We start from the raw sequence: 57,671 nt of genomic DNA on the forward strand, positions 1-57,671 counted from the left end.
TGTGTGAGCGATCAGCACCGCGGTGAGCGCCGGAGCTCACAAAGAGGCGCACGCCCGCCGGCCGGTAGCAGGGTGCCCTCTGATGCACCGGGGCGGTGGAGTAGCCGAACCGGTCGGCGATCTCTGCAGCAGAGACATCCTCGATGAAGTAGGCGCGCAACACCTCATAGCGGCGTGTCCCGCGCCGCGGCACCCCCCGCTGCAAGCCACCGCGACATGAGGATCTGTTGCCCGGGGGTACCTGTGAACATTGTCGACAACACCCAGGGGGTATATAGGTGGATCGGCGCATTTGATGGGTATTTTTTTCGCCCGGGTACCGCGGACTGGCGGATGGCTCAGCCATGCGGCGAGAGCCGGTAGTAGGGCTGCGCCCCAGGCTGCTATGCCGTGTTGTACCCTTCAGAGTAGCTATACCCAGCCGGGTATTAAGGGAGGCCTTGATGTGGGCTGCGGACTTCAGATCTGATCGGGTGCGGATGTGGCTTTCCCCGGGGTTTGGCGCGGATTTACCGGGGCCACCAACGCGGAACTGCTGCGCTAGGCCAATGGCGGTCTGCCCACCGGAAAGCTCCTCTACCACAAGTTCAACGAGCCGTCCGACGCAGCGACGTAAGGCATAGACAACGACTTACTGACAAGGGCGGGCCACGAGCGAAGGGACACTCCAATTCTCAGCATCCTCAAACGGGCTTGGGTAACCCTTGTCGTCGTAGTGGCAGTTTTTCTCGGTGGTGTCGCCGTCAGTCGGCTGCGCGGCGTTTTCGGCTCTGACGAGATCTTTACTGCGACCGCCAGCAGTGCCGAACCACTCGAGCCATCCCATGTCAAGCGGGTGATATACGAGGTTTACGGGCCCGACGACACATCGGGCAGCGTGAGCTATTTGAATGAGAACGCCCAGCCGGAGCAGGCAGAGTTCACCAGCTTGCCCTGGACGTACGCGATGACGACGACGGTGCCGGCGGTTATTGCCAACGTGGTGGCACAGGGCAACAGCGACCACATCGGGTGCCGCATCACCGTCAACGGTGAAGTCAAAAACGAACGATCCTCGGCCGGGCACCACGCCCAGACTTCCTGCCTGGTGAAGGCCGCATGAACACCGGTAGCGAGGCCCGTCCAAAATTCATGCGGTTCGTCCGCAGGTTCGCGGTGCCGATCCTCGTGGCATGGCTGCTGCTGACCCTCGCCCTGAACGTGCTTGTGCCGCCGATTGAGTCGGTCGCACGCAACCACGCGGTGACCATGTCGCCGCAAGACGCGCCGGCGATGATCGCCGCCAAGCGCATCGGCGCAACGTTTCACGAGTCGGACTCCGACAGCATCGCGATGATCGTCCTGGAGAGCGACAAACAACTCGGCGAGGAGGCGCACCGCTACTACGACGGCTTGGTGAAAAAGCTGCTGGCCGACCCCAAGCACGTGCAGCATGTCCAGAACGTGTGGGGAGATCCACTCACCGCCGCTGGCGTGCAGAGCCGGGACGGCAAAGCCGCTTACGTCCAACTCAATCTGGCCGGCAACCAGGGCAGCACCCTGGGCAACGAGTCCGTCGAAGCGGTCCGGGACATCGTCGACAAGTCAGCGCCGCCCAAAGGGCTCAAGGTTTATGTCACCGGTCCGGCGGCACTGACCACCGACATGAACGAAGCCGCCGATAAAAGCATGTTCAAAATGATGGGCGTGACGGGTGTGGTCATCATGATCATGCTGTTTATCGCCTATCGTTCCATCAGCACGGTGCTTCTGGTTCTGGTCATGGTTGGTTTCGAGATGGGCACGGCCCGAGGGCTCGTCGCGCTTCTCGGCAACTACGACCTGTTGGGGTTTTCGACGTTCGTCGTCGCCATGCTGTCCTCCTTGGCGATCGCGGCGGGGACCGATTATGCGATCTTTCTGATCGGTCGGTACCACGAGGCTCGTCAGGCCGGTCAGGATCGAGAAGCGGCCTATTACACCATGTTCCGCGGGACCTTTCACATCATCTTGGGCTCGGGGTTGACGATCGCGGGGGCTACCTTCTGCCTCCACCTGGCGCGACTGTCGTACTTCAAGGCACTCGGCATTCCGTCTGCGCTGGGACTGATCGTCGTTGTCGCGGGGGCGCTGACCGCGGCGCCGGCCGTTGTCGCCGTGGCCACTGGGTTTGGTTTGCTCGACCCGAGACAGATGATCAAGACACGCGCGTGGCGGCGCGTCGGCACCGCTACCGTGCGCTGGCCCGGCCCGGTGTTTGCCGCCTCGCTGGCCATCGCCGTGGTCGGCATCCTGATCATGCCGAGCATGAAGCTCAGCTACAACGACCGCTTCTACATACCCCGCACCCTGCCATCGAACGTCGGATATGCGGCCGCAGAGCGCCATTTCAGTTCCGCCACCATGAATCCCGACATCCTCATGATCGAGAGTGATCACGACATGCGGAATCCCGGCGACATGATCATCCTGGACAGGCTTGCCAAAGATGTCTTCCGATCGCCGGGAATCGCGATGGTGCAAAGCATCACCCGGCCATTGGGCGGGCCGATCGAGCACACGTCAATACCTTTCCAGATCAGTGCCCAATCGATTCCGATCCAAGAAAACCTGCAGTTCATGAAGGACCGGATGGCCGACATGCTCACGATGAGCGACGATCTCGGTGCCATCATCGGCTCGATGCAGCGGATGCAAGGTTTGCTGGCCCAGATGAGCAACACCACCCATCACATGGTCGGCGATATGCGCGCGATGCAAGCCACGCTGGACGAGATGAGAGACCATCTGGCGGACTTCGACGATTTCGCGCGACCGTTGCGCAGCTATTTGTACTGGGAACAACACTGTGTCAACATCCCCGTCTGCTGGGCGACCAGGTCGGTGTTCGAGGCGATCGACGGTGTGGACAAGTTCAGCGACAACATGGGCACGCTGATCAAGGACATGAACAATATCGACGCGATAGTGCCCCAGATGCTCGCCCAGTTCCCGCCGATCATCGCCGTCGCGACGTCCATGCAGGGAACGCTGCTCACGATGCACAGCAGCTTCTCGGGTCTGGTCACGCAAATGGACCAGATGACCGATACGGCTAGCGCGATGGGTCAGGCTTTCGACGCCTCCAGGAGTGGCGACTACTTCTACTTGCCGCCGGAAGCATTCAGTAATCCCGACTTCCAGCGCGGCCTGAGACTTTTCCTGTCGCCGGACGGCAAGGCGGCGCGCTTCATCATCACCCACGACACCGATCCGGCAACTCCGGCGGGCATTTCCGCGGTCAAGCCGGAACTGGGCGCCGCGCATCAAGCGGTGAAGGGAACGGCCCTGACCGACGCCAGGTTCTACCTCGCCGGGACGGCGGCCATCTACCGCGACATCCAGTCAGGCTCCCAATACGACCTGCTGATCGTGGGAATCGCGGCGCTGACGCTGATCTTCGCCGTGATGGTGATCATCACCCGCGCTCTGGTCGCGTCCTTGGTGATCGTCGGCACGGTGCTGCTGTCACTGGGCGCTGCCTTCGGGCTGTCAGTGCTGGTGTGGCAGCACCTCTTCGGCCTGGATTTGAACTGGATCGCGCCGGTGTTCGGGTTGATCATCCTGCTCGCGGTCGGATCCGACTACAACCTGCTGCTCGTCTCGCGGTTCCAAGAGGAGATCGGCGCGGGGCTAAAGACGGGCATCATCCGCGCCATGGGCGAAACAGGCGGAGTCGTCACTGCGGCGGGCCTAGTCTTCGCCTTCACCATGATGTCCATGGCCGCCAGTGACCTGAGCTCAATCGGCCAGGCCGGCACCACGATTGGCCTCGGCCTACTGTTCGACACCCTGATCGTGCGCTCCTTGATGACGCCCTCGATCGCGGCGCTGCTCGGACGCTGGTTCTGGTGGCCACTGCGAGTGCGCCCGCGCCCGGCCAGCCAGATGCTGCGGCCCTTCGGACCGCGCCAGCTGGCTGCGTTCCCTACCACTGGGTGAGGACGCGGATGCCGCGGCTATTATCTGGGGGTCGATCGGGCTGTTTATTACTGTTCCCGGTGAGGGACGGCGGAGTGATCTGGCCTAATTGGGAACAGTCTGATCGTTTGCGTTCCCGGTTGCGGTTTTCTGTAGGTGAGGTCGGAGGGTGTATCCGATGATCGCGCAACACAGTTCGAGTTGGTGGGAAGCGCGGGGCGGCACCCGGGGTCGAATTCAGCACGGATGCTGTGGAGCGTGCTGCGCTCATCGATGAAGGGTTGAACCCGGATGACCCAGCGGTGATCACTGCGCTGGACTTGGTCCGTTGGGAGCTGTCGCTGTTGGCTGAGTAGAGACCGGGGCTTGAGGACTTGTCGAACTCGTTTGGAACCCCGTGCATGTCGGCTGGCGGCGCTGGCCGGTGGGACGGTTGGTGCGGTGGTTCAGGTATGTGCTTCGAGGACCTGGAATGGTGTTGTCCAACTTGTTGATGGTTCGTGACTAGTGATGGTGAGGTGGTGGGCGGTGAACTCGTCGGCGAGGCCGGTGCCGAGGACGTCGCGGGCGTGTGGGCGTTCGGTTAGGCGCAGGTAGGCGTTGAACGCGGGTTGGGCGGTGGGTGGTTGGTCGAGGTCGACGGCCACGACCCGGCCTCCCGGGCGTAGCACGCGGATGGTTTCGTCGATGGCTTGGTCGCGGATGTCGGTGGGCAGTTCGTGCCATCCGAAGACGCTCATGACAACGTCGAATGTGTTGTCGGGGAACGGGAGTGCGGCGGCGTCACCTTCGTGCAGAGTCACGTTCTGGATACCTTGGTGTGCCAGTTGGCGTCGGCCGATGGCGAGCATTTCCGGAGAGATGTCGAGGGAGTCGATGATCGTGTCGGGGAGCCGGGCAGCGAGCCGTCGGGCGGCGTAGCCGGTGCCGCCGCAGAGTTCCAGCACGCGCTGCGGGTGCTGGGCGGCGACGCGTTGCGCGAGACGGTCGTGCGGTTTGCCCGGGATGAAGCGGTTGCCGGCCGCGAATATGGGGCCGGCGAGGAAGAACTTGACCCGGTTGCGGGTCCAGCGCCGTGTCATGACCGTGTTTCCTGTTCTAGTCTGCCGCGGTGTGGTTGGCGGGTGTAGTGGGTAGGTGCGGCGGTGAATCGGTGGGCGCATTCGGTTGAGCAGAACCACCAGTCGTGATCGTTGTGGCGCAGGCGGGTGGGTGCGGTGGCCGGGTCGATGCGCATGCCGCAGACGGGGTCGCGCGGGTAGCGGGCCGCGGTGAGCGCCACCGTATAGAGCTCGACGGGTGTGGTGATGTTGCGTAACGGTGTGGGGCCCAACGGTTGTGGGGTGCGTCCGAGCTTGGCGGCGGTCTCGCGGATGGGTTCGGTGATGACGGCTTGGCCGGCGCCGGCGAGCGCGGTGACGCGGGCGGCGATGTTGACGGCATGCCCGTAATAGTCACTGCCCTGATGAATTGCGCTGCCGTGGTGAATACCGGCGCGCAGCGCCAGAAAACCGTCCTCGTCGGCCACCAGGTCGGCTAATTCACCGATGGTGGCCACCATCTGTTCGGGTGTGGCGGCGGCGAGCATGACAGCGTCACCGATCGTCTTGACCAGGCAGACATCCGGGTGCAGCGCGGTGCGGGCCAGCTCGGCGAGGCGGGCCGCCAGCCGGGCGGCTTCGTGGTCGCCGCAGATCTCGGTGAGGACGCTGTATCCGGCCAGGTCAACGAACGCGAATGTCGCCTCGACTGTGCGCTGGTCAGTTCCGTTGTTGACGACCATGTGTGGACTCCCGTGGGCGGTGGCCGGGTGTGAGGCGGCCCAGTCCGGGTAGGAAGCGCCCGACCCGGGCGGTGTAGTCGGTGTAGGCGCGGCCGTGAACGCGGTGCAGGTAGGGCTCCTCAACACCGCGCACCTGCACCTCGATCCCGGCCACAGCGATGATCAGACCGGCGACCGCGATGGGGTTGGGCACCATCAACACCAGTCCAGTCAGCGTGAGGATGACCGCGGTGAAGATCGGGTTGCGCGCGATCGCGAACGAACCGGTGGTGACCAGGGTGGTGCGTTCGGTTTCGTCGACACCGATTCGCCAGGACGCGCCCAGCCCGAGCTGGGCGACCAAGGTCACGGCGATACCGATCACCGCGACCCCGATACCGGCACCGCGCAGCAGGGGATGCTCCAGAACGCCGATCGTCGGCATACCGGCGATCGCGGCCAGCGGGGCCCCGAACCCGACCAGCAGATAGCCCAGGTCGGTGATGGCCAGGGCCCACCATTCCAGGGACCCGTCGGGACGCAGGCTGCGCCGGTTGCCGCTGTCGCCAGTGCGGCGCAGCTGGATCCAGCGCCGGCACGCGCCGATGATCAGCATCATCGAGACGAACAACGCCAGCACGACGATCGGCATCACCATGGGAGTCACTCCTGGCTTGGAAGGGGTTTGGCGGCCGCCCCGAGCAGGTAGTCGCCGCTGATGCGGGTGGCCGACCCGAGCACCACCAGCCCGTGGTCGGCTAGGGCGTCGAGGAACTCCTCGGCGCTGAACCGGTCCTCGGTGGGGTGGTCAAACAGCCGCCGGTAGGTGGGTCGGGCCAGGGCATGGGCGGTGACCTCGGCGAAATAGAACCGCCCCGCCCGGGCCCAGGACCCGGGCGGCCTCACCGATCGCACTACGCCAGCCGGGGATATGGTGGATGATCCCGAAGTCGAACACCGCGCCGTAGGCGCCGTCGCCCGCGCCCACGGCGGCCCGCAGGTCGGTGGCGCTGCCGTGGGCCAGCCGGACCCGATCCCCGTATCGGGCCAGCCGCCGCGACGCCCGGTTGATCATCGCCGAATCCAGATCGACGGCGTCGACGCGGGCGGCGCCGAACTGCTCCAGGATCAGCTGACAGCCGTATCCCGACCCGCACCCTATCTCGGCCGCGACAGTGCCCGGCGGTAGCCGGCCACCGAACCGTTGCAGGACCGGCACGACGTAGCCACGTTCCAGCCACCGCCACGGCGGCGAGTGCACCACCCCGACCTCGGCTCGGTTCATCAACATCGCCAGCTCCTCTTCCGATCAACCCGGCCGACCGCACTTTGCATCGATGCCTAACGATGATGCCCGATTTGACCGATCAATAGTGTTCGACGTTATCATCGTTGTGTGACGATGAAAAGTGGTTCGGTCGATACCGCTCCTACGGCGGTGAACTTGGATGCGGCGACGGCGTTGTTTCACAGCCTCTCGGATGCGACGCGGCTGGCGATTCTGCGCCGGCTGGCGGTCGGCGAGGCCCGGGTGGTGGATCTGACCAGCGAGTTGGGGTTGGCCCAGTCGACGGTGTCGGCGCATCTAGCGTGCCTGCGCGACTGCGGATTGGTCGATTACCGGCCGCAGGGCCGCGCCTCGGTATACCGGCTGATCTGTGAGGAGCTGATGCAGATGTTCCGGGCCGCTGAGGCGGTGCTGGAGGCCACCCGGCAGCGCGGTCGCCCTGTGCCCCACCTACGGCCACCCCCCTGAGCGGAAAGAAGCGCGATGAGCGAGACGTGCGGCTGCGGCGGCGAAGAGGACGGCCCCGGCGACGAGACCGAGCAGGAACCCGAACGACTTTGGGAGGTCAGCGAACTGCGCGCCGCCGCAGCCGCTGGCGTGGTCCTTGCTGGCCGGCTATGCGGTCGGCTGGACCGGCGGACCCCACCCGGTTCAGCTGGGCTTGTATGCGGTCGCGTTGGCGATCGGGGCGTGGACGTTCGTGCCGTCCACATCTGCGGCGACTACCAGGCCGCCCGGCTCGCGGCCCGCCGCGCCGACCTGGCCCGCCGCTCACGGCCACCGGGGGGTCTGCCGGTCAAAACGATCGGCGATGCCGTCATGCTGCGCGCCACAGCGGACGGCGTTGGTTGCGCTCATCGCGCGGATCGGATCGGTCAGCCTCAGCCTCCGTTCCAGCCTGCTAAACCCATTGCCGGAGGAGCATCATCGTGGCCAATCCTGACCAGCCCGATAGCGGCGACGCCGTCTCGGGGCGTACCGCAATCGGGCGGGTCATGGCCGCCCTGCTGGTGGCCGCGCCCGCGGTCGTGTTGCGCGTCACGGGTACGGCGTTGCCTGCGCCGATCGCGGTGGTGGTGTTCGGTGCGGCGGTGTTGGCGTCGGTGGCGTTGTTGATGTGGGCAGCCGAGGCGGCCCGCGCCGACATTTCCGGCAGCCTCGCGTTGGCGTTGCTGGCGCTGGTGGCGATCCTTCCCGAGTACGCGGTGGACATCTTCTTCGCCTACAGCGCCGGGCACCGCCCGGAATTCGCCGCTTATGCCACCGCCAACATGACCGGCGCCAACCGCCTGCTTATCGGTGTGGCGTGGCCACTGCTGGTCTTCACCGCGATCTGGGCGGTCCGCCGACGCCCCGCCCAGGACCCGGGCGACACAACTGGACAGCCCACTGGTTGGCTGAGCGGTGGGGTGGTCGTGGCCGGCCACCGCCGGGTGGAGTTGCTGTTTTTGGGCGCGGCCACCCTATATGCGCTGATCATTCCATTGACCGGGCGGCTGGCCTGGTATGACGCGGCGGTCCTCGGAGGTCTGTTCGCCGGCTATCTGTGGAGGATTCGCGGTAGCGCCGAGTCGGAGGAGGAGTTGACCGGCGTGGCGGCCACCGTGGCCGCCCAGCCCCGGGTTCGCCGACGGGTGCTGGTGGTGCTGCTATTCGCGGCCGCCGCGGTGGTGATCCTGTCGGCCGCCGAGCCCTTCGGTGAGGCGTTGGTGGAAGCGGGCAGCGAGTTGGGTATTGACCGGTTCCTGCTGGTGCAGTGGCTGGCGCCGATCGCTTCGGAATCCCCGGAGGTCCTGGTGGCGATCACATTCGCGCTGCGTGGCCGCGCTGATGACGGCATGGGCGCCCTGCTGGCCGCCAAGCTCAACCAATGGACCCTGCTGGTGGCGTGCCTGCCGATCGCCTACTACCTAGGCGGCGGTCACGCAGCGGGCCTGCCGCTCGACGCACGCCAGACCGAGGAGTTCGTGCTCACCACCGCCCAGACGGTGCTCGGTATCGCGGTGCTGATCAACCTGCGCCTGACCGGGGCCAAGGCCCTGTTGCTGCTCGGTCTGTTCCTCGCCCAGTTTGTTCTTCCCGACGAGCAGGCCCGCTACATCATCTCGGTTATCTATGCCGGGGTGGCCGTGGTGTTTTTCCTCGCTCAACGTCGCGACGTTCGACCGCTCGTGACCTCGGCGCTGCGCAACCCGCAGCGGGACGCATCAGAGCCAAGGTCGCCCTGACCGGGTTCCCTGTTGGACGTGGTAACGGACCGTCACGCGTGCTCTGGCTTCGACGGTAAAGCGCCCGGCACGCCCAGCCTCGTGTTTGGGGACCGCGTTGTGACCATACGATATACGCGACGGCGATAGACCTGCGCGTCCTTGGACGTCTTGCACTGTGACAGAGCGCCGAACGCCAGCGCGAGAACGCGTTGCCGCTACTTTCTGGGTCAAGTGGGCCACGACACGAGATGCTCGTGGTCGAAGACCGCCGAGCGTAGGAGAGTTGTGTGTGACACTTGTCGGGTAGCCCGGACACATTGCTGCGCCCGGGCCCCTCAGAACCGGACGTGCGACTTTCACCGCATCCGGCTCAAGCAAGCCCCGAGGGCGTCTCTCTACTGAATCGGCTGGACCCGCTGCCTATTTCGGTGTTCCCGTTGTCGGCAGTGGGCGTGCATGAGGCGGTGTGCGGTCGGATGGTCGCCTTGGGTTGCATCCATCACAACGGCGCTCTTGCGGAGTGCTCGCGTGAGGGTGCTGGTCCACTGGCCCCATTCCTGTGGGCTCTGCGGACCGTGGTCGGCGGACAGCAGGAACGTATCGCAGGCGGGGCAGCGTCCCTGCTGCCGAAGCAGCAGCGACGCGGTGACTCCACCCAGGAGCGAGTACGTCTTGCGGCGCCGATCCTCCCAGTACTGGTCCAGGGCCGGGTCGTCTGGCGACGCGGTGCCCATGACCAGTCGGTGGCGGACGATCTTGGTCCAGACGAACTGGCGCAGGTAGATGCCGCTGTCGCGGTCACCGAAGACCCACCGGTCCTGTCTGGACGGGTTGAACTTACCGAAATACCTGTTGACGACCCAGTGTCTCGGCTTGTTCTGGTGGGAGCGCAGCGCCCACCGGTAGAGGTGCTGCCACAGGTGATGATCGAGCGTGGCGAACGCCTCTTTGGAGACCGCGTTCCGGTAGTAGGCGGACCAGCCCCGGATGATCGGGGTGAGCCGCCGGATCACTGCTTCGGCGTTGGCTCCCCGCAGGGAGCGCACTTCAGCAGCGAGTCGCTGCCGGACCCGCTTCATCGCCGCCGGGCTGGGTTTGATGAGCAGCTTGCCGCGATAGTTGCGGATGTTGAATCCCAGGAAGTCGAAACCTTGATCAACGTGAACGATGTGCGTTTTGTCTCGTTCAACGTAAGGCCTCGTGGGAGCAGCCACTCACCGAGCCGGCGCCAGACCTGCTCGGCCTGGTTTCTGGTGTGACACATGACGACGAAGTCATCGGCGTAGCGCACCAGCACCGGCGAATCCGCCCTGGTCTCGACCCCATAGGTGTCGCGACGCAGATAGCGGACACCGGCGGCTTCTTCCATCCCGTGCAGCGCAATATTGAGAAGCATCGGGCTGATCACCCCACCTTGCGGAGTACCCTGCTCGGTTGGGGCGAATCGGCCCCGCTCGATCACACCGGCGGCTAGCCACCCGGCGATCATTCCCCTGGCGGGGAAGGTGCCGAGATGGGTGAGTAGACGCTCGTGGTCGATGCAGTCGAACGCCGCTGACAGGTCGGCGTCGAGGATCCATTGCCGCTTGGCCGGTTGGCCTTTGAGCGTCCAGTAGATCGCCTCGATCGCGTCATGACAGCCACGCCCAGGCCGAAACCCGTACGAACGCGGCTCAAACCGCGCCTCCCACTCGGGCTCCAGCGCGTTGGCGACTCGGGCCTGTTGCACCCGGTCCCGCAGTACCGGGACGGATGCTTCATATTGCCCCTTCCTGCAGTCGCGTGTAGGGATCGGATTCGGTGATGGGGGCTGGAGGCTGGTCGACTTCATTGCCCAATATGATGCCAGCCGGCACCGACATCGTGCGGCGTTTCAGGCCCGAGTTCGGGATCTGATGTAGTGGGCCGATGGGTTGAGGTGGCCGGATTCGGCGATGCGGCAACGGCATTCAGATTCGATGTGCTCGTTCCAGGGGATGCAGAGCCGGTTCCCGGTTCCGCGGTGGGCGGCGAGCTTACCGGTCTTTATCCAGTTGTAGACGGTGCCGGTGCTGACGGCGAGCCGTTGTGCGGCGTCGGCGGCGCTGATCTGTCCTTCGGCGTAAGGGTTCGGGGCAGGGATGTGGTAGGCGTGCCGGATCCACTGCACGGCCTTGACGTCGAACGGGGCTCCGGTGCCGGTGGTCAGCCCGGCGGTGTTGAGCAGCGCGGCCAACTCGGCGGTGGGGTGGTGGGTCCCAGGCGGGTCACCATCGCCACGGCTGGTGAAGGGCTGCGTTTGGCGGTGCCGGGATGGGCGATGCGGGCGACGGTGATCTCGTCGATGGCGCCTGTGTGCCAACGGATCCCGATCCGCGCTTGGCCGTGGTTGGGTTCGGGGAGCAGGGTGATGTCGGCAATCACGGTGCGTAGCAGCCGTTTGCGGTCCTTGTTGCTGGTGGTGGGCGCGTGCCAGAGCCCGGGCAGGTCGGCGGCGAGTTTTTCCAATTCCGGTCGACCGGGTAGCGGCGGCAGCGTGTCCCGGGCCTTCGCCGTCGCACGCGAGCTGGCCGGCTGGTGCTGGTCACTGGCGACCCTGAGCTAAGCGCCACCACTGAGCTTGATCGGAGCCAGCCGGTCGACGGCGAGGTAGGCGAACCGGATCTGCGTTACAGCTATGAGCCACAACGAAATTCACCCCGATTTCTATCTGACGCCCGGTTCTAGAGAGCAGCCACCGTTCGCGCCGAACCATCGTCTTGCGGTATCCAACCCGCGCATATCAGTTGTGTGGTCCCCTTCCGGGGACGCCCGCGCATGCGGGAAAATCGGGTGCGGTCGCTCGCCGAGGTCGATCATTCTTGGCGCTGGTGAGCCCGTATATCAGTTTGATCCGGGGAGCCGATGGTGGGGCTGCGCATTGTTGCCATGAGCACGAGGGTCCGACTCTTTTCTATCCCTGTTCGGTTCCTGCGGGCGGCCGCGCTCATGTAATCGGTTTCCCGGGAAGGATTTTCGTTATGGACGAGGTCGATGATGTCGAACTGCTAGTGGAGCGGGTCGCGGCGCTGGATCTGGGCAAGGCTGTTCTGGAGGCGTGTGTGCGGGTGCCGCAAGCACAACGGGCCGGCAGACGAATGCAGGAGCTGCGCAGCTACGGTACGACGACCGCACAGCTGTTGGCGTTGGCGGGCTGGTTGCGGCACTGGCAGGTGCAGCGGGTGGTGATGGAATCGACCAGCACCTATTGGAAGGGCGTGTACTACCTTCTGGAGGCCGAGGGGTTTGACTGCTGGCTGGTCAACGCCCGCGAGGTGAAGAATGTGCCAGGTCGGGCGAAGACAGACCGGGCCGACGCGGTCTGGCTGGCCAAAGTCGCCGAGCGTGGGATGTGCCGCCCGTCACTGGTGCAGCCGCCCGAGATCCGTCGGCTACGCGACCTCACGCGCTACCGTCGGGCTCTGGTGCAGGATCGCACCCGTGAGCAGCAACGGGTTGAGAAGCTGCTCGAGGACGCCCAGATCAAAATCTCGTCGGTGCTCTCGGACCTGCACGGCGTATCCGGGCGGGTGATGATGGAAGCCCTGATCGCCGGAGAGCGGGATCCGCGGACGCTGGCCCGGCTGGCCAAAAGCGGTGCGCGGAAGAAGACCGACCAGCTCGAAGAGGCGCTACGCGGATTCTTCACCGACCACCACGCGACGATTCTGAGGATGATGCTTGATAACAGCGACCGGATCGGCGCGCAGATCGCCACACTCGACGCCCGGATCGAGGAGGCGATCGACCCTTTCTCCCGACAGGCAGCCCGGCTCGCTGACATTGTCGGCGTGAACACCGTTGCCGCCGCCGAACTCATCGCTGAGACTGGGGTCGACATGACCCGGTTCCCAACGGCCGCGCATCTGGTGTCGTGGGCCAAGTTCTGCCCGCAGACCCACGAGTCGGCCGGTAAGTCGATGAGCAAGGGCCGCGGCAAAGGCAACCCGTGGCTGGCCGGCACTCTTGGCCGCATCGCGTTCGCCAACTCCCGCGCCGACACCTTCCTGGGCACCGTTATCGGCGCCTGGCGCGACGCCGCGGCAAGCAGAAGGCGATCGTGGCCACCGGCAACTCGGTGCTGACCGTCATCTATCACCTGCTCTCCGATCCACAAGCCCGATTCTGCGACCTCGGACCCGGCTACTACGAATCCCGGATCAACAAACACCGCCGTGCCCGCGACCTCGCCACCCAACTCCAAGCGCTCACCGGCCAGCACATCGCCATCCGGGACGGTAAAGCGGTCATCACCGACAACGCGGCCTGACACTAAATCGACAACGCCACAACATGACCCGGCTCCCGTCGGGTGCCTTCGGCTGCCCACTCACCATCCGATTTTCGGGTCAGTCTGACACCACCGTCGTTGACCAACGACCGCCAACAACCCGGCTGACACTGATCAAACGAAAGCCGCCCCGACATTCGCCGGGGCGGCTTTCACCTGCCTATTGACACGACTGGCCTACATATCAGCTGGACTCCTGAGAGGCCGCGCGATTTCAGGGACCGCAGAAACGCTGTCCAGAACGCGCCGTCCTCGCTGTCGCCGACGTCGAAGCCCAGGACTTCACGGCGCCCGTCGGCAGCGACCCCGGTGGCGATCACCACGGCTTGGGACACCACCCGGTGATTGACCCGGGCCTTGCAATAGTGGCGTCGAGGAACACATACGGGAACCGCTGATCACCGAGAGGTCGGTCGCGAAACGCGGCGACCTCGGTGTCCAGGTCGGCGCAGATGCGCGGGACCTCGCTTTTGGAGATCCCTGTGTCGGCGCCCAGCGCTTTGACCAAGTCGTCGACCTTACGGGTCGAGGTGCCGTGCAGGTAGGCCTCCATCACCACGGCAAACAGGCACTGGTCCACCCGGCGGCGCCGCTCCAACAACGCCGGAAAGAACGAGCCCGTGCGCAGTTTCGGGATCCGCAACTCCAAATCCCCGGCCGTGGTGCTGACCGTGCGCGGCCGCGACCCATTGCGCTGATTGGTCCGCGACTCGGTCCGCTCGTGCGGGCCGGCGCCGATCACCGCGGTCAACTCCGCATCGATCAACGCCTGATAGATCGTCTCCGCGGCTTGCCTGATCCGATCACTGGCATCGGCATTGCGCAGTGCATCAAGCACCTCCAACAAGGCAGACTGATCCAGGGCCATCGCGATGTTCCTCTCGGTAGTGATTCTTGGCGGTTTCACTACAGAGACTCACGCGATGGCCCTTCATATTCAGCGACCGACACGCCGCCGCCACTTACACCGCTTCACGGGACGCAACCCAGGAGCCGCCACAGCGCTGACGCGCCGCACGGCATCAAACAGGTCTGGGCAGATTCATGGCCGCCTGCGGGCACTTTCGTGTCCGCCGGTGGGCAGTTCCTATTGGCCGCTACTGGGCACTTTCGTGTCCGCCAGTGGGCAGTTTTTCATGTCCGCCGACACTGGCGTAAACCCGGACTCGCCAGGGCCACATCCACCAGCACCACCACTTGGGGGACATGGGTTGCGGTATTTAACTTGTGTCTCGGTCGTGCGGTTGTGCGGCCCAGAGGTCGATCCACTCGCGTTCTTCTTGTTGTTTGAGCTGGTGTAGCTCTTTCGATGGCTGGACGAGTTCGACCTCGGGTTCGGGGAGTGCATAGAAGTCGCCGATTCCGCGGGCGGATTCGTGGTTGCCTGTGTCGATGAAACAGTATCCGTGGCCGTCGAATGCGGCGGTATCGGAGGATGCGAGGCCGAGGTGTTTTAGTGCGCCGCCAACAGCTGTTTTCGCGTGGCCTTTGGCCATGATCGCCGCTTTGGGCAGTGGGCGGCCGCTGGGGGTGGTGATGCTGGTGACATCCCCTACGGCCCAAACGCCTTCGTGTTGGGTGGCTAGCGTTTCAGGATCGACGGTGATCCATCCCGGGCCACCCCAGCCCAAAGGCGGGTTCGTGGGGTGGGACGAACAGGAGCAGGTCAAACGGGGCGGTGGCAGCGCCCTCGAAGCGAATCATCCGGGCGGCCGCGTCAACGCTTCGGCATTGCATGTTCGGATAAAAGCCGATTTGAGCATCGCCGAGCAAGACCATCAGCTTTCGGCCCGGGCCGGTGCCCGCTGAGGGCATCGGCTGAGGTTCCACCGTGAAGATGTCGATCTGGGTGGCCGTTCTCTTTCCGTGCTCGATAAGGTAGTCATGGGCGAGCATCGCGCCCTCGTAGGGTGCCACAGGGCAGCGATACGGTAATGAGGGAATAAGTACAGCGATGTTGCCGCCGGCGAAATCGGTTAGCGCGCGGCGCGCCTGATCCGCATCGGAGATGCTGTAGAAGTGGTGGGCGACTCCCCGCATCGACTGCTTCGGCAAGCCCGGGAACTCTGCCCGGGTTGTTTCTGGCTCCGACCGCGACGATGAGTGCGTCGTAGTTGGTGTCAAAGTGGTCGCCTAGCACCTTTTTGCGCTGGGTATCGATGGTCGTGACGGTGCCGGTGATGGTGTGCACACCGTTGAGCGTCTGCTCACTTGGTGTGAGCGCGGCCTGCTGGGCGGTCCTCCAGCCACGCATAATCCAGGGCAATGTGAAGCCTTGAAAATGAGTGAAATCCGGGTCGATCAGAATGACCTCGAGATCGCCGCTGTTGAGCATGTTGCGTTGTCTCAGTTCGTGGATGGCAGTCAGTCCTCCGATGCCCGCGCCGAGTATCACAAGTTTTTTTCGTCATCGTTGCTGCACCTTCCTCGCTGTGTACTGATTAGCTGATCTGGCCCCGCGCAGAGAAGAACCCGCGGGGGCCGTTTGGGTTGATGTCCCCGGCGTCGTTGGCCAGTTGGGGGCTTTTACTGTTCGCAGTCTCGGCACCCGACGCCACGGCCTGGCGTGCTTGTGCCCCGATTGGGTGACGGGTGGCACGGTTTGATCGGCGAAACCTGTTGTTCCGCGCGAGCGTTTCCCCAACGACGGTGAAGCTTGCTTGGTGCCGTGAGCCAATGACATCGCTACTGCCGCCTGGATGTAGCAGTATTTTGCTGGTCGGGCGTCGCGGCGATCACGCAACCTCACGCCAGGGCCAGGAACAGCTTTTCCAGTTCGGCCTCCGTCAGTGGTGGCGCGCCGCCCGGGCCGCTACCGCTGATACAGTCCCGAAGGCCCAATGCCACGATTTTGAATCCGGCGCGGTCAAGGGCACGCGAAACCGCTGCGAGCTGGGTCACCACGTCCTTGCACTCGCGGCCCTGTTCGATCATGGCGATCACGCCGGCGAGTTGTCCCTGGGCGCGCCGCAGCCGGTTCAGCACCGGCATGATTCGGTCCTCGTCGTCAACCATTGCTTCCCTTCGCTATTCCTGGCTGTCCCCATTGTACCTTACCCCTAGGGGTATAGAACAACACCGTCCACTAGCGCATCGAGCCGTTAACCGAGCGGGGGGAATATACCCCTACGGGTACTAGTATTGTAGCGTCGTGGCGAGCACAAAATCCGCTCGGCCGAGGCCATCGAGACCACGCACCGGGTGCAGCGCTTCTACCTGGAAGGCGTGCGATCGACGGGCACTATCGAATTCCCACAGCGGCGATCACGCGCAAGACTGCTCTGCTTCTAAGCTGATGCCAGTCCGGTGAACCAGCGCTCTTGGCGGCTGCGGGCGAAGTCGGCTTTCTCGGCTGCAAATTGAGCTGACGGGCCGAGCAGCACCCCAGTTGGGTTCGGGCCGCTGAGGAAGTCGGCGTGCATCTTGGCGACCTCGCCGCGGCCGAACTCCATAAAGCAGTCGCCCGCCCCGTCATACGCGCCAGGCGGGGGGTGTCCCCCGCAGGTTGGCAGCGATGTCGTCGGCGACGAACTGAGCGGCGCGTTCGGCGAATGTGCCCGCCTTGGCAGTATATGCCGCAGCCACATCACCAAGCGCATATACGCCGGGAAACCCAGTGGCCAAGTTGGTCTTGTCCACGGGAATCCATCCCTCCGGCGCCAGGCCGGACTCTGCGACGACCGTCGGAACTCGGTGCACCGGGATACCAATGAACAAATCGTAAGGCAGCCCCCCGCCCTCGACGAATTGGGCGATCTTACTGTCAGTGTCCAGCCGGCACACCGTCCGCTTTCCGACGAAGGTGATTCCCCGCGAATTCAAGTGCTCAAGGATCGGCTCGGAAACCTCCTTCGCGACCGGCACCGGCGCCCCCCATGTAGCCGGTCACAGTGATGCTCACCTGATCACGCAGACCCCGGCCAGTGAAGTAGTCCTCAAGCAGAAATGCGGCCTCGAAGGGCGCCGGCGGACACTTGTACGGCTCGCCGAGCACACTGATCACCACGTTGCCGCCCTCGAAGGTCCTCAGCGCGCCGCGCAGGCGCTCAGCCCCGGCCAGCGAATAGTACTCGTAGCCATCCTCGGTGAAACCGGGGGTGGCCGCCGGGTCGTACTCCGCACCGAGGGCAACGACAAGGACGTCGGCCTCATAGGAACCTGCTTCGGTGCGCACGTGGCGATTTTCCGGGTCGATCCTGGTAATCACTTCCCGGCGGAACTCGACACCAGGTCTGGCGAACGCCGCATACGGCAGCCGCACCTCGTCCTGGTCACGTTTGCCCAGCAGCACATCCAGCTTAGAGAAACCGAAGGAGAAGGAATCGTTGCCATCCAGCAGCGTCACCCGCACCTGGCCGGCAAGTGACTCCGACAGCCTAGTGGCAAGTTCAAGCCCCCCGAATCCGGCTCCTAGAACCAGCACGTGCGGCGTCATTACATCCCCTCCCCGGCCCGGGTCGGCCCAGAGCTCTCGTTCCTCGCGTTCAGTATTGCCCGGAACCCGCTCATACAAACACTGCGGATGGCAGTTTGGCCGTCGACCAGAATCGCTCGACCCCCAGCAGCTCGCCGCGGTGAGCACAGCGCTGTTGGTGGCGCCGGCGAGTCCGGCGGTGCAGCCCAGCCAAGGGGTCTCCTCAGCAACGGAGCGCGCATCCGGTCCCTGACCAAGCGCGGAAATCGCGCCGTCCGGCGCCCAGCACGACCAGATCAACGTCTACGGCAACCTGTTCTGTTCCTTCGACGTCGAAACCGAGCCGCGTCCGCGCAGCACACCGTCCCTATTAGCCGCCGATCGAGGACCAGTTTCGCTCAGCTGCTAAGCTAAGGCGACCCCGACGGTGCTCGACCGGGTCGAGCTCTCACGGCGCAGAATAATGGATATGTCCTACCCCGGGGAAACCTAGCCATGACCAGGCAGGCCTACCGTCATCTCGGTCGGGGGTACACGAATCCCGCCGAAGGGCGAATGCAGCCTGATGCCTACGGTCCGCGGGCGGGCCCGCCATGAGATTCACCAACACATTGATCGTCGCGTTTTCGGGTGTTTGGATCGAGGAGGCGTTCAGCGCGTTTAGCTGGAGTGGCGATGAGCGCGGCGAGCGCGCCCAGCGGGTGCCCGGTCGCAATGGCTTGCTCACGCGTTTCCGCGCTTGTTGCCAGCCCATTCAGCTTTGCAAATGTTACACCCCATTCGCGTACGACTAGCGGTGGCCCGAAGAAGCGCTCACGGACCCGGTCGCAGTGTTGATGATGAGTATTCTGACTTTCACCGAAATGCTGGCAACGGTCGTCGTATTGAGCAAATTGCATGTGCGCAGTTTGTCTGGGAATAAATGATGGCGAAAGGATATTTGCGCAGCCAAAAATGTTCATGATGGTAAACAGATTTCTCAGCCGGCCACATAGTTTAGGGTTCACGGTCCCGACCACTGTCAACCCTGCGTGGTCCTTGAGAATCAGCCTGTGTCTAGCCAGGTTATCAAGAGATTCGGAAAAGGGCTGTCCAGAGTCTTTTACCGCGGCGGTGTAGTTGAGAACCAATAGTTGCGGGATCCACAAATTAGAGTGCAGTTCTAGAATGCAGATCGGTTTGGCGACAGGGATCCCGAAGGGATGCGAGTATTGATGAGGATTACTTGTCGCAGGGACTAAGTTGAGCTTTCTTTGGATCAAACTTGAGCTAGAGAAAGACTTCTGTGGGTAGCTTCCGAGTTGTACGGCTGATACGCCGTTGTCGGCCTTTTGATCAGTGGAGGCGGGCTCATGCCATCTGTGGTAGTTGCACCGGATGTGGTCGCGGCGGCGGCGCGGGATGTGGCGCGGATTGGCTGGGCGGCAACGGCGGCACGACCGGCGGCATTGGCGGCAAAGGCGGCGTCGGCGGGCCGGGCGGCACGCCCGGCGGTATCAATGGCATCAATGGATGAGCTGGTTTTCCTGTCGGCCGAGTCGGGGCCTCAACAGGATTTTCGGCAGCTGTTCGGACTTGGGATGAAACAGGAGTCCTCGGCGAGTCCGACGATGGCCACCCGGTCGGCAACTTCGGCGCGGCTGGCGCACCTGGTAACTCTCGGTCAGGCCATGATGGCTGCGGGAATGGTTGTCCTATTCCTCGGCACGCCGTTTGCGTCTCTGGGCTGGCGATCCTTGGTAGCCCGTACCGTGGCCCGAAAATGCAAGGTAACTGCGAACAGACGAAACGCTCATCGTCCCGAATTACGTGGCAAATACCAGCAACAGCAGCCGATTAACTGCAACCTTGGCCCGGACAAGACACACAGGGTGGCCCTCGCCGTGGCCCGCCACCCACTCGACCCGGTCTGCGGCATGCGCATCGACCCGGCCACCGCACCCACCCGACTGCGCCACCACGATCGTGACTGGCGGTTCTGCTCAACCACATGCGCCCACCGATTCACCGCCGTACCAACTCGGTACACCGGCCAACCACAACACGGCAGAACAGAACAGGAAACACAGTCATGACACCACGCTGGACTCGCAACCGGCTCAAATTCTTCCTCGCGGGCCCGATATTCGAGGCCGGAAACCGCTTCATCCCCGGCAAGCCCCACGACCGTCTCGCGCAACACGTCGCCGCCCAGCGCCCCGGGCGTGTGCTAGAACTCTGCGGCGGCACCGGCTACGCGGCCCGGCTGCTCGCCACCCTCTCCCCGACACAATCATCGACTCCCTCGACATCTCCCCGGCGATGCTCGCCATCGGCCGACCCCAACTCGACCGCGCCGGGATTCACAACATGACTCTGCACGAGGGTGACGCCGCCGCACTCCCATTCCCCGACAACACATTCGACGTTGTCATGAGCGTCTTCGGATGGCACGAACTACCCACCGACAGCCGCCATCAAGCTATCGACGAAACAGTCCGAGTGCTACGCCCAGGCGGGCGCGTCGTGGCCATCGACCTTGACCAACCACCCACCGCCCGACCGGCGTTCAACGCCTACCTGCGCCTAACCGAACGCCCCCATGCCCGCGACGTCCTCGGCACCGGCCTCGCCGACGAATTCACCGCCCACCACCTGACCATCACCGGCCACGAACCATCAACCAGTTGGACAACACCATTCCAGGTCCTCCAAGCCCATACCTGAAACACCGCACCAACCGGCACCACGTGGCCACCGGGCAGCGCCGCCAGCCGACATGCACGCGGGTCCACAGGGGCTCGACAAGGTCCTCAAGCCCGCTCGGTCTCTACTCAAACCAACAGCGAACAACTCCCAACCGACCAAGTCGAGCGCGGTGATTCCGGCTGGGTCGTCTGGGGTCCAACCCTTCATCGACGAGCACGACACGTTACAGCGCCCATGCCGATGTCGACATCGAGCGCCGCTGCACGGTTCCATCGCCACCAACCGTGTTCCGCGATCAACGGATACATACCCTCTGATCACCATTGGTAGTCAGAACCGGTGCGAAAGTAGTTACCCCAGCCGCGCAGGATCGAGTTCAAATCCGCGATCATACCGCGGATACCGCACGACGTTGTCTCGGTGGGTAGCCGGTGAGCTGCCCGGCGGGCATTCTGCCCGTACTGCTGTGGTTGAGGGCTGTGATGCGGCCGGCGCGCACACCGTTGGCGATGACGATGACCTCGGTGAGCTCGTGCACGAACACGACCGCGGCTAGGCCCAGGGTCCCGAACAACGCCAGCGGCATCAGCACCGTGATAATGCCCAGCGATAGTCCGACGTTTTGCAGCATGATCCGTCGGGACCGGCGGGCGTGTTCTAGCGCTTGGGGCAGGTGCCGCAGGTCTTGGCCCATCAGCGCAACGTCGGCGGTTTCGATGGCGACGTCGGTGCCCATGGCGCCCATGGCGATTCCCAGGTCGGCGGCGGCCAGAGCTGGAGCGTCGTTGACGCCGTCGCCGACCATCGCGGTGGGTCGCTGAGCTCGCAGCTGTCCGACCAGGCGCGCTTTGTCCTCGGGGCGCAGTTCGGCATAGACGTGCGCGATTCCGGCTTGATCGGCCAGGGCGGCGGCGGTGGCGTGGTTGTCGCCGGTGAGCATCGCCACCTGGTAGCCTTCCGCACGTAGCCTGCCGATAACTTCGGTGGCTTCAGGGCGTAATTCGTCGCGCACGGCGATGGCACCGAGCAGTTGCTCGTCGCGTTCGACGAGAACCGCTGTGGCCCCGGCTTGTTGCATGCGCGCCACACGATCGGCGAGCTCGGCAGTGTCGAGCCAGCCGGGGCGTCCCAGTCGGAGGGTATGCCCGTCGAGGTGGCCGGTCAGCCCTGCCCCGGGGATGGCGTGCACGTCGCTGGCGGCGGCGATCGGCGCGTGGGTTGCGGCGAGGATGGCCGCGGCGAGGGGGTGTTCGCTGCGGGCCTCCAGCGCGGCCGCCACCGCCAGCACTTCCTCACGGGTGGCGCCGTTGGTGGTAGCGACGTCGATGACGGCGGGCCGGTTGGCGGTCAACGTGCCGGTTTTGTCCAGGGCGAGCCCGCCGATGGTGCCCAAGGCTTCCAGCGCGGCCCCGCCCTTGATGAGGACGCCTAGCTTGGAGGCGGCGCCGATGGCCGCCACGACAGACACCGGCACGGCGATGGCCAGCGCGCACGGGGAGGCCGCGACCAGCACTACCAGAGCGCGTTCAATCCAGACCGCCGGACTGCCGAAGACGCTGCCAGTCCCGGCGATCAGCGCCCCGGCGATCATGATGCCCGGCACCAGCGGACGTGCGATACGGTCGGCCAGTCGCTGGCTGGCACCTTTGCGGGCCTGTTCGGCTTCCACGATGTGCACGATGCGTGCCAGCGAGTTGTCCTCTGCGGTGGCGGTGACCTCCACCTGCAGCACCCCGGAGCCGTTGATCGACCCGGCGAATACTTCGTCACCGGGCCCGGCCTCGACGGGTACCGATTCGCCGGTGATCGCCGAGACGTCCAGGGCGCTGCGCCCGGCACGAATGACGCCATCGGTGGCCAGGCGTTCTCCGGGTTTGACGATCATGTGATCCCCCACCCGCAATTCGGCAGCGGTGACAAGGGTTTCAGTGCCCTCTCGCAGCACCGTGGCCTGCTCGGGCACCAGCGAGAGCAGGGCGCGCAAACCGCGGCGGGTGCGCGCCACCGCGTACTCTTCCAAGCCCTCGCTGATCGAAAACAGAAATGCCAGCATGGTGGCCTCGCCGACCTGACCCAGTGCCACAGCGCCGGCCGCCGCGATGGTCATCAGGGTGCCGACACCGATGCGGCCCTGGGCCACTCGCTTGAGACTGGAGGGCACGAACGTCGAGGCGCCCACCGCCAGCGCTAGGATCTTCAGGCCCAGTGCGACCGGCCCAAGGGGAGTCACCCACGCAGTAACCGCCGCGGCGGTCAGCAGCGCCCCGGACAACGCGGCCCGCCGCAGCCTGACGACTTGCCAGAGCCGCTGTGGCTCGCGCTCGTCATCGTGGTCGCAGCAGCCATCACTGAGCTTCGCGGCTCGTTGTGCGGCCCCGCCACCCCCGGCACCAGCGAGGTCAGCACCGCGCTGACCCGACCGCGTTCGCGCGGTCCAGTCGAAGATCTTCTGCACTACACCGGGCTTGCCGACCTCAGCCGAGTGCGGGGCACGCGCGGGCACCGACGTTGCAGGGATCCGCTCGGCATCGGCGATCGCCGACAGGATGGCAGCGGTGTCGCAGCCCGCCGGCGAATGCCAGATCACTACTGATTCCGTTCGCGGATAGGCATGCACGGCCTGCACACCTGTCACCGTGGCGACCGTGTCCTCGATCGCGACGGCCCGCACCGCGTCGAACCGAAACCCGCTAGCGTGCACACGCATCCGCCCCCCGGCGGCGGATACAACGGTCAGCTTGCCCCCGGCATCGGGGTGAGGAGCAGTGGTCAGCATCATGCCTCCGTAGTTGTGGTTTGAGCCGAGCGATCTTTGTTTCATCCCACTCGCCCCGCGCGTCCAAAAGACCACCGTGGGACGAAGTGTGGACAGTCTGCTTGTCAGCAGCAGTCGTCGTCCTCGCGCTGGGTGGCAACCGGCAGGGGGGCCTCGTCGCCGATGCGCTCGCGGGCCTCGGCCACCACATCGGCGACCTTCAAACGGGCCGACTCGGCCGCCACCTCCGCGCGCCGGGTTCCCCGCAGACCCCACTCCGTAGCGGTCACCGCGGCGCGGTGAACCGGAGCCGCGCCCACCGCCTTCTTCACCACCTCATAGGCGCTCACCCCGACCAGCCCGGTGAACACCGTCCCGGCCGCCTTACCCAACAATTCAAGCATCGCTAAACCTTCCTGCCGTGGTGTACTGTCAGCGAAATTCAGCCGGCCCGCTGTTCGCCGGATTCGTTGCTGCTCATCGATTACCTGTTCGATTACCTGTCATCTCGACCGCCCCCGCGAGCGGGGCTTGCTCGGCGGGGCAGGGCTGATCGGTATCCACCGCGAGAACGACCTGCACCAACTCGCCCAAGGCACGGGTGAGGTGACTGTCGGCCAGCGCATACCGAACTTGGCGGCCCTCATAGGTTGCGATGACCAGCCCGCAGGCCCGCAGACACGACAAATGATTGGACACATTCGATCGGGTCAACCCCAGGTGCGACGCCAGCTGGCCGGGATAGCAAACCCCATCCAGCAGCGCCACAAGAATCCGGCACCGCGACGGATCGGCCAGCGCCCGACCCAGCCGGGCCAGCGCCGATTCCCGCGTCTCACACGTCAGCACAACCGGAACAGTACAGCCGAAACTGACATGACAGCAAGTGCTGATTGTCGCATTCGACCCTCCGCGCTGGCGTGGATTTCAGCGGGCGCCAGGGGCGATGGGGCCGCGACGCCGGTCAGCAGCTGCAGTCCGAGGCCCCCGGTCGATATCTCCGCCGGGTGGAATATGTTCCCGATGGCCGACCTGCGGGCGGCGGCACCCCGTTCATCGACGCGCGGTTCACACCGGCCCGCAACGCTGGCCGGCTCGTCGGACGGCGAATCACTCGATATTGCATCTGCCACGGTCGCCGACTCTGTCGGCGTTCCCGCGATGCCAAAAGTGGGGTGACGACCGTCGGCGGCGCGGTTGTTGATTGGCCGGCGAGCGCATCAAGCTATCTGCCGCGGATGTTTCGGCCTGACCGTAGCCGCAGCTGGCGTGCGCAGGAAACGAGTTGTGGCGCCAATGATCACTCTGATTCTCGGCGGACACCACGGCCCGCCTTACGCGAGGAGCTACCGGCCAGGTGGTAGCGGATCAGCCGAGAGCTGTTGGTGACTACCGCGATCGAGGATGCGTTGTGCAGGATCGCGGCGAGCACCGGGGACAGTGCACCGCAGGCACCGATCAGCAGCCCGGCGGCGTTGACCGCGATCGACATGGCGTAGTTCTGGCCGATGACCTTGCCCGCGCGTGCACCCAGGTCAGACACGTCGAGCAGGCGTTGCAGGTTGTCGTTGGCCAACGCGACATCGGCGGTCTCGATAGCAGTAAAGAAAGTTCTCACATCGCAGGTCGGGGCCCTTTTTCCTCGCGGCCTTCGCCGGCGCCATGCCGATCAACTGCGCGGCCCGAGAACACTGTGGTCGCGGCATGCGGGGCATGGCTGCGGCACCTCCTGGCTGAAAGCTCTCACACGCTCGCCGGGCGTCTGGCAGTTTCCGCTGGTCCAGTGTCCGGCGAGGCTATTGGGTCCGTGGCGGCGGACGGGAGCGCCAAGCGGACGGGAGCCGCCACGGCGGCTGTGTTGGCCCGCCGGGCATGAGCTGGCCGATGCTGAATAGACGGTCGGCGAGTGCTGGGTAGGCTAGCTTGATGGCTGGTGTGCTGGCGGAGCGTGCCCGCGTGGTCGCAGAAGCGCGGCTGGAGCCGTTGGCGACGCGGTTGGCGCATGTGCGTGGTGTGGCGGCTGCCGCGGAGCGGTTGGTCTCGCGCATCGATCCGTTGGAGGCCGACGCGCTGATTGCCGCGGCCTGGCTGCACGATGTCGGATACGCGCCGTCGCTGTGTGCGACCGGTTTTCATCCGGTAGATGGCGCTGCGTTTGTTCGGGCGGAGAATTTCCCGCCGCTGGTGGTGTCGCTGGTGGCGTATCACACGGGCGCGGTGTTCGAAGCGCGGGAACGTGGCTTGTCGGACGTGTTGGGGGAGTTCCCGCAGCCACCGGATTTTTTGCTGGACTTATTGACCTGTGCAGACATGACGACCGGCCCGGACGGTTCGCCGATGCGCCCCGACGGTCGGATCAGCGAAATCCTGTCGCGGTATCCCGCTGAGGATCCGGTGCACCGTGCGATCGAGCGCTCCGCGCCGACATTGCTTGCCGCGGCTGCTCGTGTGGAGGTCCTCGCGCAACAGGCAACTTCCGGCGCGGAATGATCTCGCTAACCCAGGTATGGGGTTGGCCGCTGTTCGAGGTAGTGCTGGATGCGTAGCCGCATCGACGGATGCATGCTCAGCGACTCAATATCTTGTGCGCGTGCCCAGGCGATGTTGGTGCTCTCGGAATCGATGTGCAGCTCGCCACCGATGAGTCGTGTGGTGAAGCATAGCGAAAATTGTTGGCGCACTTCGCCATCAGTGTAAGCCATGACGTGGCGCGGGTTGGTGTAGACGCCGATCAGGCCAGTGACTTCGACATCAAGGCCGGTTTCTTCCTTGACTTCACGCACCGCGGTTTCCACGATCGATTCGCCTAAGTCCATTCCGCCCCCGGGCAGTGCCCATAGGTCGTTATCGCGGCGTTTGATGAGCAGGATGCGAGCTTGCTCGTCGGTTACGACGGCTGTGGTGGAGGGCACCACACTGTTGGCGGGAGGCGCATCGGGATCGTTGTAGTAGTCGATTCGGGCCATCTGGTTCCCCTGGTGTGAACGGGTCCGGCTGGTTATGGGTGAGCTTGGATAGGACGTGCGGTGTTCCAGACCCGTTCGAAGGCGAGTCGATGGTCGTTCCATAGGTCTGGTGCGTCGTCGCGCTTGATCACGATGGCGGGATTGTCGCTAGCCGGGGCACCGTAAAGGTGCGGGTTGGCGATAAGCGTGTCATCGGCGCGGAACATTGACGTGTACAGCGGTGCGGTGTGGGTGCGGATCTCCAGTCCCGAAGTGTCCGAGAGTGGTTGCAGGCGTGTCAATGTCATCCGGCAACGTGCCGCCAGGGCGGCTCCGATGCCTTCTTCCGCGCCACGCTGCATTACTGTGGCGCACTCGGGGTCACCGATGATGAAGCGGACCGCCACGCCGCGTTCGGTCGCGGCGGCGAGCATCTTGGTGAAGCGGGGAAGGCCGTCAAACAGGAATGTGCCGCCGTAGACCAGGATGTCAAGATGTTCGGCGGCGTCTTCGAATAACTGCTTCCAGACGGTGATCGGGACGTCGGCTCGGCTGCTGTACACGCTGACGGCGACGGTGCCGGCGCTCGGCGGCGTCATGATCGGGAATAGATCGGGCCACAGGTCGGCCGGGTCGCAATCGAGCACCTCGGCGGTGCGGCGAGCATTCTGAGGGTAGGGCGCGGTTTCGCCCGACAGCCACCGCTCGACAGTCTTGGCGTCGACGGCGATTAGATCCGCTAGTTCTTGCACGCCTAGCCTTGTGCGCTCGATCTGAGCACGCAGTTGGCGGTTCGGCTTCGGTGTGTCCTGGTTACCCACCCGGTTGGCTCCCTACCTGTGATGACATCGGTGTCCCGCACGATGTCGCCCGCTGTCCGAAGTCTGCCATGCAGATGTCCACAGATGCCGCCGAGATGCGGTTTCGATGTCTCAGATGCCGGGCTGAAGTGGGAGTCACTGCCGACGAGCGGCCGTACCGTTCCAGAAGGGATCAAACAAATGCGTCTTCGAATCGACACGACTGCAGCGCAGTTCTTCTGCACGCGCGAAGCTGAGCAGCGGACCGTGCACGAAACCGGTGCACCGCGGATCGACAAAGAAACGGGCCTGGTGCTCTGGCAAGTCCAGCTCATGGCCCTCGACCAGGACGGCGGGGAGATACTCGCCGTCACGGTGGCCGGCGAACCCAATGTCAAAGTGGGCGAGCCCGTCGCGGTCGAAGCTTTGGTGGCGATCCCGTGGTCACAGGGTGATCGCTCGGGAGTCGCGTTCCGGGCAACCTCAATCCGGCCAGCTGGTGCTCAGTCGGGCGTACTTGGGCCACGTCCCACCGCCGCCGGCGGTAGCTCGCAATCCGCCCCCGCAGCCAAGCAGACCGGCAACAACGCGTAGCGGAGCGGGCGCCAAGCCATAAGCCTCACCAGGCCTGGCGCCTGCTTCACAAAAGCTTTGTATGCAAACAAGATTCGGCGTTCCCGGGCATGTCGGCGACGAGCGTGCCCAGGCGGCGTCTGCAGCGAAGGGAACAAGGCATTATGCCTCCAAAGAGCAAGGTCAGTAATTCATCCGATGAGGATTGGGTCGGCGAGCTGCTGGTCGGCGTAGTCAAGGCCACCAGCATCGGGATGTTCCGGTTTGCGCTGCGCTGGCCGGACATCGCGACCGTTTTGACCGTCTTCGCGGTCACCGGCGTCTTGGGCGGCTTGCGTTGGGCCTGCGTGCTGACCACGGTGTGGGCGGTTGGCGTATGGGGGTGGCGGTTGGGTGAGCCGGACTCCTATCAGCGGCTGATCGGCAAGCCGGTCGCTGATTATCGGCGCACGTATCTCGTGTATCGGCGACGCTGGCGCACCATCTGCGAACACCACGGCCTGACCATCTCCCCGCGCGGCAAACCCGACGCCGACCCGCTGGTGCCCGATTTGTCCTCGGTGCGCATCGGCGCGGCGGTCGACACCTTGGTAGTGCGGCTACTGGTCGGGCAATCTGTCAAAACCTGGCAGGCGCAAGTCGACGGCCTGGCCGCAGCGTTCGGCGCCCACCATGTGACGATTCAACCCGGGCCGGTGGCCACGGGCCGGGGCCGCGACATCGTGATTCGCGTCCGCCACCACGACGCCCTGGCCGCTCCCATCCCGCTGGCGCGTCCGTGCCCCGACACTCGCGTGGTGCGGCTGGCCAACGTGCCCGTGGGGACTACCGAGCAGGGCAGCCCGTGGTCGCTGCCGCTGTTCGGCCGCCACATCCTGGTCGGTGGGGCCACCGGCGCCGGCAAGGGCTCAGTGCTGTGGTCCCTGGTGGCCGGACTCGCACCGGGCATCAAAGCCGGCCTGATCGCCGTGCGCTGTCTGGACCCCAAGGGCGGTATGGAATTCGCTGCCGGCCAAGCCTTGTTCGACCGCTTCGCCTATGACAGCGATTCGATTCTGGCGGTGTTGCGCGACACGACGGCCACCATGGTGGGCCGAGCCCAGCGGTTGCGCGGAACCACCCGCTGTCATCGGCCCACCCGCGCCGAACCCCATATCGTGCTGCTGGTCGATGAGTTGGCCACCCTGACCGCCTATGCCGATCGCAAACAACGCGCCGAAGTCGACCAACTCCTCGGATTGTGGCTGGCCCAAGGCCGCGCGGTCGGAGTCAGTGTGATCGCCGCCGTGCAAGACCCCTCCAAAGACGTCGTCGCGCTGCGCCAACTGTTCCCGGTTCGGGTCGGGCTGCGCATGACCGAAGCCACCCAAACCGCGATGATCCTGTCCACGGCGGCCCACCAGCAGGGCGCACGCTGCGAAGAAATTCCCGACACCACGCCGGGCGTGGGTTATGTGCTCACCGAAGGCAACACCGCCGTAGCGCGAGTGCGGGCGTTTCATGTCACCGACACCGACATCGCCTGGCTTGCAGACAATTTCGCCCCACCGGCCCGTCGCGCCAGCAACCAGGGGCACCGGTGAGTATCCTCGCATCGACCTCGCTGACCGACTGGCTGGCACCGGGTTCCCCGGCCATCGATCAGGCGATCCGCGGCGCCTCACCCGGCCACGACTTCCACGCGCGGTGCACCCGCTCATCCCGGGCTAGCGAGGCCGACAGCGAGAACACCACCGGCACAGCCGGCGACAGCGGCAACCGTGCGGGGCACCAGTGAGCGCCGTCCACGAGGCAGGGAGCCCGGCAATCACACTGCCGGGTCTTCCCGCCGACATCGACCACCACCGCGTGATCACCCAGATGGTGCGCCGCGCTTGCTCTCCGGGATTCGACGCCTGGTGGCGGCGCACCGAATCGGTCGGGTTCTGCGTCAACCCCATCCAACTCGTCGGCACCGACGACTACGGTCGCAAAAGAATCGTATGGGTGCGGTGCAACAACCGCCGCGCCGCCGTCTGTCCCTCCTGCTCAGACCTGTACGCCCGCGACACTTGGCAACTCGTCGCCGCAGGAACCACCGGAGGCCGCCACAACATGAGCCCCGCCGTGGCCGACCGTCCCCAGGTATTCGTCACATTGACCGCGCCCAGCTTTGGCTCCGTCCATGGCAGCAGAGGCAGCGTCTGCCGTGACCACAGGACGATGGGTGGCTACAAGCGATGCCCGCACGGAAAACCCCTATGGTGCAGCACCATGCATGACGGCACCGATCCCACGGTCGGGCAACCGCTGTGCGCCGAGTGCTACGACTACCTCGGGCACGTCCTGTTCACCTGGCACCTGCCCGAACTATGGCGGCGTTTCACCATCGCCCTACGACGCAACCTCGCCAAACACCTCAAAGCTGCTGGCATCGAACCGAGTTCGGTGAAAGCCAGTTTCGTCAAGGTCGTCGAAATGCAGGCCCGTGCCATCCCCCACATCCACGCTCTCATCCGGCTCGATCCACCCGACGACCCCACCGGTACCGCCACCGCTGGCTCACGTGACCACAACGATCACGGTCCCACCGCCACATGTGGCGGTGGGGAGGCACGTTCGGCAACCGGCCCTGCCTGGGAGCCGCCGATGTCTGCCGCCAAACTCGCCGCCCTTATCCAGCAGGCCGCCCGCGCCGTCACCCTCGACGTTCCCAACCCCGACACCAACCGCCAAGCCGACAACCCCAACGAGTCTGGCGACGCTGCGCCGCTGGTGGTCCGGTTCGGCACACAGATCGATACCCAACCACTGAGGGCCGAAAACTGTGCGGCCCCAACAGAATCAGACACAGCCGTGGCCATCAGCCGGATGTCGTCACGGCGCATCTCCGGATACCTGGCCAAATACGTCACCAAATCCCTGCAAGACTTCGGTATCGCCGCCCGCCGCCTATCCGCTGAAGCCATCGCGGACCTCGACGTCACCGACCACGTCCGGGCGATCCTGACCACCATCGCCCACGTAGCAGACCAAGCCCACACCCTCGGTATCGATGCCTTGGCAGGGATCGGTCGCTGGCTACATACTCTGGGCTACCGGGGACATGTCACCACCAAATCCCGCCGCTACTCGGTCACCATGGGCGCGCTACGCGCCATCCGCGCCACCTGGGCCCGACACCAAGCAGGCAAAGACTTTTCACCACAACACCATTCGCCACTCGATCTAACCGAGCAAAGCGACGACGTGTGGTGGGAGTTCGACCACGCCGGACACGCCACCCCCGGCGACCGCACCCCTCGTCTACTCCGCGGCCCTCCAACGGATCCACACCCGCCGCATCGGACTGGTGGAAGCCCGTCGCCAAGCCCGCGAGCAACAATGGGATCCGCCAGGGGGGCGCGATGACTGACAAGTCCCGAACAGCACGTGCTCGCCCCGAGTGTGGCGCTCGAATCGATGCGCCGACCATGTCAGAGGGGGGGTGTTGAAATTGTCTTGCCCGACCACTGTCGACTTCCGCGCGAGGCCAACCGCGCGCTGGTACACGTCATAATGGCTGTGCGGGACCGGACGCTCGGATCAGGGAGGGAAGTGGCGTGAGCCTGAGGTTCGCCTTCTACGGCCGAGTGAGCACCGAGGACGCTCAAGACCCGGAGGCGAGCCGCAGCTGGCAGAGGCGCCGGGCCGTCGACCTGATCACTCCGCATGGCGGAGTCCTCGCCGCTGACTACTTCGATGTGGGACAGAGCCGCTCGCTGCCGTGGAAGCGCAGGCCGGAGGCATCACGTCTGCTTGTTGATGTCGCTTCTCGTGACCGCGGCTTCGATGCCGTGGTGATCGGGGAACCCGCCCGTGCGTTCTACGGGCCGCAGTTCGCGCTCACTTTCCCGGTGCTCACGCACTATGGGGTCGGCCTGTGGGTGCCCGAGGTCGGCGGAGCGGTCGATCCCGGCTCCGAGGCGCATGACCTTGTGATGACGCTTTTCGGCGGTATGAGCAAGGGAGAGCGGGCGCGAATCCAGATGCGTGTTCGTGCGGCGATGTCGGCACTCGCGCAGGACACGAGCAGATATCTCGGTGGCCGACCACCGTATGGTTACCGGCTCGTTGATGCCGGTCCGCACCCGAACCTTGCTAAGGCAAATCTCGGGCAGCGGCTTCACCGCCTCGAACCCGACCCCGAGACTTCTCCGATCGTCGAGCGGATCTACCGCATGTACGCCGATGGTGCTGGCCTCCGCTACATTGCGCAACGGCTCACCGACGATGGCGTGCCGTCACCGAGCCAGTATGACCCGGTGCGGAATCGTCACCGTGACCCGCGAGGTTGGTCTCATTCGGCGATCCGCGCGATACTCGACAACCCGACATATCGCGGTGTCCGCGTTTGGGGCAAGCAGGAGAAGTACGAGGTCCTGGTCAACCCTGACGATGTCGCCGCGGGGTATGAGACACGTATGCGGTGGCGTGATGAGGCAGACTGGATCGCACCGGACCGCCGCACCCACGAAGCGCTGATCCCTGACGAACTGGCGCAGGCTGTTCGTCTTCGGACGCAGGCGCGGCGGGGTCCCGGTCTCGTCTGCAGCAGAGAATCGACGGTGCCGTATGCGCTGCGCGGACTGCTGTTCTGCGCCGCGTGTGGACGGCGGATGCAGGGCGCCGCTCGCGTCGGGAAGCGAACAACCCGCATCCTCTACCGTTGTGAGCTGGGTAAGTCGCGTTCTGTGCCTGCAGACCTGAGTGATCACCCGCGCACTGTCTATCTCCGTGAAGACGAGGTGACAGCGCGACTTGACGAATGGATCGCCACCCTGGCCGATCCGGAAGACCTCGCACGCGGGCAGGACGCGGACCCGGCACCAGGAACTGGCTACGCCGCCTTGCAGCGCCAGCTCAGCGCGGCGAATGGCAAGGTTGCTGCTTTGGTTACCGCCGTGGAGTCTGGTGTGGCCGTTGAGGATTTGACTGCTGCATTGCGTCGCCGCACCGCTGAGCGCGACGAGCTGAGGGCCCGTCTTGAGCGAGCGGAGCGGCCCCGCGTCATGTCTGCCGCACAGATCAGCGAATTGGTCACGGAGTTGGGTGGGCTGTCAGCCGTGCTTGGTGCGGCAACGGGGGCGGAACGCGCACTTGTGTACGCAAGCCTAGGTTTGCGTCTTGACTACGATCCCTACATGCGACGAGTCACGGCAACGGCCGACCTGAGTCGTGTCGCCGGATGTGTCCGAGGGGGGACTTGAACCCCCACGCCCATTAGTAGGGCACTAGCACCTCAAGCTAGCGCGTCTGCCATTCCGCCACTCGGACAAGGCCAACTGAGTTGGCAGCTAAGGCTATCGGATCGGTTCGCGTCGGCCCAATCGGGCTGGCCCGACCCGTGGCCCGTCGGTAGTGGTAGGAAAGGTGACTGTGACCCCTCAACGCCCGGCGACCGGGGACCCCGACGGTCCGATGGATGACGTGGCCGAGGTGGTGAGCAAGCTGATCCGCTTCGACACCTCCAACACCGGCGAACTCGAAACCACCAAGGGCGAGGCCTTGTGCGCGCAATGGATCGCTGAGCAGCTCGCCGAGGTCGGCTACGCCACCCACTACGTGGAGTCCGGGGCGCCCGGTCGCGGCAACGTGTTCGCCCGCCTGCCCGGCGCCGATCCCACCCGCGGCGCCCTGATGATCCACGGCCACCTCGACGTGGTGCCCGCCGAACCGTCCGACTGGAGCGTGCATCCGTTCTCCGGTGCCATCGCCGACGGCTACGTGTGGGGCCGCGGCGCGGTCGACATGAAGGACATGGTCGGCATGACGCTGGTGCTGGCCCGCCACTTCAAGCGGGCCGGCATCGTGCCGCCGCGCGACCTGGTCTTCGCGTTCGTTGCCGACGAGGAGAACGGCGGCAAATACGGGGCGCAATGGCTGGTGGACCATCAGCCCGAACTGTTCGACGGAGTGACCGAAGCGATCGGCGAGGTCGGCGGCTTCTCGCTGACGGTGCCGCGCCACGACGGCGGTGAGCGCCGCCTGTATCTGATCGAGACCGCCGAGAAGGGCATCCAATGGATGCGGCTGACCGCCCGCGGCCGCGCCGGGCACGGGTCGATGGTGCACGACAACAACGCGGTCACCGCCGTCGCCGAAGCCGTGGCCCGATTGGGCCGCCACCGGTTCCCGCTGGTCTGCACCGACACCGTCGCGCAGTTCCTGGCCGCCGTCAGCGAGGAGACCGGCCTGACCTTCGACACCACGTCCCCGGACCTGGACGGGATGATCGACAAGCTGGGCCCGATGTCTCGCATGCTCAAGGCGGTGCTGCACGACACCGCCAACCCGACCATGCTCAACGCCGGCTACAAGGCCAACGTGGTCCCGGCGACGGCCGAGGCGGTGATCGACTGCCGGGTGCTGCCCGGGCGCCTGGCGGCATTCGAGGCCGAGGTAGATGCGGTGATCGGTCCCGACATCACCCGCGAATGGATCCGCAGCCTGGATTCCTACGAAACGTCCTTCGACGGCGACCTGGTCGACGCGATGAACGCCGCGGTGCTCTCGGTGGACCCCGACGGGCGCACCGTGCCCTACATGCTCTCCGGCGGTACTGACGCAAAGTCCTTCGCGCGCTTGGGGATTCGCTGCTTCGGGTTCAGCCCGCTGCGGCTGCCGCCGGAACTGGATTTCTCGTCGCTGTTCCACGGCGTCGACGAGCGGGTACCCATCGAGGCGCTGCGGTTCGGCACCGAGGTGCTGGCCCACTTCTTGACCCACTGCTGATCCCGACCCTTGATCACACGAGAGGATTGACCATGACCGTGCCCAACCCCTACGACGCGCTGCCCGAGCTGCCGTCGTTCACCTTGACCTCGGAGTCGATCACCGACGGGCAACCGCTGGCCAAGCCCCAGGTCAGCGGGATCATGGGCGCCGGCGGCGAGGACGTCAGCCCGCAGCTGAGCTGGTCGGACTTCCCGGCGGAGACCCGCAGCTTCGCGGTCACGGTGTACGACCCGGACGCGCCCACGGCGTCCGGGTTCTGGCACTGGGCGGTGGCCAACCTGCCCGCCGACGTCACCGAGTTGCCGGCCGGCGCCGGCGACGGCAGCGACCTGCCCGGGGGAGCCCTCACGTTGGTCAACGACGCCGGGATGCGCCGCTACATCGGCGCCGCCCCGCCGCCCGGGCACGGCCCGCACCGCTACTACGTCGCCGTGCACGCGGTGGACGTCGACAAGCTCGACCTCGCCGAGGATGCCAGTCCGGCCTACCTGGGCTTCAACCTGTTTCAGCACGCCATCGCCCGCGCCGTCATCCACGCCACGTACGAGCAGACGTAATCCCGGGCGTGCGGCTATGACCGGTCCCGGCACTGTGCACCGCTGACAACCACGATTGAAGCCGGCCCTCCGACGTTAGGGCCGGCGCCCGCGCTGCGATCCGAATTATTGTGCGGCACAAAGCATTTCGCACGCCGGTGCGGTCCTGCGCGCGGCGCTGCGCCTCCCTCGATAGGGGGAGGAATGTTCATCCCCCGAATCGAACCTTTGCCCTAGCGCCACCCGGCGCGAATCGCGGCACAGTTATCGGCGAAGACACCCGGAATCCGGTTCAGCACAAAGGGGATCACCGCCATGGCGTTCGCGTCGGCAAGCCAGCAGACCATTGGGTTGGCGACGGCCGACGACCCGGGCGCCGGCTGCACCGGGAAACCCGTCAACCCGTTATCTATTCCGTAGCTGAAGTTGCGAGAAGCATGGAGCACTTCATGGCTGATGCCGCCAAGCGGGTGACGGTGGTGATCGCCGACGATCATCCCGTGACGCGCCGGGGTCTGGCTACGGCGCTGAATTCCAGCGGTCAGCTGACGGTCGTCGCGGAGGTGGCGGACGGCCGCGCGGCGCTGGAAGCGGTCCGAGGGCATCAGCCGGCGGTCGCCCTGCTGGACTATCGGATGCCCGAGCTGAACGGCATCGAGGTCACCCGCGCCATCAACCGAGACAGGTTGCCCACCAGCGTGCTGTTGCTCAGCGCGTTCGACGACAGCCAGATCGTCTACAAGGCGCTGGCCGAGGGGGCTTCGGGCTACCTGACCAAGGAATCCGACAGCGACGAAATCGCGCGCGCGGTGCTGACGTGCGCCGGCGGCGGCTCGTACCTGCCCGCCGCCGTCGCCGGCGGACTTGCCGGCGAAGTCAAGCGACGGGGCAGGGGAACGATGGCCGCGCTCACCGAGCGTGAAACCCAGGTGATCACGATGATGGCGGATGGCTTGTCGGTCCCCCAGATCGCGGACCGCCTGCACCTGGCGCGTAGCACCGTTAAGACGCACACGCGCAGCCTCTACGAGAAACTCGGGGTTGCCGACCGCGGTGCTGCGGTGGCCGAGGCGATGCGGCGCCGCCTGCTGGACTGACCGCCGCGTCGGGCCCTCGGAACCGCACTGACCGCCGCCCGAATCTGCGCGCGACCAATTTTTTAACGCAGCCGATCTGAACCCGACGTCCGCCACCCCCCGGCCCCGGGATCGATCCGCTGCCCGCTGCCTCCCCTGTCGGTGGAGAAAATTTCATCACTCAAATCAGGCTTCTGGACGAGGGCGGCGACCCCCGTGGTGCGTGAGGGTGACCGGAGGGGCTGCGGCCGGGCACCGCGCCACTCAGGTCAAGGGGATCGCAGCCATGTCTTATGTCGTCGTCGGCCACGAAGCACTCGCGGCGGCGGCCGCGCAGGTGGCAGGTATCGGCTCTGGCCTTCGCTGCGCAAACGTGCTGGCGGCGGCGCCGACCAGCAGCCTGTTAGCCGCGGGCGGCGACGAGGTTTCGGCGGCGATCGCCGCCCTGTTCGCCGAACACGGCCGGGCTTACCAGACTGTGAGCGCTCAACTGGAAGCGTTTCACGACGACTTCATCCGCAACCTCACGTCAAGTTCGGCGGCGTACGCATCTGCTGAAGCGCTCAATGTGGCGCCGCTGCAGCTGCTGCTCGACGTCGTGAACGCACCCACCGAAGCGCTCCTGGGCCGTCCGTTGATCGGTAACGGCGCCGACGGTGCCAGCGGGGCGCAGGGGCAGGCCGGCGGGGCCGGCGGGATCTTGCTGGGCAATGGCGGCAACGGCGGCAACAGCAGTGATCCCGGGGCCGCCGGTGGCCCGGGTGGATCGGCGGGCCTGATCGGCAACGGCGGCCGGGGCGGCACCGGCGCAACAGGCGGGGTCGGTGGTGCCGGCGGAAGTGGCGGCTGGCTGCTTGGCTCCGGTGGCAATGGCGGGACCGGGGGCCTCGGTGCCGCCGGCGGTCGGGGCGGCGACGCGGTGCTGTTCGGCAACGGCGGTGCCGGCGGCGCCGGTGGTGTCGGCGCCCCCGGGACGGTAGGTGTGGCCGGTGGCACCGGCGGGGCGGGTGGTGCCGGCGGCACCGGTGGTCTGGTCGGGTCCGGTGGCCACGGTGGTGCGGGCGGCGACGGTGGAGCCGGCGGGGCGGGGTGGACGGGGTCTACGGCGGGAGTGGCGGTCCCGGGTCGGCCGGCGGCGCGGCCGGAGCGGGCGGAGCCGGCGGGCACGCCCGGATCGGCCTGGCCGGCGACGGCGGTCAGGGTGGTGTCGGCGGCCACGGCGGTGCCGGAGGCACCGGCGGCGCCAGCGTGACCGCCGACCAACCGGGTGGAACGGGCGGGGCCGGCGGCGCCGGAGGCGCGGCGGGTGCTGGTGGTGCCTCCGGCGGCTTCGGTGGCAACGCGGGCAGCATGGGCCGGGGTGGCACCGGCGGCACCGGCGGTACCGGCGGCGACGGTGGGCAGGGCATGCCCGGCGTGACCGGTACGCAGCCGGGCGACGGCAGTAACGGTGGACTCGGCGGTAGTGGCGGCAGGGGCGGCGCTGGTGGTGCCGGGATCAACGGAGTCGGGGGCGGCGACGGCGGCCAGGGCGGCACCGGTGGCCGGGGCGGGGCCGGCGGAACTGGTGGAGACAATCTCGGCACGGCCAGCGGGGGCGGTGGCGACGGTGGCGACGGGGAGCCGGAGGCAAGGCCGGCGCGGGCGGCGTGGGCCGTGACGGTGGTGCGGCCGGGGCAGCCGGCCAGGGCGGCGGCGGCGGTGTGGGCGGTGACGGCGGCAAGGGTGGCGCCGGCAGCGCGGCCACGGACTCGAGCCGCAACGGCAACGTCGGCGGCGCCGGCGGTATGGGCGGGCCGGCGGCGCGGGCGGGAAATCCGACGGCGGCATCAACGGCAGCGGCGGAGCCGGTGGCACCGGTGGTCAGGGCGGCCGAGGCGGCAACGGCTACCCCGACGTCGGCGGTAACAACGCCACGAATGGCGGCAACGGCGGAGCCGGCGGCGCCGGAGGAGCCGGCGGTGCGGTCGGTACTGGGGGTCACGGCGGCACCGGTGGCGCGGCGGGCACCGGCGGCAACGGCGGCGCAGGCGGTAACGGTGGCGACAGCAACATCGCCTCCCACCTCGCAGGCAAAGGCGGAGCCGGCGGCCAGGGTGGCCAGGGCGGTGCAGGCGCGGCCGCCGACCTCGGCGGCCAAGGCGGCCAAGGCGGCCAGGGCGGCACGGGCGGCAACGCCGCCAGCGGCGCGATCAGGGGCGCAGGGGGCATGGGCGGCCGCGGCGGCACCGGCGGCGATGGCGGCGCCGGATACGCCGATGACGGCACCGACAACGCCGGAACCGGCGGCGCCGGCGGCACCGGTGGAACGGGCGGTAGGGGCGGCGCTCCGGGTGCCGGTCCCGTACCCGACACCGGTGCCGGGTACGGCACCGGCGGGCTGGGCGGTGCCGGCGGCACAGGAGGAAAAGGCGGCGCTACCACCATCAGTGGCCACACGGCCGGCAATGGCGGCGCCGGTGGCCAGGGCGGGCAAGGGGCCGCGGGCGTCACGAACGGCGGCAACGCCGGCCAGGGCGGTGTCGGCGGCCAGGGTGGTGCCGGCGGCGATGCCGTGTCGGGCGCGACCAACGGTTCCGGCGGTTCCGGGGGGCTGGGCGGCAGCGGCGGCGACGGTGGTCGCGGCTACAACGACGACGGGACCGGCAACGCCGGAGTCGGCGGCAAGGGCGGCAAGGGCGGCAACGGCGGAGTGGCCGGCGCTGCCGGTACCGGCGGTAGCGGAGGTGCTCGCGGCGTCGCCGGCAACGGCGGGACCGGCGGCAACGGCGGCGCAGGCGGTACCGGCGCAGCCGGTCGAGACGGTGCAACGCCGGCCGTGGGATACGACGGCGCCGCGGGTGGCGCAGCCGGTCGGGGCGGTGACGGCGGTGTCGGCCTCGCTGGTTCCGGCGGTGGCGACGGCGGTCAGGGCGGCATCGGTGGGCAAGGTGGCAATGCCGGCGCCGGCGGTTCCAACACCGGGACCGGGGCCGGCGCGAACGGCGGCGAAGGAGGTGCGGGTGGCGCGGCCGGTGCCGGAGGTGCGGCGGTCGACGGCGGTGTTCGCGGTCTGATCGGTGCCGGTGGTGACGGCGGCAACGGCGGCGCCGGGGGCAACGGAGCCGCCGGAAAGGCCGGGACGACGAGCACCTCGCCGACCCCGGGTCAAACGGGCAGCCGCGGCGGCGACGGAGGCCGAGGCGGAGCCGGGGGAGCGGGCGTCGACGGCGCGGGCGGCGGCAACGGCGGCCAGGGCGGCAGCGGTGGTCGAGGCGGCAACGGCGGCGACGGTGGTTCCAATACCGGCACCGACGGTGCTGCCGGCCGGGCCGGTGGTGACGGTGGCCTCGGCGGCGTGGCCGGCGCGGGTGGCGTCGGAACCGACGGTGGTACGGCCGGGGCCAACGGCAAGGGTGGCACCGGCGGCACCGGCGGCAATGGCGGCAACGGCGCCGCTGGACGGGACGGGACGTCTGGCAGCGCACCGACCGCGGGCAACCAGGGCGGCGCCGGTGGGGCCGGTGGTCGAGGTGGCGACGCCGGGGCAGGCATCAACGGCGTCGGTGGCGGCGATGGCGGCCAGGGCGGCAACGGGGGTCAGGGCGGCATCGGCGGGGTCGGCGGCACGAACACCGGCGGCACCGCCGGCAACGGCCGCCGGCGGCAAGGGCGGCACCGGCGGTGTGGCGGGTGCCGGGGTGTCAGCCCCCGGCGGTGCGGCCGGGGCGAACGGCACCGGCGGCACCGGTGGTATCGGCGGCACCGGCGGCAACGGGAGCACTGGTCTGGCGGGCACGTCGGGTGATTCGCCGACCGCCGGGAGCCAAGGCGGCGGTGGGGGTGTCGGCGGCCAGGGCGGCGACGGCGGCGCCGGAATCAACGGTGTCGGCGGCGGCCAGGGCGGTCGGGGTGGAGTCGGCGGCGAAGGTGGCGGCGGCGGCACCGGAGGCTCCAACACATCGATTGCCGGTGCCGGCGCCCAGGGCGGCAAGGGCGGCACCGGCGGCACTGCCGGAGTGGCCGGCAAGGGCAGCGACGGTGGCGCGGTCGGCACGATCGGCCGCGGCGGAAGCGGCGGGGTCGGAGGTCTCGGCGGCGACGGTGGCACCGGGCAAGCGGGCACCTCGAGCACCACGCCGACAGCGGGTGGTCAAGGCGGCGGTGGGGCGCCGGCGGCCAGGGTGGCGATGGCGGTGCCGGCCTCAACGGGGTCGGCGGCGGCCAGGGTGGTCTGGGCGGTGTCGGCGGCCGGGGCGGTACCGGGGGCGCGGGCGGTGCCAGCACGGCGACCGCCGGTACCGGTGCCGACGGCGGCCAGGGCGGCACCGGTGGTACTGCCGGAGCCGCGGGCAAGGGCAGCGACGGCGGCCCGGACGGGTCGATCGGCAAAGGCGGCAAGGGCGGTGTCGGAGGTGTCGGCGGCACCGGCGGCACCGGGCAAGCGGGTGTATCCGGGACTTCGCCCACCCCCGGCGGCCAAGGCGGCCGGGCCGGAGCAGGTGGCCAGGGCGGTGACGGCGGTGCCGGGATCAACGGTGTCGGCGGTGGCCAGGGTGGTCAGGGCGGTGTCGGCGGTCAGGGCGGCACTGGGGGCGCCGGTGGCGCCAGCACCGCGACCGCCGGTAACGGCGCCGACGGCGGCAAAGGCGGCACCGCAGGTACTGCCGGAGCGGCAGGCAAGGGCGCAGACGGTGGCCCGGACGGGTCGATCGGCGCCGGCGGCAAGGGCGGTACCGGGGGTGCCGGCGGCAAGGGCGGTACCGGCCAGAACGGTGTCACCAGTGATACGCCCACCGTGGGTGATCAGGGCGGTCGCGGCGGCAAGGGCGGTCTCGGTGGTGACGGCGGTGCCGGCATCAACGGGGTCGGCGGCGGCCAGGGCGGTCAGGGCGGTGCCGGTGGCCAAGGCGGCGACGGCGGTTCCGGCGGAACCAACACCGCCAAGGCGGGCGGCGACGGTGCCCGGGGCGGCAAAGGCGGAGTCGGCGGCGACGCCGGTAACGGCGGCGTAGGTGGCGACGGTAACGGCGACGGCGGAACCGGCGGCCAGGGCGGCGCCGGCGGCACCGGGGGCACCGGCGGAAATGGCAGCGTCAGCGGCGCCGGCGGTGTCGGCGGCGCAGGAGGCACCGCCGGTGCCGCCGGGACCGGCGGGAACGGTGCCGGTGAGCTCGGCGACGGCGGCGCCGGCGGTGTCGGTGGAGCGGGCGGCACCGGCGGCGGCGGCGGCGACGGCGGGGGCGGTGACGGCAACAAAAACAGCCGCGGATGGGGCGGTCAGGGTGGTGACGGCGCGGTCGGCGGTACCGGCGGTACCGGCGGCAACTCGGTGCGCGGTGACGGTGGGACGGGGGGCGTCGGCGGTGTCGGCGGTGACGGTGGCACCGGCGGCCAGAGCCACAGTAGCGGTAAGGCCGGTACCTCCGGCGGTTCCGGCTTTTCCGGCGGCGGTCATAGCGGAGGAACCGGCGGAAAGGGCGGCGCAGGCGGGTCAGCAGGGACCGGCGGCGCGGGGGGATCTCCCATTTAGTACCTGCGGGTCGAGCGGTCCGGCGGGCAGCGAGCGTGAGCCGACCGCGTTGCATTCCCGATAGCCCACGTCAATATCGATCGGCGGCAGCCGAGTTGGGGTGTAGAGGATATGGGGCGGCCGGTGGCCGGGATTGCCAAGCGTGTCACCGTCGTCGTCGCCGACGACCATCCGGTGGTGCGGCTCGGCATTGTGCGCGCCCTGACATCCAGCGGGCGGGTGGAGGTTGGTCGCCGAGGCCGCCGACGGCCGCGCTGCGCTGGAAGCCGTCCGCGAACACCGGCCCGCCGTCGCGCTGCTCGACTATCGGATGCCCGGGCTGGACGGCGTTGCGGTAGCCCATGCCGTCAGCTGCGACGGACTGCCCACCCGTGTGCTGCTGTTGAGCGCCTTCGATGACTCCCATCTGGTTTCCACCGCGCTGGACCAGGGGGCGGCGGGGTTCCTGACCAAGGACGCCGACAGCGACGAGATCGTGAACGCGGTGCTCGCGTGTGCCCGGGGTGGCGAGGATGCCGACGGCGGCGCGCAGCCTGCGCTCGCCACTTGACACCGTCGCCTGCCACACCCGCCGCTACCGGAGCAGCGCGGCCCCGGGTCGGCGCCTTGTCACTGCCTGAATCTGTGCGGCAGCGTGAAGTTGTTGAAGAATCCGGACAGGTTGACTCCGACGTTCGCCAGCCCCGAGTCGAACGCCGCCTGGGTGAGGTCCAGCGGGCCGGTGTTGAACAAGCCGGAGATGGTGTTGCCGACATTGGCCAGACCCGATTCGAGTTCGCCCTCGTTGAGGTAGCCGGAGTTGCCCGGACCGCCCGAGTTGTGCAGGCCGGAGTTGTTCGCGAACTCGTTCGCCAGGCCCGACATCGGCCCGTCGCCGGAGTTGAAGAAGCCGGACGCGCCGCCGCCCCCAGAGTTGAAGAACCCGGATGACGGCTGATCGGTCGAGTTGAAAAACCCTGGGCCCGAAGATATTTCGAAGCCGAACGAGTACGGCCCCAGGTGGCCGCTGTCCGACGTCACAAAGCTGTTCGACAGCACCTCGTCGATGGTCGTCGCAGGCACCAGGGTTCTTTCGTTTATCGTCCAGCCGGCGATCGGGTCGTTGTACACCGGGATGGTGATGGTGTCGCAGCGGTAGAACGGGTATTCGATGATCGGGTAGCAGACCACCTGCTCCAAGTTGATCTTGAGCGGGATGTCGCCGACGTTGATGTCGCCGATGCTGATCTCGCTGAGCTCGCCGGTGACGGGTATCTCGATGTTGCCGACCACGTCGTAGTGCCAAGGGATTTCGGGAATGGTCGAGGAGTATCCCAGCGAGATCTGGCCCTGGTTATCCCCTCGCCACAACAGCCCGTTGCTGTAGTTGCCCGAGATGAAGGCGCCGGTGTTGACGTCGCCGGAGTTGGCCAGTCCGGTGTTGGAGTTCCCGGAGTTGAAAACGCCGGTGTTGTAGTCGCCGGCATTGAGCCAGCCGCTGTTGTGACTGCCCGTGTTGAAGCTGCCGGTGTTGCCGTCGCCGCGGTTGTAGCTGCCGGTGTTGTAGCTGCCGACGTTGCCGATGCCGGTGTTGGCGACCCCGGTGTTGAGCAGTCCGGTGTTGGCGATGCCGGCGTTGAACAACCCGGTGTTGTAGTCGCCGCTGTTGCCGATACCCCAGTTGCCGTCGCCGGAGTTGAAGAAGCCGATGTTGTTGTTGCCGGAGTTGAACAGGCCGATGTTGCCGTGTCCGGAGTTCAGGGCGCCGATGCCGATTTGGTCGTTGCCGCTCAGGCCGATGCCGATGTTGTTGTTGCCGGTGTTGGCGAAACCGAGGTTGGAGTTGCCGACGTTGGCCAAGCCGATGTTCTGAACCCCGGAGTTGGCGAGCCCGACGTTGCCGTCGCCGATGTTGGCGAACCCGATATTGCCGAACCCGAGGTTGCCGCTGCCCAGGTTGAGGGCGCCAAGATTGGCGCTGCCCAAGTTGAAGCTGCCGAGGTTGCCGAACCCCGCGTTGAGGTGGCCGAGGTTGGCCAGGCCGAGGTTGGTGATCGTGGTTGCGGTGTGCAGAACGCCCGCGAGGTTGGTACCCGTGTTCAGCAGCCCGGACAGGTGAGCCGGGGTGCTCAGGTCGGTGCCGCTGGTGTTGTAGACCCCGGACAGGGTGTTGCCCCAGTTGAGCAGTCCGGACTGCTGGGCACCGACATTGCGGAAGCCCGAGACGCCGCCGAAGCCCGTCGCGGCGTTCTGCCAGCCCGAGATGTTGGCGCCGAAATTTCCGAAGCCCGACACGCCGCCGGCGCCGGAGTTGAAGAACCCCGACGACGGGTTGGTGGTCGAGTTTCCATAGCCGGGCGCCCCGCCCAGGTCGATGAGCGGGATGGTGATCGGGCCCAAACCCGCTGTGCCGCCGATGGTTACCACGGTGGAGCCGTCCGGGTTGCCGATGTTGAGCTTCAGCAGGGGTTGGTCGCCGAAGTGGATGAAGATGGGATCGCCGGGATTCTCGCCGTAGATGTTGATCGGGCCGAGCGAACCCGCTACGTCGCCGCCGAGGCCGCTGTCCAGACCGCTGAACGTGATGGTCGGGATCTTGAGCGGGTTGATCTGGATGTCGGTGATACTCACGGTGATCGGGATGTTCACCGGCATCGCGAAATTCAGGTACGCCTGGATCTCGGGGATGGTGATGGCGTAGTAAATGCCGTATTGGCCCTGGTTGTCGCCGCGCCAGAGTAGGCCGTTGTTCATGTTGCCGGTGTTGAACAGGCCGGTGTTGACGTTGCCGCTGTTGAACAGGCCGGTGTTGGTGTTGCCGGTGTTGAACAGGCCGGTGTTGGTGTTGCCGGTGTTGAAGCTGCCGGTGTTGAAGTGGCCGGTGTTGAAGTTGCCGGAGTTGTAGTTGCCGGGGTTGAGCAGGCCGGTGTTGAGGTTGCCGGGGTTGAGTAGTCCGGTGTTGGTGGATCCGGAGTTGAACAGTCCGGTGTTGAGGGTGCCGGTGTTGGCGATGCCCCAGTTGGCGGTGCCGGTGTTGAACAGGCCGATGTTGTTTTCGCCGGTGTTGAAGAAGCCGATGTTGTTGGTGCCGGAGTTGAACAGGCCGATGTTGCCGGTGCCGGAGTTCAGGGCGCCGATGCCGATTTGGTCGTTGCCGGTCAGGCCGATGCCGATGTTGTTGTTGCCGGTGTTGGCCAGGCCCAGGTTGGAGTTGCCGGTGTTGGCCAGGCCGATGTTGTTGGTGCCGGTGTTGGCCAGGCCGTGGTTGAGGAGGCCCAGGTTGGCGGCGCCCCAGTTGTGCTCGCCGAGGTTGGCGATGCCCCAGTTGTGGTTGCCGTGGTTGGCCAGGCCGAAGTTGTGGTCGCCGAGGTTGCCCAGGCCGAGGTTGGCGGTGCCCAGGTTGGCCAGGCCGAGGTTGGTCATCAGGGGGGCCGGGTGGTGCAGCAGTCCGGCCAGGTGGGTGCCGGTGTTGGCCAGTCCGGACAGGTAGGCCGGGGTGCTCAGGTCGGTGGTGCTGGTGTTGAAGATGCCCGAGACGGTGTTGCCCCAGTTGAGCAGTCCCGATTGCAGGGCGCCGGCGTTGCGGATCCCCGAGACCCCGCCCAGCGAGGCGTTCTGCCAGCCCGAGGCGTTGGCGCCGGCATTGAAGAACCCCGAGGAACTGCCCGTCCCGGAATTGAAGAACCCCGACGACGGAGCCGTCGTCGAGTTTCCGAAACCGGGTGCCGCCGGGATATCGATGAAGTTGATGTCGATGGGTCCCACGCCGCCGCGGATGGTGATCGGAATCGTCGTGTCGGGTCCGCCGATCTGGGTGTTGATCGAGGGCAGCAGGGCGGTGATCGCTGGGATGAAGATGCCGTCGAAGGTGATGCTCAAATACGACGAGTCGAGGCCGGAAATCGTGAATGGCGCGATGGTGATGGGGTAGAGGACGAGGCTGGTCATGTCGCTGCTGAGCGGGATGTTGACCGGTATCGCGAAACTGGAATCGATGAGCGTGAATTCGGGAATGTGTATTCCGACACGGAAGCCATGCAGTCCCTGATAATCGCCGCGCCAGAAGAATCCGTTGTTGTAGCTGCCGGTGTTGAATGCTCCGGTGTTGACATTGCCGCTGTTGAAGTGGCCGGTGTTGGAGTCGCCCGAGTTGAATCCACCGGTGTTGTAGTCGCCGGTGTTGAAGTTGCCGGTGTTGAAGCTGCCGGTGTTGTACAGCCCCGAGTTGTAGTCTCCGACGTTGCCGATTCCGGTGTTGGCGATTCCGGTGTTCGTCAAGCCGGTGTTGAACGATCCCGGGTTGAGCATGCCGGTGTTGCCGGCTCCGGGGTTCCACATACCCCAGTTGGCGCTGCCGGGGTTGGCGACGCCGATGTTGGCGACGCCGGCGTTGCCGATGCCCCAGTTACCGGATCCGGCATTGCCGATCCCGATGTTGCCGTCGCCGGAATTGAAGAAGCCGATGTTGTTGTTGCCGGAGTTGAACAGGCCGATGTTGCCGTGTCCGGAGTTCAGGGCGCCGATGCCGATTTGGTCGTTCCCGGTCAGGCCGATGCCGATGTTGTTGTTGCCGGTGTTGGCCAGGCCCAGGTTGGAGTTGCCGGCGTTGGCCAGGCCGATGTTGCCGGTGCCGAAGTTCCACAGGCCGCGGTTGAGGCTGCCGAGATTGCCGGAGCCGATGTTCGCGTCGCCGAGGTTGGCCAGTCCCCAATTGTGGTTGCCGTGGTTGGCGATTCCGACGTTGAGATCGCCGATGTTGGCGAAGCCGAAGTTCTGGCCGCCGATGTTTGCGCTGCCGAAATTGTAGGCGCCGAGGTTGCCGTTGCCGACGTTGAAGCTGCCGGCGTTGCCCAGACCCAGGTTCGAGATCGCGAAGCCGCTGAGCATTCCGGAAACGTTGCTGCCGACGTTGCCGAAACCGGAGACATGGGCTGCCGTCGCCAGGTCCACGGCGCTGGTGTTGAACCATCCCGACACGGTGTTGCCGACGTTCTTCACTCCGGACACCAGGTCGCCGACGTTCTTGTAACCCGACACTCCGGTACCGCCGGTGCCCAGGTTGAGGAAGCCGGAGTTGTGGGCGCCGACGTTGCCGAAACCCGACGAGCCGCCGGCGCCGGAGTTGAAGAACCCCGACGACGGGTTGGTGGTCGAGTTTCCGTAGCCGGGCGCCCCGCCCAGGTCGATGACCGGGATCTTGATCGGGCCGATGCCGCCACCGCCGGCCAGGCTCAACGCGATATCCGGCCCGCCGATGACGGTGTCAATCGACGGCAGGGCCAGCGTCACGTTCCCGAATTTCACCGGGCCGACACTGATGAATTCCGTGCTGCCGGTCCCGAGAACGTTGATTTCGGCGGTGTATTTGGGAATGGTGAAGCCCTGAAGCGTCACCGTACCCAAGGACATGCTGATCGGAATATTGATCGGAACGGAGATGCTCGCATCGAACGGGATCGCGGTGTCCGGAATCGACATCGTGTAGTTGAAGCCGTAGAGCCCGCCATATTCGCCGCGCCAGAGTAGGCCGTTGTTCATGTTGCCGGTGTTGAACAGGCCGGTGTTGACGTTGCCGCTGTTGAACAGGCCGGTGTTGGTGTTGCCGGTGTTGAACAGGCCGGTGTTGGTGTTGCCGGTGTTGAAGCTGCCGGTGTTGAAGTGGCCGGTGTTGAAGTTGCCGGAGTTGTAGCTGCCGGGGTTGAGCAGGCCGGTGTTGAGGTTGCCGGGGTTGAGTAGTCCGGTGTTGGTGGTTCCGGAGTTGAACAGTCCGGTGTTGAGGGTGCCGGTGTTGGCGATGCCCCAGTTGGCGGTGCCGGTGTTGAACAGGCCGATGTTGTTTTCGCCGGTGTTGAAGAAGCCGATGTTGTTGGTGCCGGAGTTGAACAGGCCGATGTTGCCGGTGCCGGAGTTCAGGGCGCCGATGCCGATTTGGTCGTTGCCGGTCAGGCCGATGCCGATGTTGTTGTTGCCGGTGTTGGCCAGGCCCAGGTTGGAGTTGCCGGTGTTGGCCAGGCCGATGTTGTTGGTGCTGGTGCCAGGCCGTGGTTGAGGAGGCCCAGGTTGGCGGCGCCCCAGTTGTGCTCGCCGAGGTTGGCGATGCCCCAGTTGTGGTTGCCGGTTGGCCGAAGGCTGTGGTCGCCGAGGTTGCCCAGGCCGAGGTTGGCGGTGCCCAGGTTGGCCAGGCCGAGGTTGGTCATCAGGGGGGCGGGGTGGTGCAGCAGTCCGGCCAGGTGGGTGCCGGTGTTGGCCAGTCCGGACAGGTAGGCCGGGGTGCTCAGGTCGGTGGTGCTGGTGTTGAAGATGCCCGAGACGGTGTTGCCCCAGTTGAGCAGTCCCGATTGCAGGGCGCCGGCGTTGCGGATCCCCGAGACCCCGCCCAGCGAGGCGTTCTGCCAGCCCGAGGCGTTGGCGCCGGCATTGAAGAACCCCGAGGAACTGCCCGTCCCGGAATTGAAGAACCCCGACGACGGACGCCCGGAGGAGTTCCCGTAGCCGGTCGCGCCGCCGAAGTCGATCAACGTCCACTGGGCCGGCCCCAGGCTGGCGTGGATCGGGATGACGATGGTCGTGGAGCCGTCCGCCTGTCCGACCTGAATGTGCGGTGCCGGGCCGTTGATGTACAGCGGTGGGATGGTCAGGGAGTTGATGGTGCCGCTCAACACCGGAATGGGGCCGATCTGGGTTGTGGTGCCGAACGGGATGTCGTCGATGGTGATCCCGCTGAAGACCGTCGTGGTGAAGTCGATACTGAGCGGGATGTTGACCGGGATGGTGGCCGTCAGATCCAGGGAGATCTCCGGCATGGTGATGGCGTAGTGGGCGCCGTATTGGCCCTGGTTGTCGCCGCGCCAGAATAGGCCGTTGTTCATGTTGCCGGTGTTGAACAGGCCGGTGTTGACGTTGCCGCTGTTGAACAGGCCGGTGTTGGTGTTGCCGGTGTTGAAGCTGCCCGTGTTGGTGTTGCCGGGGTTGAAGCTGCCGCTGTTGAAGTTCCCGGCGTTGAAGTTGCCGGAGTTGTAGTTGCCGGGATTGAGCAGGCCGGTGTTGGCGTTGCCGGCGTTGAACAACCCGCTGTTGGCGACACCGGAGTTGAAGAACCCGGTGTTGTACTTGCCGCTGTTCCCGACACCCCAGTTGCCGTCACCGGTGTTGAAGAACCCGACGTTGCCGGTCCCGGAGTTGAACAGGCCGATGTTGCCGGCGCCGGAGTTCAGGGCGCCGATGCCGATTGGGTCGTTGCCGGTCAGGCCGATGCCGATGTTGTTGTTGCCGGTGTTGGCGAAGCCCAGGTTGGAGTTGCCGGCGTTGGCAAAGCCGATGTTGCCGGTGCCGGTATTGGCGATGCCCTGGTTGAGGACGCCGAGGTTGGCGGCGCCCCAGTTGTGGTCACCGTGGTTGCCCAGGCCGAAGTTGTGGTCGCCCAGGTTGCCCAGGCCCAGGTTGGCGCTGCCCAGGTTGGCCAGGCCGAGGTTGCTGATGGTGCCGGCGTGGTGCAGCAGCCCGGTCAGGTGGGTGCCGGTGTTGGCCAGTCCGGACAGGTAGGCGGGGGTCGCCAGGTCGGTGGTACTGGTGTTGAAGAACCCGGAGACGGTGTTGCCCCAGTTGAGCAGTCCCGATTGCAGGGCGCCCACGTTGCGGAACCCCGAGACGCTGCCCAGCGCGACGTTCTGCCAGCCCGAGGCGCTGGCCCCGGCGTTGAAGAACCCCGAGGAGCTGCCGGTCCCGGAATTGAAGAACCCCGACGAGGGTGCCGTCGTCGAATTCCCGAAGCCCGGCCCGCCGGGGATATTGATGATCTCGATGGTGCCGCCCTGCAGCATGCCCTCGAGCGCCACTCCGAAGACCGTTGACGGCCCGCCGAGGGCAATGGTGATTATCGGCTCGGTGAACGTGGACGGGTACACGTAGACGGGACCGACGTAGAAATCGCCGTTCAGGGACGTTTCCTCGAAGGTGAACGCCGGGATGTTGTGTACTTGGCCGCCGAGTACCCAGGTCTGATTCAGCGGCTTGATGGACGAGGTGTCGATGGAGATGCTCGGAATGTCGATCCCCACGTGCAGGCTGATCTGCCCTTGGTTGTCGCCGCTGACGAAGAATCCGTTGTTGTAATTCCCGCTGTTGAATGCGCCGGTGTTGACGTTGCCGGTGTTGAGGTGGCCGGTGTTGTAATTTCCGGGGTTGAACCCACCGGTGTTGTAGGCGCCGGCGTTGTAGTTGCCGGAGTTGGTGCTGCCCGCATTAAGAAAGCCACTGTTGTAGCTGCCCGTGTTGGCTAAACCGGTATTGCCGATGCCCGCGTTGAGAATGCCGGTGTTGACATTGCCGGTATTGGCGATCCCGGTGTTTCCCATGCCCGGGTTGCCGAAGCCCCAGTTCCCGGAGCCGGCGTTGCCGATGCCGACATTTCCGTTGCCCGAGTTGAAGAATCCGATGTTGCCGGTGCCGGAGTTGAACAGCCCGATGTTGCCGGTGCCGGAGTTGAACAGGCCGAAATTTTCTGTGTTCAGCAGACCGATGCCGATTTGATCGTTGCCGCTCAAGCCGATGCCGATATTGTTGTTTCCGGTGTTGGCGAAGCCGAGATTCGAATTTCCCGAGTTGGCGAAGCCGATGTTGCCGGTGCCGGAATTCCATAGACCGTGGTTGAGGCTGCCGAAATTTCCGGAGCCGATGTTGGCATTGCCGAGGCTGCCCAAACCGAGGTTGCCGAATCCGTCGTTGCCCAAACCCAGATTGCTGCTGCCGATGTTTCCCGAGCCGATGTTCGTGTTACCGATGTTGGCGCTGCCGAGGTTTTGGCTGCCGATGTTGCCGATGCCGAAGTTGAAGTCGCCGATGTTGCCGATGCCGAAGTTGAAGTCGCCGATGTTGCCCAGTCCGATGTCGACGGAGCCGACGTTCACCGACCCCAACTTGGTGGCCAAGTTGTTGATGGCCGAACGGAACCGGGGGAACGGATCGCCTGCGGCTGCGGCCGGCGACTGGTTGTTGGGGGTGACCGGCCCGGCGTAGAACCGGCGAAACTGGGTGATCGTCGAGGCGATCGCCGAGGACTCGGCGTGGTAGCCGAACATGGTGGCGACGTCTTGTGCCCACATCTGCTCGTACTCGGTCTCCACCGCGGCGATCGCGGGCCAGTTCTGGCCCAGCACGTTGGACATTACGAGCCCGATCAGGCGGGACCGGTTGGCGGAGATGGCGGCCGGATGCACGGTCGCGGTTTGCGCCGCCTCGAACGCTGCCGCCGCCAACTGGGCTTGGGTCGCGGCCTGCTCGGCTTGCTCGGCCGCCGAGCTCAGCCACTTGGAGTAGGGGGCCGCCGCGGTCAGCATCGCGGCCGCGGCCGAACCCTGCCACGACGAAGCAGCCAGCGCGGAGGTCAGTGCGGAGAACGACCGCGCGGAGGAACCCAACTCGGCGGCCAGGCCCCGCCAGGCCGTCGCGGCTGCCAGCATCGGACCGGGCCCGGCGCCGGCCAGCATCTGCCGCGAATTGAGCTCGGGCGGCAGCCGCGCAAAATCCATCGCATCTCCCTGATTTCAAACAGCTGCCCGAGGTGCTGCTGCGGGTGGCTGTGGCTGATCGGACGGATACTGGGCCGCGTCGAGAGGAATCCACCGCAATTCATAGTGGAATTTCGGCGATGCGCAACCACCTTCGAACGCCGGGGTTGAGCCGGGTCGCACTGGCCGAGGGCTATCACGGACATCCGAAACGCATGCGAAAGCGCTTCTCCTGCAATGCGTTCCAGCAATTATGGAGACGATCGCGCCGCTGTGTCAGCGGCCACGCAGGCGTGATTGCCTCCCCCTATGGGGGGAGGAAAGTTCAACCCGAAGATCCACCACCGGTCCGAGGGATGGTGGGCCGTCGGTAGGCAAATGTGTTCAGTAGATTGGTCATTCGACACACCCAACGCGTCGGGTGAAGCCGAAAGAGATGGCGGTCAATGGGATTGATAGCAGGAAAGTGCTGGCGAACAAAACCGGGACGCTAGCCCGGCGGGGTCTGCCGGTTGCGCACCGCCGAGCCCACCGCGTCGGTCAGCGAAGCGAATCCGCCCTCGTGCAGCCGGCGAGCGATCCCGTCGTGAATGTCCTTTGGCCCACAGTCCTCCGCCGTAGATGAAGCCGGTGTACCCCTGCAGCAGCGACGCGCCGGCGGTGATGCGCTCCCAGGCGTCGTCGGCGGTCTCGATGCCCCCGACACTGATCAGCACCAACCGGTCGCCGACCCGCTGATACAGCCGGTGCAGCACCTGCAGCGAACGACGCGCGACGGGCGGGCCGGAGATGCCGCCGGCGCCGAGCGCCTCAACCCCCCGGCGTGCGCAGCCCGTCGCGCGAGATGGTGGTGTTGGTGGCCACGATGCCGGCCAGCCCGAGTTGCACGGCCAGGTCGGCGATTTCGTCGATTTCGGGGTCGGCGAGGTCGGGTGCGATCTTCACTAGCACGGGGGTCGTCCCCGCTTCGGCGAGCACGGCCGCCAGGATCGGCCGCAGCGACTCCACCGCCTGCAGATCGCGCAGTCCCGGAGTGTTCGGCGAGCTCACGTTGACCACCAGGTAGGACACCAGGGGAGCCAGCAGCCGGGCGCTGGCGCGGTAGTCGGCGACGGCGTCGGCGGCGGGCGTCTTCTTGGTCTTGCCGATGTTCGCCCCGATCGGCACGTCGGGGACGTGCTGGGCCAGCCGGGCGGCCAGCGCGCCGGCGCCGTTGTTGTTGAAGCCCATCCGGTTGAGCAGGGCGCGGTCGTCGGGCAGCCGGAACAGCCGCGGTGCCGGGTTCCCGGGCTGCGGGTGGGCGGTGACGGTGCCAATTTCCGCATAGCCGAAACCCATTGCACCCCAAATGGAAAGCCCGGTACCGTCCTTGTCGAATCCGGCCGCCAGCCCGAGCGGTCCGGGAAACCGGACCCCGAATACGGTGCTGGCCAGGATCGGGTCGGTCGGTCCCAGCCGCCTGCTCAGCGTCCGGCGCGCCGGCGCGGTGGACGTGGCAGCACGCAGCGCACCGAACACCAGGGTGTGCACGCGCTCGGCCGGTACCGCGAACAACGCCTTCCGTAGCAGGCCGTATATCGGATGCCCGCCTTCGCCCGGTCGGCCCACCGTCACGGCTCCGGCTGGTCGGGAACTCGGTTGTCCAGTCGGGTTTTCTTACGGCGCAACAACACTCGTCTGCTTCCATCGGTGTACAGCCGCACCCGGGTCAGCTCCCAGCCGCGGTACTCGGCCTCGATGGACAGCCGGGTGGAGGCGCTCAGGCGGGTCACCTCCGGGGGTAGGCGCAGCGGCGCCCACTCGTACTCGTCGGACATGTCGGCGTCCCACCCCGCGGGCAGCCGACTCCACCGTGGCGTGGTCCCGCTGGTCAAGGCTTGCCCGCCGCGTCGGCGATGACCTGCACACCCGCGCCGGACCCCGACACCACGTACAGGGTGTTCGAGGTCTCGTCGAAGGCCAGCGAGTTGGGTTGCTGCACGGTCGGGTAACGCACCTTTTCCACGGGGATTCCGGTGCTCAGATCGTAACCAACGACCACGTTGGACGCGGTCAGGGACACCCACGCCAGCCTGGTGGACCCGGCCAGCCCGTACGGCGCCTGCCGCACCGGAAAGGCCTGGCGCAGGATCAGCGGGTCCACCCCGTAGACCAGCAACTGGCCGCCCCGGGTGTCGGCGACCAGCACCCGGCCCAGCGGATCGGCGGCCAGCGTGGTCGCGCCCTCGCCGGCCCGCAGCGCCTGCTCGGCCCGGCCGTCGGCGCCGATCGTCGTCACCGACGTCTGGCCGCGGTCCAACACGATGGTCGTATTCCCTTGTGTCGCAAGCGCATCGACGCGGGCGAAGATCTTGTTCCGGCTGGCCACCGAACTGTCGGCGCCCAGCGTGTACACCGCGCCGTCGGCGGTGCCGAGCACCAGCCGCCCATCGGCGCGGCGTGCGATCGCGGTGAAGTCCGTCTGTGCGGACACGGTGACCGCGGTGGTCTTGGCGTCGGCCAACTCGACCGCCAGGTAGCCGCCGCGCACCGCCACGAAAGCCCGGCCGTTGCCGTCGCCGGTGATGGCCGCGGTGGGCCCGGGCAGCGGAACGACGCGCGGCGCGGTCTGCGCGCCGAGCACGGCGAGACTGGCCGGGGCCGCCGGGTCGGTTCCCGGGCACAGCACCACCAGTTGGTGGGTGCCGACGTCGAAGAATGCGCTCTGGGGGTGCCCGCCCAGCGGTTGCACCGTGCCGGCCGGGTTCAGGCTGGGCGGCGAAACGGCGGGTTGCGCGGTTTGGATCGTCGGGGGAGTGGCGACCAGCGGATTCGCCGAGCACCCGGCCAGCCCGGCCGCGCCCGTCAGCAAACACGCGACAGCGGCGCAGCGCAGAAAACCCCGGCTCGCATAGTCAAGCAGCAACTGTCAGCTTCCGATCGTCGGGCGGCACAAACGAAATTCTAAGGAACGCCAGCGCGCTCAATTTGTCATGTTGGGCGCATAAAGTGGTACGGCGCGGGTATTCTCGCGCCATGACCGTCATCGTCGACCGGCATATCGCGAACGCTGAGTTCGCCATCGAAGACATGTGCACGGGGATCTTCGCCAGCGGATACGGCGAAGTGGGAGATGGGCGCAGTTTCGCTTTCCACATCGAGCACCATTCGCTGATCGTCGAAATTTACCGGCCCCGGCTGTCCGGGCCCGTCCCGCAGGACGAAGACGTCGTCGCGCGATCCGTGCGCGGCGTCCGTGACATCGACCTCACCGACGAGCGCAGCCTAGCCGCCGCGGTACGCGACTCCGTCGCCCACGCCGTCCCCGTTCCGCGCTGAGCGCCACCACGCGCGTCCGGTAACCGTCCCGTACACCAGGTACGGTCGTCGTCGTGTCTGCGGTTACCCCGATGTCCTGGACGCAAGTCGTCGTGCTGTCCGTGGTGCAGGGCCTGACGGAATTCTTGCCGGTCTCCTCGTCAGGGCACCTGGCGATCGTGTCCCGGGTGTTCTTCCACGCCGACGCCGGCGCGTCGTTCACCGCGGTCAGCCAGCTCGGGACCGAGGCCGCCGTACTGGTCTACTTCGCCCGCGACATCGTGCGCATCGCCCGGGCCTGGTTTCACGGCCTGGCGGTGAGATCACAGCGCAACACCGACTACCGGCTCGGCTGGTACGTCATCATCGGGACCATCCCGATCTGCGTACTGGGTCTGTTCTTCAAAGAGGAGATCCGCTCCGGCGTGCGCAACCTGTGGGTGGTCGCGACGGCGATGGTGGTCTTCTCGGCGGTCATCGCGCTGGCCGAGTACCTCGGCCGGCAGACTCGCGACGTCGAGCGCCTCAACTGGCGCGACGCCGCCGTCGTCGGCAGCGCCCAATGTCTGGCGCTGGTTCCCGGTGTGTCGCGGTCCGGATCGACCATCAGCGCCGGGCTGTTCCTCGGCCTGGAACGCGAACTGGCCGCCCGCTTCGGCTTCCTGCTGGCCATCCCGGCCGTCTTCGCCTCCGGGCTGTTCTCCCTGCCGGACGCCTTCCACCCGGTCACCGAGGGCATGAGTGCCACCGGTCCACAGCTGGTCGCGTCCATGCTGATCGCATTCGTCATCGGCCTGGCCGCGGTTTCCTGGTTCCTACATTTTCTGTTGCGCCACAACATGTACTGGTTCGTCGGCTACCGGGTGCTGGCCGGTACGGCCGTACTGATCCTGCTGGCCACCGGGACGGTCGCCGCCACATGACCGTGCTGCTGTTGCGCCACGGCCGGTCCACCTCGAACACCGCGGGCACCCTGGCCGGCCGCTCCGAAGGCGTCGACCTCGACGACAAGGGGCGCGACCAGGCGCTCGGGTTGATCGACCGCATCGGTGACCTGCCGATCCGGGCCGTGGTGACCTCGCCGCTGCTGCGCTGCCGTCGCACCGTGCAGCCGCTGGCCGAGGCGCTGTGCTTGGAGCCGCTGATCGACGAACGCATCGCCGAGGTCGACTACGGCGAGTGGACCGGGCGCAAGCTGGGGGAGTTGGTCAGCGAGCCGCTTTGGCGGGTGGTGCAGGCCCATCCCAGCGCGGCGGTGTTCCCCGGCGGCGAGGGCCTGGCGCAGGTGCAGTCCCGCGCGGTGGCCGCCGTCCGCGAGCACGACAGGCGGCTCAGCGAGCAGCACGGCGCGGACGTGCTGTGGATCGCCTGCACCCACGGTGACGTGATCAAGGCCGTCATCGCCGACGCCTACGGCATGCACCTGGACAGCTTCCAGCGGGTCAACGCCGATCCCGCGTCGGTAAGCGTGGTGCGCTACACCCCGCTGCGACCGTTCGTGCTACACGTCAACCACACCGGGGCGCGGTTGTCGGCGGGGCTACGCGCCGCGCCCGCGCCGTTGCCGGAGGCCAAAGCAGCGGGTGAAACCACCGAACCGTCCGCCGGCGACGCAGTGGTCGGCGGCTCCACCGACTAACCGCGCGGCGGTAGCCGCGCATACGAGGCGCCGGTGCGGCTGTCTGCACGGTATTTTGGAAGAGCCATGGCCCGCGCAATTCACGTATTCCGCACACCCGACCGTTTCGTCGCCGGGACCGTCGGGCAGCCCGGCAACCGCACGTTCTACATTCAGGCGGCCCACGATTCCCGGGTGGTCTCGGTGGTGTTGGAGAAGCAGCAGGTTGCGGTGCTGGCCGAACGTATCGGCGCGCTGCTGCTCGAGGTCAACCGACGGTTCGGCACCCCGGTCCCGCCCGAGCCCGCCGAGGTCGACGACCTGAGCCCGCTGATCATGCCGGTCGACGCCGAGTTCCGGGTCGGCACGATGGGGCTGGGCTGGGACTCCGAGGCGCAGACGGTGGTGGTCGAACTGCTGGCCGTCACCGACGCCGAGTTCGACGCGTCGGTGGTGCTCGACGACACCGACGAAGGGCCCGACGCGGTGCGGGTTTTCCTCACCCCGGAGTCGGCACGCCAGTTCGCCACCCGGTCCAACCGCGTCATCTCGGCCGGACGACCGCCATGTCCGCTATGCGACGAGCCCCTGGATCCCGAGGGCCACATCTGCGCCCGCACCAACGGCTACCGGCGCGACGCGCTCTTCGGGTCCACCGATGAACCCGAGGAATGACGAACTCGAGGCGCTGCAGCACGGCGAGCTGACGGTCCTGGGACGGATCCGCTCGGCGAGCAACGCCACTTTTCTGTGCGAAGCGGCGCTGGGGTCGGTGACCGTGCACTGCGTGTACAAACCGGTCTCCGGTGAGCAGCCGCTGTGGGACTTCCCCGACGGCACGCTGGCCGGCCGCGAGCTGAGCGCCTACCTGGTGTCGCAGTCGCTGGGCTGGAACATTGTGCCGTACACCATCATTCGCCACGGCCCGGCGGGGCCCGGCATGCTGCAGCAGTGGGTGCAGCAACCCGGTGACGCGGTCGATTCCGAACCCCGGCCCGGGCCCGACCTGGTCGACCTGTTTCCCAGCGGCAAGCCGCAGCCCGGCTATCTGCCGGTGCTGCGGGCCTACGACTACGCCGGCGACGAGGTGGTGCTGATGCACGCCGACGACATCCGGCTGCGGCGCATGGCGGTGTTCGACATCCTCATCAACAACGCCGACCGCAAGGGCGGGCACATCCTTTGCGACGTCGACGGCCGCGTGTACGGGGTGGACCACGGGGTGAGCCTGCACGTGCAGGACAAGCTGCGGACCGTGCTGTGGGGGTGGGCGGGAAAGCCGATCGACGACCCGACCATGGAGGCGGTCGCCGGGCTGGTGGAAGCGCTGCGGGGTCCGCTGGCCGAGGAACTGCACGGCCGGATCACCAGCACTGAAATCGCGGCGCTGACCCGGCGCGCGCACTCCTTGCTGGACAACCCGGTGATGCCCTCGCCCAACCGGCACCGCCCGATTCCCTGGCCGGCGTTCTGAGCCGCGGCGCCGTGTCGGCGATACTGGGTCGGTGAATCCCGCTGCTGACCTGACGGACGCCGCGCTGGCTGCCGAATTGGCCGCGGAGGCGGGGGAATTGCTGCTCGCGGTGCGCGAGGAGGTCGGTTTCGACTATCCGTGGGAGCTGGGCGACGCCGGAGACCGACGCGCGAACTCGCTGATTTTGCGCCGGTTGGCGGCCGCGCGGCCCGGGGATGCGGTGCTCAGTGAGGA

48 protein-coding genes, 1 tRNA gene and 10 pseudogenes (2 of these 59 only partly in view) are annotated in these 57,671 nt (G+C 66.6%); 26 read left to right on the forward strand and 33 right to left on the reverse strand.

The annotated features are described in order from the left end of the window. The 3 genes from L6444_RS12570 to L6444_RS12580 all read left to right on the forward strand — a co-directional run. Positions 1-7 carry the 3' end of a YgaP family membrane protein gene (locus L6444_RS12570; protein ID WP_309297910.1) on the forward strand. 236 nt of this gene lie to the left of the window's left edge, so 7 of the gene's 243 nt are visible here — the last part of the coding sequence; its start codon lies beyond the left edge, outside the window; it ends in the stop codon at positions 5-7. Between the two features lie 663 nt (positions 8-670). After that, on the forward strand, positions 671-1,102 hold the full coding sequence (locus L6444_RS12575; protein ID WP_236984062.1) for an MmpS family transport accessory protein: 432 nt from the start codon (positions 671-673) through the stop codon (positions 1,100-1,102). Next, the gene (locus L6444_RS12580; RefSeq protein WP_236982983.1) at positions 1,099-3,960 is read left to right on the forward strand and encodes an MMPL/RND family transporter; all 2,862 of its coding nucleotides are present in this window, start codon (positions 1,099-1,101) and stop codon (positions 3,958-3,960) included. The genes L6444_RS12575 and L6444_RS12580 overlap by 4 nt, the downstream gene beginning before the upstream one ends. Positions 3,961-4,385: 425 nt before the next feature. Here L6444_RS12580 and L6444_RS12585 read toward each other — a convergent pair whose 3' ends face one another. The 4 genes from L6444_RS12585 to L6444_RS12600 all read right to left on the reverse strand — a co-directional run bounded on the left by L6444_RS12585 (position 4,386) and on the right by L6444_RS12600 (position 6,992). Next, positions 4,386-5,021, reverse strand: a complete 636-nt coding sequence (locus L6444_RS12585; protein WP_236982985.1) for a class I SAM-dependent methyltransferase — start codon at positions 5,019-5,021, stop codon at positions 4,386-4,388. Next, on the reverse strand, positions 5,018-5,722 hold the full coding sequence (locus L6444_RS12590) for an adenylate/guanylate cyclase domain-containing protein (protein WP_236982987.1): 705 nt from the start codon (positions 5,720-5,722) through the stop codon (positions 5,018-5,020). The genes L6444_RS12585 and L6444_RS12590 overlap by 4 nt, the downstream gene beginning before the upstream one ends. Continuing rightward, positions 5,700-6,359: a methyltransferase family protein gene (locus L6444_RS12595; protein WP_309297901.1), complete on the reverse strand. Its 660-nt coding sequence runs from the start codon at positions 6,357-6,359 to the stop codon at positions 5,700-5,702. The genes L6444_RS12590 and L6444_RS12595 overlap by 23 nt, the downstream gene beginning before the upstream one ends. Before the next feature lie 150 nt (positions 6,360-6,509). Further along, the gene (locus tag L6444_RS12600) at positions 6,510-6,992 is read right to left on the reverse strand and encodes a class I SAM-dependent methyltransferase (RefSeq protein WP_236982989.1); all 483 of its coding nucleotides are present in this window, start codon (positions 6,990-6,992) and stop codon (positions 6,510-6,512) included. Positions 6,993-7,103: 111 nt separating this feature from the next. Here L6444_RS12600 and L6444_RS12605 point away from each other — a divergent pair. The 3 genes and pseudogenes from L6444_RS12605 to L6444_RS12615 all read left to right on the forward strand — a co-directional run bounded on the left by L6444_RS12605 (position 7,104) and on the right by L6444_RS12615 (position 9,217). Further along, positions 7,104-7,476, forward strand: a pseudogene (locus tag L6444_RS12605) (ArsR/SmtB family transcription factor). Beyond that, positions 7,473-7,701: pseudogene (locus L6444_RS12610) on the forward strand (heavy metal translocating P-type ATPase); the annotation flags it as partial. The pseudogenes L6444_RS12605 and L6444_RS12610, both read left to right, overlap by 4 nt. Before the next feature lie 217 nt (positions 7,702-7,918). After that, the gene (locus tag L6444_RS12615) at positions 7,919-9,217 is read left to right on the forward strand and encodes a sodium:proton exchanger (RefSeq protein WP_236982991.1); all 1,299 of its coding nucleotides are present in this window, start codon (positions 7,919-7,921) and stop codon (positions 9,215-9,217) included. A 377-nt stretch (positions 9,218-9,594) separates the two neighbouring features. Here L6444_RS12615 and L6444_RS12620 read toward each other — a convergent pair whose 3' ends face one another. From L6444_RS12620 to L6444_RS12635, 4 genes are read right to left on the reverse strand one after another with little or no spacing between them, the layout of a single operon-like run. Further along, positions 9,595-10,278, reverse strand: coding sequence for a group II intron maturase-specific domain-containing protein (locus L6444_RS12620; RefSeq protein WP_236982993.1), 684 nt, complete (start codon positions 10,276-10,278; stop codon positions 9,595-9,597). Further along, entirely contained in the window at positions 10,275-11,030 is a 756-nt protein-coding gene (locus L6444_RS12625; protein WP_238304595.1) for a reverse transcriptase/maturase family protein, read from the reverse strand. Before L6444_RS12625 ends, L6444_RS12620 begins: the two co-directional genes overlap by 4 nt. A 42-nt stretch (positions 11,031-11,072) precedes the next feature. Next, positions 11,073-11,414, reverse strand: coding sequence for a helix-turn-helix domain-containing protein (locus tag L6444_RS12630; RefSeq protein WP_236982997.1), 342 nt, complete (start codon positions 11,412-11,414; stop codon positions 11,073-11,075). Beyond that, complete coding sequence (locus tag L6444_RS12635; protein ID WP_236982998.1) at positions 11,384-11,686, reverse strand: hypothetical protein; 303 nt, start codon at positions 11,684-11,686, stop codon at positions 11,384-11,386. Before L6444_RS12635 ends, L6444_RS12630 begins: the two co-directional genes overlap by 31 nt. A 512-nt stretch (positions 11,687-12,198) precedes the next feature. Here L6444_RS12635 and L6444_RS12640 point away from each other — a divergent pair. Together L6444_RS12640 and L6444_RS12645 are read left to right on the forward strand one after the other, a co-directional pair. Beyond that, positions 12,199-13,302, forward strand: a complete 1,104-nt coding sequence (locus L6444_RS12640; protein ID WP_236982999.1) for an IS110 family RNA-guided transposase — start codon at positions 12,199-12,201, stop codon at positions 13,300-13,302. Next, the gene (locus L6444_RS12645; protein WP_236983000.1) at positions 13,278-13,487 is read left to right on the forward strand and encodes a hypothetical protein; all 210 of its coding nucleotides are present in this window, start codon (positions 13,278-13,280) and stop codon (positions 13,485-13,487) included. Before L6444_RS12640 ends, L6444_RS12645 begins: the two co-directional genes overlap by 25 nt. 203 nt (positions 13,488-13,690) lie before the next feature. Here L6444_RS12645 and L6444_RS12650 read toward each other — a convergent pair. The 8 genes and pseudogenes from L6444_RS12650 to L6444_RS12675 form a co-directional block, all read right to left on the reverse strand. Beyond that, a pseudogene (locus tag L6444_RS12650) lies at positions 13,691-14,376 on the reverse strand (IS256 family transposase); the annotation flags it as partial. 352 nt (positions 14,377-14,728) lie between these two features. Next, positions 14,729-15,004 (reverse strand): hypothetical protein, encoded by a 276-nt coding sequence (locus tag L6444_RS30560; RefSeq protein WP_459551925.1) that lies wholly within the window; start codon positions 15,002-15,004, stop codon positions 14,729-14,731. A gap of 94 nt (positions 15,005-15,098) precedes the next feature. Beyond that, complete coding sequence (locus tag L6444_RS30565; RefSeq protein ID WP_459551934.1) at positions 15,099-15,563, reverse strand: hypothetical protein; 465 nt, start codon at positions 15,561-15,563, stop codon at positions 15,099-15,101. A gap of 46 nt (positions 15,564-15,609) precedes the next feature. Beyond that, positions 15,610-15,903 (reverse strand): annotated as a pseudogene (locus tag L6444_RS30570) (FAD-dependent oxidoreductase); the annotation flags it as partial. A gap of 350 nt (positions 15,904-16,253) precedes the next feature. Continuing rightward, positions 16,254-16,523, reverse strand: a complete 270-nt coding sequence (locus L6444_RS12660; RefSeq protein ID WP_236983001.1) for a metal-sensitive transcriptional regulator — start codon at positions 16,521-16,523, stop codon at positions 16,254-16,256. Between the two features lie 456 nt (positions 16,524-16,979). Beyond that, positions 16,980-17,330: an NAD(P)/FAD-dependent oxidoreductase gene (locus L6444_RS12665; protein WP_236983002.1), complete on the reverse strand. Its 351-nt coding sequence runs from the start codon at positions 17,328-17,330 to the stop codon at positions 16,980-16,982. 4 nt (positions 17,331-17,334) lie between these two features. After that, positions 17,335-17,943, reverse strand: coding sequence for an FAD-dependent oxidoreductase (locus L6444_RS12670; protein WP_236983003.1), 609 nt, complete (start codon positions 17,941-17,943; stop codon positions 17,335-17,337). A 548-nt stretch (positions 17,944-18,491) separates the two neighbouring features. Beyond that, a complete protein-coding gene (locus tag L6444_RS12675; RefSeq protein WP_236983005.1) occupies positions 18,492-19,052 on the reverse strand; it encodes a hypothetical protein in 561 nt (186 codons plus the stop codon). Positions 19,053-20,223: 1,171 nt separating this feature from the next. Here L6444_RS12675 and L6444_RS12680 point away from each other — a divergent pair. Next, positions 20,224-20,628 carry a class I SAM-dependent methyltransferase gene (locus L6444_RS12680; RefSeq protein ID WP_236983007.1) on the forward strand — a complete coding sequence of 135 codons (405 nt, stop codon included), beginning with the start codon at positions 20,224-20,226 and terminating at the stop codon, positions 20,626-20,628. 299 nt (positions 20,629-20,927) lie between these two features. On the opposite strand, the gene L6444_RS30575 is transcribed toward L6444_RS12680, so the two are convergent. The 5 genes and pseudogenes from L6444_RS30575 to L6444_RS12700 form a co-directional block, all read right to left on the reverse strand. Then, on the reverse strand, positions 20,928-21,002 hold the full coding sequence (locus tag L6444_RS30575) for a group II intron maturase-specific domain-containing protein (protein WP_370653183.1): 75 nt from the start codon (positions 21,000-21,002) through the stop codon (positions 20,928-20,930). Then, positions 20,999-23,389, reverse strand: coding sequence for a heavy metal translocating P-type ATPase (locus L6444_RS12685; protein WP_236983008.1), 2,391 nt, complete (start codon positions 23,387-23,389; stop codon positions 20,999-21,001). The genes L6444_RS30575 and L6444_RS12685 overlap by 4 nt, the downstream gene beginning before the upstream one ends. Before the next feature lie 101 nt (positions 23,390-23,490). Continuing rightward, positions 23,491-23,769 (reverse strand): DUF1490 family protein, encoded by a 279-nt coding sequence (locus tag L6444_RS12690; protein WP_236983010.1) that lies wholly within the window; start codon positions 23,767-23,769, stop codon positions 23,491-23,493. Between the two features lie 73 nt (positions 23,770-23,842). Continuing rightward, complete coding sequence (gene cmtR / locus L6444_RS12695) at positions 23,843-24,214, reverse strand: Cd(II)/Pb(II)-sensing metalloregulatory transcriptional regulator CmtR (protein ID WP_236983012.1); 372 nt, start codon at positions 24,212-24,214, stop codon at positions 23,843-23,845. 451 nt (positions 24,215-24,665) lie between these two features. Next, a pseudogene (locus L6444_RS12700) lies at positions 24,666-24,965 on the reverse strand (copper-transporting ATPase); the annotation flags it as partial. Positions 24,966-25,291: 326 nt separating this feature from the next. Between L6444_RS12700 and L6444_RS12705 the strand changes: the two are divergent. Next, complete coding sequence (locus tag L6444_RS12705) at positions 25,292-25,855, forward strand: HD domain-containing protein (protein ID WP_236983014.1); 564 nt, start codon at positions 25,292-25,294, stop codon at positions 25,853-25,855. 5 nt (positions 25,856-25,860) lie between these two features. Here the strand turns inward: L6444_RS12705 and L6444_RS12710 are convergent, their stop codons facing one another. Both L6444_RS12710 and L6444_RS12715 read right to left on the reverse strand, forming a co-directional pair. Continuing rightward, positions 25,861-26,331 (reverse strand): NUDIX hydrolase, encoded by a 471-nt coding sequence (locus L6444_RS12710; protein ID WP_236983016.1) that lies wholly within the window; start codon positions 26,329-26,331, stop codon positions 25,861-25,863. A gap of 32 nt (positions 26,332-26,363) precedes the next feature. After that, on the reverse strand, positions 26,364-27,062 hold the full coding sequence (locus L6444_RS12715) for a hypothetical protein (protein ID WP_236983018.1): 699 nt from the start codon (positions 27,060-27,062) through the stop codon (positions 26,364-26,366). A gap of 249 nt (positions 27,063-27,311) precedes the next feature. On the opposite strand from L6444_RS12715, the gene L6444_RS12720 reads away from it, so the two are divergent. The 5 genes and pseudogenes from L6444_RS12720 to L6444_RS12740 all read left to right on the forward strand — a co-directional run bounded on the left by L6444_RS12720 (position 27,312) and on the right by L6444_RS12740 (position 32,911). Next, positions 27,312-27,704, forward strand: coding sequence for a hypothetical protein (locus L6444_RS12720; protein ID WP_236983020.1), 393 nt, complete (start codon positions 27,312-27,314; stop codon positions 27,702-27,704). Between the two features lie 143 nt (positions 27,705-27,847). Further along, complete coding sequence (locus tag L6444_RS12725) at positions 27,848-29,266, forward strand: FtsK/SpoIIIE domain-containing protein (protein ID WP_065132523.1); 1,419 nt, start codon at positions 27,848-27,850, stop codon at positions 29,264-29,266. After that, a complete protein-coding gene (locus L6444_RS12730) occupies positions 29,263-29,460 on the forward strand; it encodes a hypothetical protein (RefSeq protein WP_236983022.1) in 198 nt (65 codons plus the stop codon). Before L6444_RS12725 ends, L6444_RS12730 begins: the two co-directional genes overlap by 4 nt. Then, positions 29,457-31,077, forward strand: a pseudogene (locus L6444_RS12735) (replication initiator). The gene L6444_RS12730 and the pseudogene L6444_RS12735 overlap by 4 nt, the downstream one beginning before the upstream one ends. A gap of 187 nt (positions 31,078-31,264) precedes the next feature. Beyond that, positions 31,265-32,911: a recombinase family protein gene (locus L6444_RS12740; RefSeq protein WP_238304587.1), complete on the forward strand. Its 1,647-nt coding sequence runs from the start codon at positions 31,265-31,267 to the stop codon at positions 32,909-32,911. On the opposite strand, the gene L6444_RS12745 is transcribed toward L6444_RS12740, so the two are convergent. Beyond that, positions 32,893-32,978: transfer RNA gene (locus tag L6444_RS12745), tRNA-Leu, on the reverse strand. The two genes, L6444_RS12740 and L6444_RS12745, sit on opposite strands and share 19 nt — an antisense overlap. Before the next feature lie 144 nt (positions 32,979-33,122). Here L6444_RS12745 and L6444_RS12750 point away from each other — a divergent pair. Continuing rightward, positions 33,123-34,436 carry a M20/M25/M40 family metallo-hydrolase gene (locus L6444_RS12750; RefSeq protein ID WP_236984066.1) on the forward strand — a complete coding sequence of 438 codons (1,314 nt, stop codon included), beginning with the start codon at positions 33,123-33,125 and terminating at the stop codon, positions 34,434-34,436. A gap of 32 nt (positions 34,437-34,468) precedes the next feature. Further along, positions 34,469-34,996, forward strand: a complete 528-nt coding sequence (locus L6444_RS12755; protein WP_236983026.1) for a YbhB/YbcL family Raf kinase inhibitor-like protein — start codon at positions 34,469-34,471, stop codon at positions 34,994-34,996. Between the two features lie 212 nt (positions 34,997-35,208). On the opposite strand, the gene L6444_RS12760 is transcribed toward L6444_RS12755, so the two are convergent. After that, entirely contained in the window at positions 35,209-35,421 is a 213-nt protein-coding gene (locus L6444_RS12760; RefSeq protein WP_236983028.1) for a hypothetical protein, read from the reverse strand. Positions 35,422-35,424: 3 nt separating this feature from the next. Here L6444_RS12760 and L6444_RS12765 point away from each other — a divergent pair, with 3 nt between their 5' ends. Both L6444_RS12765 and L6444_RS31095 read left to right on the forward strand, forming a co-directional pair. Then, positions 35,425-36,072 carry a response regulator transcription factor gene (locus L6444_RS12765; protein WP_236983030.1) on the forward strand — a complete coding sequence of 216 codons (648 nt, stop codon included), beginning with the start codon at positions 35,425-35,427 and terminating at the stop codon, positions 36,070-36,072. Between the two features lie 265 nt (positions 36,073-36,337). Continuing rightward, positions 36,338-37,527, forward strand: a pseudogene (locus tag L6444_RS31095) (PE family protein); the annotation flags it as partial. 22 nt (positions 37,528-37,549) lie between these two features. On the opposite strand, the gene L6444_RS31100 reads toward L6444_RS31095, so the two are convergent. The 3 genes from L6444_RS31100 to L6444_RS31110 are packed head-to-tail and all read right to left on the reverse strand — an operon-like array spanning position 37,550 to position 41,488. Then, positions 37,550-39,769: a hypothetical protein gene (locus tag L6444_RS31100; RefSeq protein WP_459561294.1), complete on the reverse strand. Its 2,220-nt coding sequence runs from the start codon at positions 39,767-39,769 to the stop codon at positions 37,550-37,552. Next, a complete protein-coding gene (locus tag L6444_RS31105; RefSeq protein WP_459561279.1) occupies positions 39,735-40,148 on the reverse strand; it encodes a hypothetical protein in 414 nt (137 codons plus the stop codon). The genes L6444_RS31100 and L6444_RS31105 overlap by 35 nt, the downstream gene beginning before the upstream one ends. Before the next feature lie 35 nt (positions 40,149-40,183). Next, positions 40,184-41,488: a hypothetical protein gene (locus L6444_RS31110; RefSeq protein WP_459561280.1), complete on the reverse strand. Its 1,305-nt coding sequence runs from the start codon at positions 41,486-41,488 to the stop codon at positions 40,184-40,186. Positions 41,489-41,674: 186 nt separating this feature from the next. Between L6444_RS31110 and L6444_RS12775 the strand changes: the two are divergent. Continuing rightward, positions 41,675-42,068 (forward strand): annotated as a pseudogene (locus L6444_RS12775) (response regulator); the annotation flags it as partial. A gap of 104 nt (positions 42,069-42,172) precedes the next feature. On the opposite strand, the gene L6444_RS12780 reads toward L6444_RS12775, so the two are convergent. From L6444_RS12780 to L6444_RS12800, 5 genes and pseudogenes are all read right to left on the reverse strand, one after another. Continuing rightward, positions 42,173-48,067 carry a beta strand repeat-containing protein gene (locus L6444_RS12780; protein WP_459561281.1) on the reverse strand — a complete coding sequence of 1,965 codons (5,895 nt, stop codon included), beginning with the start codon at positions 48,065-48,067 and terminating at the stop codon, positions 42,173-42,175. Positions 48,068-48,396: 329 nt separating this feature from the next. Then, positions 48,397-51,069, reverse strand: a pseudogene (locus L6444_RS12785) (PPE domain-containing protein); the annotation flags it as partial. Positions 51,070-51,538: 469 nt separating this feature from the next. Continuing rightward, positions 51,539-52,626: pseudogene (locus tag L6444_RS12790) on the reverse strand (quinone-dependent dihydroorotate dehydrogenase). Between the two features lie 32 nt (positions 52,627-52,658). Continuing rightward, positions 52,659-52,865 carry a DUF5703 family protein gene (locus tag L6444_RS12795; RefSeq protein ID WP_236984071.1) on the reverse strand — a complete coding sequence of 69 codons (207 nt, stop codon included), beginning with the start codon at positions 52,863-52,865 and terminating at the stop codon, positions 52,659-52,661. Between the two features lie 53 nt (positions 52,866-52,918). Beyond that, positions 52,919-53,899 (reverse strand): YncE family protein, encoded by a 981-nt coding sequence (locus L6444_RS12800; protein ID WP_370652847.1) that lies wholly within the window; start codon positions 53,897-53,899, stop codon positions 52,919-52,921. Between the two features lie 164 nt (positions 53,900-54,063). Between L6444_RS12800 and L6444_RS12805 the strand changes: the two genes are divergently transcribed. The 6 genes from L6444_RS12805 to L6444_RS12830 all read left to right on the forward strand — a co-directional run. Continuing rightward, positions 54,064-54,366: a hypothetical protein gene (locus tag L6444_RS12805; RefSeq protein ID WP_236983034.1), complete on the forward strand. Its 303-nt coding sequence runs from the start codon at positions 54,064-54,066 to the stop codon at positions 54,364-54,366. A gap of 71 nt (positions 54,367-54,437) precedes the next feature. Then, on the forward strand, positions 54,438-55,268 hold the full coding sequence (locus L6444_RS12810; protein ID WP_236984075.1) for an undecaprenyl-diphosphate phosphatase: 831 nt from the start codon (positions 54,438-54,440) through the stop codon (positions 55,266-55,268). Next, positions 55,265-55,984: a histidine phosphatase family protein gene (locus L6444_RS12815; protein ID WP_236983036.1), complete on the forward strand. Its 720-nt coding sequence runs from the start codon at positions 55,265-55,267 to the stop codon at positions 55,982-55,984. The genes L6444_RS12810 and L6444_RS12815 overlap by 4 nt, the downstream gene beginning before the upstream one ends. 66 nt (positions 55,985-56,050) lie before the next feature. Next, positions 56,051-56,638, forward strand: a complete 588-nt coding sequence (locus tag L6444_RS12820; protein WP_236983038.1) for a DUF3090 domain-containing protein — start codon at positions 56,051-56,053, stop codon at positions 56,636-56,638. Then, on the forward strand, positions 56,622-57,437 hold the full coding sequence (locus L6444_RS12825; RefSeq protein WP_236983040.1) for an SCO1664 family protein: 816 nt from the start codon (positions 56,622-56,624) through the stop codon (positions 57,435-57,437). The genes L6444_RS12820 and L6444_RS12825 overlap by 17 nt, the downstream gene beginning before the upstream one ends. Before the next feature lie 31 nt (positions 57,438-57,468). Further along, on the forward strand, positions 57,469-57,671 hold the start of the coding sequence (locus L6444_RS12830; protein WP_236983042.1) for a 3'(2'),5'-bisphosphate nucleotidase CysQ. 592 nt of this gene lie beyond the right edge of the window; only the first 203 of its 795 coding nucleotides appear in the window; it begins with the start codon at positions 57,469-57,471; its stop codon lies beyond the right edge, outside the window.

This window comes from Mycobacterium kiyosense, assembly GCA_021654635.1.
Lineage (GTDB): Bacteria > Actinomycetota > Actinomycetes > Mycobacteriales > Mycobacteriaceae > Mycobacterium > Mycobacterium kiyosense.

Bases quoted from the DNA above. Each gene is read 5' to 3' on its own strand.
- L6444_RS12580 (WP_236982983.1), top strand. From the start codon at position 1,099: ATGAACACCGGTAGCGAGGCCCGTCCAAAATTCATGCGGTTCGTCCGC.
- L6444_RS12585 (WP_236982985.1), bottom strand. From the start codon at position 5,021: ATGACACGGCGCTGGACCCGCAACCGGGTCAAGTTCTTCCTCGCCGGC.
- L6444_RS12590 (WP_236982987.1), bottom strand. From the start codon at position 5,722: ATGGTCGTCAACAACGGAACTGACCAGCGCACAGTCGAGGCGACATTC.
- L6444_RS12595 (WP_309297901.1), bottom strand. From the start codon at position 6,359: ATGGTGATGCCGATCGTCGTGCTGGCGTTGTTCGTCTCGATGATGCTG.
- L6444_RS12600 (WP_236982989.1), bottom strand. From the start codon at position 6,992: ATGTTGATGAACCGAGCCGAGGTCGGGGTGGTGCACTCGCCGCCGTGG.
- L6444_RS12620 (WP_236982993.1), bottom strand. From the start codon at position 10,278: ATGAAGCGGGTCCGGCAGCGACTCGCTGCTGAAGTGCGCTCCCTGCGG.
- L6444_RS12625 (WP_238304595.1), bottom strand. From the start codon at position 11,030: ATGAAGTCGACCAGCCTCCAGCCCCCATCACCGAATCCGATCCCTACA.
- L6444_RS12640 (WP_236982999.1), top strand. From the start codon at position 12,199: ATGGACGAGGTCGATGATGTCGAACTGCTAGTGGAGCGGGTCGCGGCG.
- L6444_RS30560 (WP_459551925.1), bottom strand. From the start codon at position 15,004: ATGGCCAAAGGCCACGCGAAAACAGCTGTTGGCGGCGCACTAAAACAC.
- L6444_RS12660 (WP_236983001.1), bottom strand. From the start codon at position 16,523: ATGGTTGACGACGAGGACCGAATCATGCCGGTGCTGAACCGGCTGCGG.
- L6444_RS12670 (WP_236983003.1), bottom strand. From the start codon at position 17,943: ATGACGCCGCACGTGCTGGTTCTAGGAGCCGGATTCGGGGGGCTTGAA.
- L6444_RS12680 (WP_236983007.1), top strand. From the start codon at position 20,224: ATGCTCGCCATCGGCCGACCCCAACTCGACCGCGCCGGGATTCACAAC.
- L6444_RS12685 (WP_236983008.1), bottom strand. From the start codon at position 23,389: ATGATGCTGACCACTGCTCCTCACCCCGATGCCGGGGGCAAGCTGACC.
- L6444_RS12690 (WP_236983010.1), bottom strand. From the start codon at position 23,769: ATGCTTGAATTGTTGGGTAAGGCGGCCGGGACGGTGTTCACCGGGCTG.
- L6444_RS12705 (WP_236983014.1), top strand. From the start codon at position 25,292: ATGGCTGGTGTGCTGGCGGAGCGTGCCCGCGTGGTCGCAGAAGCGCGG.
- L6444_RS12710 (WP_236983016.1), bottom strand. From the start codon at position 26,331: ATGGCCCGAATCGACTACTACAACGATCCCGATGCGCCTCCCGCCAAC.
- L6444_RS12720 (WP_236983020.1), top strand. From the start codon at position 27,312: ATGCGTCTTCGAATCGACACGACTGCAGCGCAGTTCTTCTGCACGCGC.
- L6444_RS12725 (WP_065132523.1), top strand. From the start codon at position 27,848: ATGCCTCCAAAGAGCAAGGTCAGTAATTCATCCGATGAGGATTGGGTC.
- L6444_RS12750 (WP_236984066.1), top strand. From the start codon at position 33,123: ATGGATGACGTGGCCGAGGTGGTGAGCAAGCTGATCCGCTTCGACACC.
- L6444_RS12755 (WP_236983026.1), top strand. From the start codon at position 34,469: ATGACCGTGCCCAACCCCTACGACGCGCTGCCCGAGCTGCCGTCGTTC.
- L6444_RS12765 (WP_236983030.1), top strand. From the start codon at position 35,425: ATGGCTGATGCCGCCAAGCGGGTGACGGTGGTGATCGCCGACGATCAT.
- L6444_RS31110 (WP_459561280.1), bottom strand. From the start codon at position 41,488: ATGACCGCCGCCGGAAAAGCCGGAACCGCCGGAGGTACCGGCCTTACC.
- L6444_RS12795 (WP_236984071.1), bottom strand. From the start codon at position 52,865: ATGTCCGACGAGTACGAGTGGGCGCCGCTGCGCCTACCCCCGGAGGTG.
- L6444_RS12805 (WP_236983034.1), top strand. From the start codon at position 54,064: ATGACCGTCATCGTCGACCGGCATATCGCGAACGCTGAGTTCGCCATC.
- L6444_RS12810 (WP_236984075.1), top strand. From the start codon at position 54,438: ATGTCCTGGACGCAAGTCGTCGTGCTGTCCGTGGTGCAGGGCCTGACG.
- L6444_RS12815 (WP_236983036.1), top strand. From the start codon at position 55,265: ATGACCGTGCTGCTGTTGCGCCACGGCCGGTCCACCTCGAACACCGCG.
- L6444_RS12820 (WP_236983038.1), top strand. From the start codon at position 56,051: ATGGCCCGCGCAATTCACGTATTCCGCACACCCGACCGTTTCGTCGCC.
- L6444_RS12825 (WP_236983040.1), top strand. From the start codon at position 56,622: ATGAACCCGAGGAATGACGAACTCGAGGCGCTGCAGCACGGCGAGCTG.